Origin of the sequence: Massilia aurea, from assembly GCF_040790145.1 — a bacterium.
Lineage (GTDB): Bacteria > Pseudomonadota > Gammaproteobacteria > Burkholderiales > Burkholderiaceae_D > Telluria > Telluria aurea_C.
In genome coordinates this window covers 111,452-164,647 of sequence record NZ_JBFMMP010000012.1, presented here as the reverse complement: position 1 = coordinate 164,647, position 53,196 = coordinate 111,452, and the positions used below count along the sequence as shown (strand labels likewise).

Annotated in this window: 53 protein-coding genes and 1 tRNA gene (1 of these 54 running past the window's edge); 30 read left to right on the top strand and 24 right to left on the bottom strand. The window is 63.1% G+C overall.

Annotation, left to right across the window (positions count from 1 at the left end; translation table 11 throughout):
• Positions 1–109: 109 nt before the first annotated feature.
• The 4 genes from AB2N08_RS16835 to AB2N08_RS16820 all read right to left on the bottom strand — a co-directional run bounded on the left by AB2N08_RS16835 (position 110) and on the right by AB2N08_RS16820 (position 7,627).
• Positions 110–2,299 (bottom strand): putative bifunctional diguanylate cyclase/phosphodiesterase, encoded by a 2,190-nt coding sequence (locus tag AB2N08_RS16835; RefSeq protein ID WP_367611988.1) that lies wholly within the window; start codon positions 2,297–2,299, stop codon positions 110–112.
• A 1-nt stretch (position 2,300) separates the two neighbouring features.
• Entirely contained in the window at positions 2,301–5,150 is a 2,850-nt protein-coding gene (locus tag AB2N08_RS16830; protein WP_367611986.1) for a response regulator, read from the bottom strand.
• A 216-nt stretch (positions 5,151–5,366) separates the two neighbouring features.
• Entirely contained in the window at positions 5,367–5,561 is a 195-nt protein-coding gene (locus AB2N08_RS16825; protein ID WP_183550582.1) for a YbdD/YjiX family protein, read from the bottom strand.
• Positions 5,561–7,627, bottom strand: a complete 2,067-nt coding sequence (locus AB2N08_RS16820) for a carbon starvation CstA family protein (RefSeq protein WP_367611984.1) — start codon at positions 7,625–7,627, stop codon at positions 5,561–5,563. The genes AB2N08_RS16825 and AB2N08_RS16820 overlap by 1 nt, the downstream gene beginning before the upstream one ends.
• 203 nt (positions 7,628–7,830) lie before the next feature.
• Here AB2N08_RS16820 and AB2N08_RS16815 point away from each other — a divergent pair, with 203 nt between their 5' ends.
• The 7 genes from AB2N08_RS16815 to AB2N08_RS16785 all read left to right on the top strand — a co-directional run bounded on the left by AB2N08_RS16815 (position 7,831) and on the right by AB2N08_RS16785 (position 15,630).
• Positions 7,831–9,189, top strand: coding sequence for a cache domain-containing protein (locus AB2N08_RS16815; RefSeq protein WP_367611982.1), 1,359 nt, complete (start codon positions 7,831–7,833; stop codon positions 9,187–9,189).
• 16 nt (positions 9,190–9,205) lie between these two features.
• Entirely contained in the window at positions 9,206–9,826 is a 621-nt protein-coding gene (locus AB2N08_RS16810) for a response regulator (protein WP_367612004.1), read from the top strand.
• Positions 9,827–9,922: 96 nt separating this feature from the next.
• The gene (locus AB2N08_RS16805; RefSeq protein ID WP_367611980.1) at positions 9,923–11,089 is read left to right on the top strand and encodes an EAL and HDOD domain-containing protein; all 1,167 of its coding nucleotides are present in this window, start codon (positions 9,923–9,925) and stop codon (positions 11,087–11,089) included.
• The gene (locus tag AB2N08_RS16800; RefSeq protein WP_367611978.1) at positions 11,082–13,142 is read left to right on the top strand and encodes a putative bifunctional diguanylate cyclase/phosphodiesterase; all 2,061 of its coding nucleotides are present in this window, start codon (positions 11,082–11,084) and stop codon (positions 13,140–13,142) included. The genes AB2N08_RS16805 and AB2N08_RS16800 overlap by 8 nt, the downstream gene beginning before the upstream one ends.
• 145 nt (positions 13,143–13,287) lie before the next feature.
• Positions 13,288–13,377: transfer RNA gene (locus AB2N08_RS16795), tRNA-Ser, on the top strand.
• Between the two features lie 85 nt (positions 13,378–13,462).
• Positions 13,463–13,750, top strand: coding sequence for a nucleotidyl transferase AbiEii/AbiGii toxin family protein (locus AB2N08_RS16790; protein WP_367611976.1), 288 nt, complete (start codon positions 13,463–13,465; stop codon positions 13,748–13,750).
• A 236-nt stretch (positions 13,751–13,986) separates the two neighbouring features.
• Complete coding sequence (locus AB2N08_RS16785; protein ID WP_367611974.1) at positions 13,987–15,630, top strand: methyl-accepting chemotaxis protein; 1,644 nt, start codon at positions 13,987–13,989, stop codon at positions 15,628–15,630.
• Between the two features lie 27 nt (positions 15,631–15,657).
• Here AB2N08_RS16785 and AB2N08_RS16780 read toward each other — a convergent pair whose 3' ends face one another.
• On the bottom strand, positions 15,658–17,103 hold the full coding sequence (locus tag AB2N08_RS16780; RefSeq protein ID WP_367611972.1) for a carboxylesterase/lipase family protein: 1,446 nt from the start codon (positions 17,101–17,103) through the stop codon (positions 15,658–15,660).
• A 332-nt stretch (positions 17,104–17,435) separates the two neighbouring features.
• On the opposite strand from AB2N08_RS16780, the gene AB2N08_RS16775 reads away from it, so the two are divergent.
• The 4 genes from AB2N08_RS16775 to AB2N08_RS16760 all read left to right on the top strand — a co-directional run bounded on the left by AB2N08_RS16775 (position 17,436) and on the right by AB2N08_RS16760 (position 21,546).
• On the top strand, positions 17,436–19,094 hold the full coding sequence (locus tag AB2N08_RS16775; RefSeq protein WP_367611970.1) for a diguanylate cyclase domain-containing protein: 1,659 nt from the start codon (positions 17,436–17,438) through the stop codon (positions 19,092–19,094).
• Positions 19,095–19,149: 55 nt separating this feature from the next.
• Positions 19,150–19,881: a helix-turn-helix domain-containing protein gene (locus AB2N08_RS16770; RefSeq protein ID WP_367611968.1), complete on the top strand. Its 732-nt coding sequence runs from the start codon at positions 19,150–19,152 to the stop codon at positions 19,879–19,881.
• 120 nt (positions 19,882–20,001) lie between these two features.
• Positions 20,002–20,979, top strand: a complete 978-nt coding sequence (locus tag AB2N08_RS16765) for a porin (RefSeq protein ID WP_367611967.1) — start codon at positions 20,002–20,004, stop codon at positions 20,977–20,979.
• A gap of 132 nt (positions 20,980–21,111) precedes the next feature.
• Complete coding sequence (locus tag AB2N08_RS16760) at positions 21,112–21,546, top strand: hypothetical protein (protein WP_367611966.1); 435 nt, start codon at positions 21,112–21,114, stop codon at positions 21,544–21,546.
• Here AB2N08_RS16760 and AB2N08_RS16755 read toward each other — a convergent pair.
• From AB2N08_RS16755 to AB2N08_RS16745, 3 genes are all read right to left on the bottom strand, one after another.
• Positions 21,508–22,530 carry an SDR family oxidoreductase gene (locus AB2N08_RS16755; protein ID WP_367611965.1) on the bottom strand — a complete coding sequence of 341 codons (1,023 nt, stop codon included), beginning with the start codon at positions 22,528–22,530 and terminating at the stop codon, positions 21,508–21,510. The genes AB2N08_RS16760 and AB2N08_RS16755 overlap by 39 nt on opposite strands.
• Before the next feature lie 245 nt (positions 22,531–22,775).
• Positions 22,776–23,777, bottom strand: a complete 1,002-nt coding sequence (locus tag AB2N08_RS16750; RefSeq protein WP_367611964.1) for a sulfate ABC transporter substrate-binding protein — start codon at positions 23,775–23,777, stop codon at positions 22,776–22,778.
• Between the two features lie 121 nt (positions 23,778–23,898).
• Entirely contained in the window at positions 23,899–24,111 is a 213-nt protein-coding gene (locus AB2N08_RS16745) for a hypothetical protein (protein ID WP_367611963.1), read from the bottom strand.
• A gap of 140 nt (positions 24,112–24,251) precedes the next feature.
• On the opposite strand from AB2N08_RS16745, the gene AB2N08_RS16740 reads away from it, so the two are divergent.
• On the top strand, positions 24,252–25,001 hold the full coding sequence (locus AB2N08_RS16740) for a phosphatase PAP2 family protein (protein ID WP_367611962.1): 750 nt from the start codon (positions 24,252–24,254) through the stop codon (positions 24,999–25,001).
• 11 nt (positions 25,002–25,012) lie between these two features.
• Positions 25,013–25,849, top strand: a complete 837-nt coding sequence (locus AB2N08_RS16735; protein ID WP_367611961.1) for a metallophosphoesterase family protein — start codon at positions 25,013–25,015, stop codon at positions 25,847–25,849.
• A gap of 7 nt (positions 25,850–25,856) precedes the next feature.
• Here the strand turns inward: AB2N08_RS16735 and cls are convergent, their stop codons facing one another.
• Positions 25,857–27,245: a cardiolipin synthase gene (gene cls / locus AB2N08_RS16730; protein WP_367611960.1), complete on the bottom strand. Its 1,389-nt coding sequence runs from the start codon at positions 27,243–27,245 to the stop codon at positions 25,857–25,859.
• Entirely contained in the window at positions 27,242–29,425 is a 2,184-nt protein-coding gene (locus AB2N08_RS16725) for a site-specific recombinase (protein ID WP_367611959.1), read from the bottom strand. Before AB2N08_RS16725 ends, cls begins: the two co-directional genes overlap by 4 nt.
• Positions 29,426–29,622: 197 nt before the next feature.
• On the opposite strand from AB2N08_RS16725, the gene AB2N08_RS16720 reads away from it, so the two are divergent.
• On the top strand, positions 29,623–30,459 hold the full coding sequence (locus AB2N08_RS16720; protein ID WP_367611958.1) for a branched-chain amino acid aminotransferase: 837 nt from the start codon (positions 29,623–29,625) through the stop codon (positions 30,457–30,459).
• Positions 30,460–30,542: 83 nt separating this feature from the next.
• On the opposite strand, the gene AB2N08_RS16715 is transcribed toward AB2N08_RS16720, so the two are convergent.
• The 4 genes from AB2N08_RS16715 to AB2N08_RS16700 all read right to left on the bottom strand — a co-directional run bounded on the left by AB2N08_RS16715 (position 30,543) and on the right by AB2N08_RS16700 (position 32,630).
• The gene (locus AB2N08_RS16715; protein ID WP_367611957.1) at positions 30,543–31,211 is read right to left on the bottom strand and encodes an OmpA family protein; all 669 of its coding nucleotides are present in this window, start codon (positions 31,209–31,211) and stop codon (positions 30,543–30,545) included.
• Between the two features lie 107 nt (positions 31,212–31,318).
• Positions 31,319–31,465 (bottom strand): lmo0937 family membrane protein, encoded by a 147-nt coding sequence (locus AB2N08_RS16710; protein WP_005671362.1) that lies wholly within the window; start codon positions 31,463–31,465, stop codon positions 31,319–31,321.
• 86 nt (positions 31,466–31,551) lie between these two features.
• A complete protein-coding gene (locus tag AB2N08_RS16705; RefSeq protein WP_367611955.1) occupies positions 31,552–31,776 on the bottom strand; it encodes a hypothetical protein in 225 nt (74 codons plus the stop codon).
• A 173-nt stretch (positions 31,777–31,949) separates the two neighbouring features.
• Positions 31,950–32,630, bottom strand: a complete 681-nt coding sequence (locus tag AB2N08_RS16700; protein ID WP_367611953.1) for a glycine zipper 2TM domain-containing protein — start codon at positions 32,628–32,630, stop codon at positions 31,950–31,952.
• A 186-nt stretch (positions 32,631–32,816) separates the two neighbouring features.
• Here AB2N08_RS16700 and AB2N08_RS16695 point away from each other — a divergent pair, with 186 nt between their 5' ends.
• Positions 32,817–33,545 carry a Crp/Fnr family transcriptional regulator gene (locus AB2N08_RS16695; protein ID WP_367611951.1) on the top strand — a complete coding sequence of 243 codons (729 nt, stop codon included), beginning with the start codon at positions 32,817–32,819 and terminating at the stop codon, positions 33,543–33,545.
• A gap of 131 nt (positions 33,546–33,676) precedes the next feature.
• Here the strand turns inward: AB2N08_RS16695 and AB2N08_RS16690 are convergent, their stop codons facing one another.
• Together AB2N08_RS16690 and AB2N08_RS16685 are read right to left on the bottom strand one after the other, a co-directional pair.
• Positions 33,677–33,898, bottom strand: coding sequence for a glycine zipper 2TM domain-containing protein (locus tag AB2N08_RS16690; protein WP_183550660.1), 222 nt, complete (start codon positions 33,896–33,898; stop codon positions 33,677–33,679).
• 20 nt (positions 33,899–33,918) lie between these two features.
• Positions 33,919–34,245: a BON domain-containing protein gene (locus AB2N08_RS16685; RefSeq protein WP_367611948.1), complete on the bottom strand. Its 327-nt coding sequence runs from the start codon at positions 34,243–34,245 to the stop codon at positions 33,919–33,921.
• Between the two features lie 232 nt (positions 34,246–34,477).
• Between AB2N08_RS16685 and AB2N08_RS16680 the strand changes: the two genes are divergently transcribed.
• From AB2N08_RS16680 to AB2N08_RS16650, 7 genes are all read left to right on the top strand, one after another.
• Entirely contained in the window at positions 34,478–34,867 is a 390-nt protein-coding gene (locus AB2N08_RS16680) for a DUF4398 domain-containing protein (protein WP_367611946.1), read from the top strand.
• Positions 34,868–34,949: 82 nt separating this feature from the next.
• Entirely contained in the window at positions 34,950–35,873 is a 924-nt protein-coding gene (locus AB2N08_RS16675) for an OmpA family protein (protein WP_367611944.1), read from the top strand.
• A 37-nt stretch (positions 35,874–35,910) separates the two neighbouring features.
• Positions 35,911–36,444, top strand: a complete 534-nt coding sequence (locus tag AB2N08_RS16670) for a ferritin-like domain-containing protein (protein WP_367611942.1) — start codon at positions 35,911–35,913, stop codon at positions 36,442–36,444.
• Positions 36,445–36,506: 62 nt separating this feature from the next.
• Complete coding sequence (locus tag AB2N08_RS16665; protein ID WP_367611940.1) at positions 36,507–36,851, top strand: DUF883 family protein; 345 nt, start codon at positions 36,507–36,509, stop codon at positions 36,849–36,851.
• A gap of 34 nt (positions 36,852–36,885) precedes the next feature.
• Entirely contained in the window at positions 36,886–37,251 is a 366-nt protein-coding gene (locus AB2N08_RS16660; RefSeq protein WP_367611938.1) for a phage holin family protein, read from the top strand.
• A 23-nt stretch (positions 37,252–37,274) separates the two neighbouring features.
• Positions 37,275–37,664 carry a hypothetical protein gene (locus tag AB2N08_RS16655; RefSeq protein ID WP_367611936.1) on the top strand — a complete coding sequence of 130 codons (390 nt, stop codon included), beginning with the start codon at positions 37,275–37,277 and terminating at the stop codon, positions 37,662–37,664.
• A gap of 182 nt (positions 37,665–37,846) precedes the next feature.
• Positions 37,847–38,989, top strand: coding sequence for a DUF3616 domain-containing protein (locus tag AB2N08_RS16650; RefSeq protein WP_367611934.1), 1,143 nt, complete (start codon positions 37,847–37,849; stop codon positions 38,987–38,989).
• Between the two features lie 44 nt (positions 38,990–39,033).
• On the opposite strand, the gene AB2N08_RS16645 is transcribed toward AB2N08_RS16650, so the two are convergent.
• On the bottom strand, positions 39,034–39,378 hold the full coding sequence (locus AB2N08_RS16645) for a hypothetical protein (RefSeq protein ID WP_367611932.1): 345 nt from the start codon (positions 39,376–39,378) through the stop codon (positions 39,034–39,036).
• A gap of 106 nt (positions 39,379–39,484) precedes the next feature.
• On the bottom strand, positions 39,485–39,943 hold the full coding sequence (locus AB2N08_RS16640) for a glycine zipper 2TM domain-containing protein (RefSeq protein ID WP_367611930.1): 459 nt from the start codon (positions 39,941–39,943) through the stop codon (positions 39,485–39,487).
• A 249-nt stretch (positions 39,944–40,192) separates the two neighbouring features.
• Here AB2N08_RS16640 and AB2N08_RS16635 point away from each other — a divergent pair, with 249 nt between their 5' ends.
• The 3 genes from AB2N08_RS16635 to AB2N08_RS16625 all read left to right on the top strand — a co-directional run bounded on the left by AB2N08_RS16635 (position 40,193) and on the right by AB2N08_RS16625 (position 42,439).
• The gene (locus AB2N08_RS16635) at positions 40,193–40,744 is read left to right on the top strand and encodes a hypothetical protein (protein ID WP_367611928.1); all 552 of its coding nucleotides are present in this window, start codon (positions 40,193–40,195) and stop codon (positions 40,742–40,744) included.
• A gap of 78 nt (positions 40,745–40,822) precedes the next feature.
• Positions 40,823–41,137, top strand: coding sequence for a BON domain-containing protein (locus AB2N08_RS16630; RefSeq protein ID WP_367611926.1), 315 nt, complete (start codon positions 40,823–40,825; stop codon positions 41,135–41,137).
• A 45-nt stretch (positions 41,138–41,182) separates the two neighbouring features.
• Positions 41,183–42,439, top strand: a complete 1,257-nt coding sequence (locus AB2N08_RS16625) for an AI-2E family transporter (protein ID WP_367611924.1) — start codon at positions 41,183–41,185, stop codon at positions 42,437–42,439.
• Positions 42,440–42,498: 59 nt separating this feature from the next.
• Here the strand turns inward: AB2N08_RS16625 and AB2N08_RS16620 are convergent, their stop codons facing one another.
• Together AB2N08_RS16620 and AB2N08_RS16615 are read right to left on the bottom strand one after the other, a co-directional pair.
• A complete protein-coding gene (locus AB2N08_RS16620) occupies positions 42,499–43,413 on the bottom strand; it encodes a YihY/virulence factor BrkB family protein (protein WP_367611922.1) in 915 nt (304 codons plus the stop codon).
• Positions 43,414–43,499: 86 nt separating this feature from the next.
• Positions 43,500–44,528 carry an OmpA family protein gene (locus tag AB2N08_RS16615; protein WP_367611920.1) on the bottom strand — a complete coding sequence of 343 codons (1,029 nt, stop codon included), beginning with the start codon at positions 44,526–44,528 and terminating at the stop codon, positions 43,500–43,502.
• A gap of 523 nt (positions 44,529–45,051) precedes the next feature.
• On the opposite strand from AB2N08_RS16615, the gene AB2N08_RS16610 reads away from it, so the two are divergent.
• From AB2N08_RS16610 to AB2N08_RS16595, 4 genes are all read left to right on the top strand, one after another.
• Positions 45,052–45,660 carry a winged helix-turn-helix domain-containing protein gene (locus AB2N08_RS16610; RefSeq protein WP_367611918.1) on the top strand — a complete coding sequence of 203 codons (609 nt, stop codon included), beginning with the start codon at positions 45,052–45,054 and terminating at the stop codon, positions 45,658–45,660.
• A 216-nt stretch (positions 45,661–45,876) separates the two neighbouring features.
• Positions 45,877–46,623: a glutathione peroxidase gene (locus AB2N08_RS16605; RefSeq protein WP_367611916.1), complete on the top strand. Its 747-nt coding sequence runs from the start codon at positions 45,877–45,879 to the stop codon at positions 46,621–46,623.
• On the top strand, positions 46,623–47,513 hold the full coding sequence (locus tag AB2N08_RS16600; RefSeq protein ID WP_370662431.1) for a zinc-dependent peptidase: 891 nt from the start codon (positions 46,623–46,625) through the stop codon (positions 47,511–47,513). Before AB2N08_RS16605 ends, AB2N08_RS16600 begins: the two co-directional genes overlap by 1 nt.
• A gap of 112 nt (positions 47,514–47,625) precedes the next feature.
• Positions 47,626–48,180 carry a hypothetical protein gene (locus tag AB2N08_RS16595; RefSeq protein ID WP_367611913.1) on the top strand — a complete coding sequence of 185 codons (555 nt, stop codon included), beginning with the start codon at positions 47,626–47,628 and terminating at the stop codon, positions 48,178–48,180.
• 150 nt (positions 48,181–48,330) lie between these two features.
• Here AB2N08_RS16595 and AB2N08_RS16590 read toward each other — a convergent pair whose 3' ends face one another.
• The 4 genes from AB2N08_RS16590 to AB2N08_RS16575 form a co-directional block, all read right to left on the bottom strand.
• Complete coding sequence (locus tag AB2N08_RS16590; protein ID WP_367611911.1) at positions 48,331–49,005, bottom strand: hypothetical protein; 675 nt, start codon at positions 49,003–49,005, stop codon at positions 48,331–48,333.
• Between the two features lie 11 nt (positions 49,006–49,016).
• The gene (locus AB2N08_RS16585; protein WP_367611909.1) at positions 49,017–49,856 is read right to left on the bottom strand and encodes a hypothetical protein; all 840 of its coding nucleotides are present in this window, start codon (positions 49,854–49,856) and stop codon (positions 49,017–49,019) included.
• 572 nt (positions 49,857–50,428) lie between these two features.
• Complete coding sequence (locus AB2N08_RS16580) at positions 50,429–51,802, bottom strand: DEAD/DEAH box helicase (protein WP_367611907.1); 1,374 nt, start codon at positions 51,800–51,802, stop codon at positions 50,429–50,431.
• Positions 51,803–52,047: 245 nt separating this feature from the next.
• On the bottom strand, positions 52,048–52,827 hold the full coding sequence (locus tag AB2N08_RS16575; protein ID WP_367612002.1) for an inositol monophosphatase family protein: 780 nt from the start codon (positions 52,825–52,827) through the stop codon (positions 52,048–52,050).
• A gap of 180 nt (positions 52,828–53,007) precedes the next feature.
• On the opposite strand from AB2N08_RS16575, the gene AB2N08_RS16570 reads away from it, so the two are divergent.
• Positions 53,008–53,196, top strand: partial view of an RNA methyltransferase gene (locus tag AB2N08_RS16570; protein WP_367611905.1) — the beginning only. It continues 597 nt past the right edge of the window; only the first 189 of its 786 coding nucleotides appear in the window; the start codon lies at positions 53,008–53,010; its stop codon lies beyond the right edge, outside the window.

Here is a 53,196-nt window from a genome sequence, read left to right as displayed (position 1 = left end):
AACCGAGGTTAACCCTCGTAAACCAATGCCTGCAACCCCTACTTCCTAAGTCAAGCAAATTATTCCGGACAGCAGTGAGCCTCCGCTGGAACGACGTGCTGGTTGCGACTCACTTCGCCGGCAGCGCCAGCTGCACTACCTGTACCACCTGCAGCATCTCGGTGATCGTGTCGGCATTCGACGGGTGGCCCAGAAAGTAGCCCTGCACCATATCGCAGCCATACTCTTCCAGCAGAAGGAGCTGCTCGCCGGTCTCGACCCCTTCGGCCACCACCACCATCTTCAGCCCATGCGCCATCGCGATGATCGCGCGCGTGATGGCCGCGTTTTCCGAATCCTGCGGCAGTCCCGAGATGAAGCTGCGGTCGATCTTCAATGCCCGCACGTCGAAGCGCTTGAGGTAATTCATCGACGAGTACCCGGTGCCGAAGTCGTCGATCGACAGGTGCACGCCGATGCTGCGCAGGCGCTCGAGCGTGACCATCGTGGCGCGCGCGTCGTCCATCAGCGTGCCTTCGGTGAGTTCCAGTTCGAGCAGGCGCGGCTCGAGCCCCGTATCGAGCAGCGCCGAGAGCACCATCTGCGACAGGTTCTCGTCCTTGAACTGCTTGGCCGACAGATTCACGGCAATGCGCAGCGTGCGATGTGTCAGGCGTTGCCAGGCGCGCGCCTGGCGGCAGGCGGTGCGCAGCACCCATTCGCCGATCGGCACGATCAGGCCCGTCTCTTCGGCCAGCGGAATGAATTCGGTCGGCGAAATCAGGCCGCGTTCGGGATGGCGCCAGCGCACCAGCGCTTCGACGCCGACGATTTCGGCGCTGGCCACGTCGCGCTGCGGCTGGTACACCAGATACAGCTCGTCGTTCTGCAGCGCGCGGCGCAGGCCCACCTCGAGCTTCACGTGGCTCATGATCTGCATCGTCAGCGACGAGCTGTATAGCTTGGCGTTGTTCTTGCCGCAGTTCTTGGCGTGGTACATCGCGGTGTCGGCAAACTTGAGGAGCGAGCCGCAATCGTCGCCGTCTTCCGGGAACAGCGAGATGCCGATGCTGGCCGTGACGAAGATCTCGTTGCCCTCGATGATGAACGAGCGCCGCATCGCCTCTTTTACCCGGTGCGCGACATTGAGCGCGTGCTCGACGCGTTCAAGGTCGGGGATCAGGATCGTGAATTCGTCGCCGCCCAGGCGCGCCAGGTTGCTGGCGCTGTCCACGGTGGCTTCGCCGCTGTCACCACGCGAGACCAGGTCGCTCGGGCGCGTGGTGTCGCGCAGGCGCTCGGACACCATCTTGAGCAATTGGTCGCCGGCGTTGTGGCCGAGCGTGTCGTTGATGCGCTTGAACGCGTCGAGGTCCATGAACAGCACCGCGAACTTCTTGTTGCCCATCTTCGAGCGCTGCAGCTCGCGTTCGAGCGTTTCCAGAAGCGCCTGGCGGTTCGGGATGCCGGTCAGGCCGTCGCAGTAGGCCAGGCGCCGGATTTGTTCTTCGGCGCGTTTGCGCTCGCTGATGTCGCGCACCAGGCCCAGAACCTCGGACGGGCTGGTGGCCACCAGGCGCGCCTCGAAATGCTGCACCACGCCGCACTCGACCAGCGCATATTCCACCGAGCGCACCTGGTGGGTGGCCAGCACCGTTTTCATCTGGTCGAGCATGCGCCCCGCGATCTCTGCCGGCAGCGTGTCGGCCACGTGCTTGCCGATGAAGCGGGTGCCGTCGCCATCGGGTGTGGTCGCGCGTGCTGGGCGGGTCGGGCAGCCATGGCCGGCGCGTTCCTGGCCCGCACGCGCGTGTCCAGGCTCGTAATCGAGATAGAAACCGTCGGCGTTCAGGCGAAAGAAGGTGTCGGGAATCGCTTCGAGTACGGCGCGGTTCTGGGCGTCGGCGATGCGCAGGCGGGCGATGGCGTCGCTGGCGCGCAGCACGTACAGCACGCGGTGCCCGAGGATCGGCCAGTTGATCGGCTTGGACACGAAATCGGTCGCGCCCACCTCGTAGGCGTGGGTGACGGCGTCGATGTCGTCGCTGCCGGTGACCATGATGATGGGCACGCATGCGCCGTCGCTTTCGGCGGCGCGGATCGCGCTGCAGGCATCGAAACCGTCCATGCGCGGCATGTCGACGTCCATCAAAATCAGGTCCGGCCGGCGCGTGCTCGCCTGGTACAGTGCATCGACGCCGTCGCCGGCCTCGATCGCGTCCAGGCCAACCTGCGCCAGCATCTCGAGCATCAACAGGCGCATCACGGGATCGTCGTCGGCGACCAGGACCGTCACGCGCTGGGTAGGAGCGGAGGGCATGTCAGGATTCCTTTTCAAGCGATGCGTGAAGCGATTGTCTTACTGAGCGGAACTCGCGTTCCAGGTCGGACAGCAGCGGGCCGCCGCTGTCCACATTGCCGTTGCGTCCCAATTGTTCGAGTTCGCGGCACAGGCTCGAGAGGTGCGCGGCGCCGACATTGGCGCTGGCCGATTTCAGGCCGTGGGCCACGCGCCGCACGCTCTCGGCGTCGCCTTCGCCCAGCGCCTGGCGCAGCGCGTGCAACTGACGCGGCGTGTCGCCGACATAGGCGGCGATCACCTTGTGCACGAGCGCATCGCCGTCGTCGCGGCTCAGGGCGCGGATATTGTCCAGCGCCGCGCGGTTGATGTGGGCGGAGCCCGGGCCCGCGCGTGGGGAAGTTGGCGGCGCTGGCAGCGGCATCGCTGGCGCGACCTCGACCGCCGGCTCGTCGCCATGCTCGCGCTCGGACAGCAGCGGCAGCGAGATCCAGCGCCCGATGACCGCGGCCAGCTGCTGCTGGGTGAACGGCTTGGACAGGTAGTCGTCCATGCCCGCCGCCAGGCAGGCCTCACGGTCTCCCTGCAGCGCGTTGGCGGTGATGGCAATCACGGGCAGCGCGCGCGGGCGGCCCATCTCGCGCTCGTGGCGCCGGATCTCGCCGGTGGCGGCAAAGCCGTCCATCACCGGCATCTGGCAATCCATCAGCACCGCATCCCAACTGCCTTCGTGCACGGCGCGCAGCGCTTCCTGGCCATTTTTCGCGCAGCCGGTCTCCAGCCCCAGGCTTTCGAGCATCGCGCGCGCCACTTCGACGTTGACCGGGTTGTCCTCGGCCAGCAGCACGCGCCGCGCGCGCTTGTCCGAACCCGGTTTGGCGCGCCCCGGCTGGACACCTGCCGTACCTGCCTGCGCGGCCGGCCGCAGCAGCCGCGCTGCGCGCACCGCGAGGCACGCATACAAATCGGCCGCGCGCGCCGGCTTGACCAGCTGATAGGCCACGCCCGCTTTGCGCCGCTGCACCGGATCGGCGGCCAGTCGCTCGGGGCTGAGCAGCACCAGGTGCGTGTCGCGCGCCAGCGGTTCGGCGCGCACGGCGGCGGCCAGCGCCAGGCCGCTGGTCTGCAGCAGTTCCATGTCCAGCACCGCTGCATCGTAGGGCTGCCCGGCGCGCGCCGCGTTGATCAGCCGTTCGAATGCGAGCGCGCCATCAACGCCGTCGCAGATCGCGTGCCACGCCGTCATCTGCTGCACCAGATCGTTGCGGCTGGCTTCCTGCTCGTCGACGACCAGCACGCGCAAGCCACCCAGCGTATTGAGGTGGTGGCCCGGCGCATCCGGGTCGACCCGGTGCTTGTCGAAGCTGACCGTGAACCAGAAGACCGAGCCGCGCTGCGGTGCGTTGTCCACGCCAATGGCGCCGTTCATCAATTCAACCAGCTGCTTCGAGATCGCCAGCCCCAGGCCGGTGCCGCCGTACTTGCGCGTGGTGGAGTCGTCCGCCTGTGAGAACGCGTTGAACAGCCGCGCGCGCGCTTCGCGCGAGATGCCGATGCCGGTGTCGTGCACCTCGAAGCGCAGCACGACCTTCTGCGCCTCTTCGCCGGCCACGCGCACGCGCGCCAGGATACGCCCGTGATCGGTGAACTTGAGCGCGTTGCCCAGCAGGTTGGCCAGGATCTGGCGCAGCCGGTTCGGGTCGCCGCAGATCGCCACCGGGATGTCGTTGGCGATGTCGAACTCGCAGCCCAGGCCCTTGGCGGCGGCCTGCGGCGTGTACACGTTGTGGATGTCATCCAGCAGGTCCCACAGGTTGAAGTTGATGTACTCGATGGTGAGCTTGCCGGCTTCGATCTTCGAGAAATCGAGGATGTCGTTGATGATCACCAACAGGTGTTCGCCCGAGCGCTTCACCAGTTGCGTGTAGTTGCGCTGGGTGTCGGTGAGCGGTGTGGCCAGCAGCATGTCGGTCATGCCCAGCACGCCGTTCATGGGGGTGCGGATCTCGTGGCTCATCGTGGCCAGAAAGCCGCTCTTGGCGCGGCTGGCCGCTTCGGCCGCGTTCTTGGCTTTCTCGAGCTGCCCGGTGCGCACGCCCACCTGGCGTTCGAGCTCGTCGCGGTGGTGCAGCAGGGCCGCGCCGCGCTCTTCGATCTGGGCCAGCATGCTGTTGAAGCTGTCGATCAGCACACCCAGTTCATCGGTGCGCGCATGCGGCACGCGCAGGCCGTAATTCTGGCTGGCCGAGACCTTTTGCGCGGCCTGGATCAACTTGGTGATCGGCTCGGCGATGCTGTGTTTCAGACGCCCGGCCAGCACGAGCGAGACGAGCATCGAGGCGCCCATCGCCAGCCCGATCACGCCCAGGCTGGCGGCGATATCGAGCCACATCGGCAGCAGGTCGGCTTCGATCATCACCGCGCCCACCACCAGGTCGCCGTGGTGCACTTCCTGCACCACGCGCATATGGCGCGCCAGCAGTGCGCGCCCGTCGCGATTGACCGCATCGAGCGTGGCGGCATCGAGGTCATCGAGCGGCGCGAGAACGGCATCCTGGCGCGCCGCGGTGCGGTAGGCGGCGATGGGCTGGCCGAAGCGGTTGTACAGGGCCGCTGCCGAGATGCTGCGCTGCGCTTCGAGCGCCGACAAGGTGGCGCCGGCCTGCTTGCGGTCGACCAGCATCAGGTCGCCGGCGCAGGCCGCGCCGATCACGCGCGCAAACGCCGCCAGTTGCACGGCTTCGTCTTCGCGGTGATTGTGGATGGAGGTGACGGCAAACGCGGCGAACACGAACAGCAATGCCGTCGCCGTCGAGAGCAGCGAGATGATGGTCAGCTTGCGGTTCAGGCTCGAGCGCTCGAAGTTCGGCATCGCAATTCCCGCGGTGGGCACAGCGGAAAGGACCGGCACGACGCGGATCCTCCGCGCGGGCAAGAGCCCGCAGGAAAAAAATATACGGGGTAGGGGAGCGCACGGCTTTGCGTCAACGCAAATATGGCAGGCGTATCAATTGCGTGTTGCAATTGCGCCCAGAATGAAAAAAGGGACGCCGCAGCGTCCCTTGTTGCTATTACAGCAGGCGCAAGCTCAACAACACGAAGCCCGACTTCCCCCGTAGCGCGCCTCCTGGCGCTCACGGAAGAATTCCTCGTACGTCATCGCCGGCTCATCCGGATGCGTACGCTCCATATGCGCCAGGTAGGTGTCGTACTCGGGCAGGCCGACCATCAGGCGCAGACTCTGCCCGAGGTAACTGCCGGCCTGCTTCAGGGTGCCGAACATCAGACCACCTGCGGCGCCGGCATGGCGACGTACGGCGACTCTTTCGCGGTCGCGCCATTCGCCTTGCGCGCATCCATCACCGTGCGCAGGCCGTAGAACAGCACGGCGAGCACGACGAAGATGAAGAAGCCGGCCAGGCTGGCGTTGACGTAGTCGTTGAAGATGATCCGCTCCATGTCGAGGATCGACTTGGCCGGCGCCAGGATCGTGCCGGCGTCGTGGGCCGCCTGGTACTTGTTGGCGTGCGCCACGAAACCGATGCGCGGGTCGTCATGGAAGATCTTCTGGTAGCCGGCGGTCAGCGTGCACGCCAGCAGCCACAGGGTCGGCACGGCGGTGACCCATGCGTACTGGCCGCGCTTCATCTTGAACAGCACGCAGGTGCCGAGCATCAGGGCAATACCGGCCAGCATCTGGTTGGCGATGCCGAACAGCGGCCACAGGGTGTTGATGCCGCCCAGCGGATCGACCACGCCCTGGTACAAGAAATAACCCCAGGCCGCCACGCACAGGCCCGTGGCCAGCAGGTTGGCCGGTAGCGAATCGGTACGCTTGAGCGACGGTGCGAACGCGCCCAGCAGATCTTGCAGCATGAAGCGGCCGGCACGGGTGCCTGCATCGACGGCGGTCAGGATGAACAGCGCCTCGAACAGAATGGCGAAGTGGTACCAGAAAGCCATCATGGTCTGCCCGCCGACCACGTTCGACAGGATGTGGGCCATGCCCACCGCCAGCGTCGGTGCACCGCCAGCGCGCGAGATGATCGTGTGCTCGCCAACGTCGCGGGCCATCTGCTCCAGCGCTTCCGGCGTGATCACGAAGCCCATCTGCGAGACGGCAGCGGCCGCCGATTGCGCCGTGGTGCCCAGCAGGGCAGCCGGGCTGTTCATGGCGAAATACACGCCCGGGTCGATGGTCGACGCGGCGATCAGCGCCATGATGGCGACAAAACTTTCCATCAGCATGCCGCCGTAGCCGATGAAGCGCGCCTGCGTTTCATTCTCGAGCATTTTCGGCGTGGTGCCCGAGGCGATCAGGGCGTGGAAGCCAGAGACCGCGCCGCAGGCGATGGTGATGAACAGGAACGGGAAGATGCCGCCCGACCAGACCGGGCCGGAGCCATCGACGAATTTGGTCACGGCCGGCATGCGCAGGTCCGGTGCGACGACGATGATGCCGATCGCCAGGGCCAGGATGGTGCCGATCTTGAGGAACGTCGACAGGTAGTCGCGCGGCGCCAGCAGCAGCCACACCGGGATCACGGCGGCGACAAAGCCGTAGCCGATCAGCATCCAGGTCAGTTCGGTGCCGGTGAAGGTGAACATCGGACCCCAGACTGGCGAATCGTGCACCCACTGGCCGCCGACGATGGCCAGCATCAGCAGCACGAAACCAATGGCCGAAATTTCGCCGATGCGACCCACCCGGATAAAGCGCGAGTAGATGCCCATGAACAGCGCGATCGGGATCGTGGCCATCACGGTGAAGGTGCCCCACGGCGAGCCTGTGAGGGCCTTCACGACGATCAGCGCCAGCACCGCCAGGATGATGACCATGATCATGAAGGTGCCGAGCAGCGCGATCATGCCGGGGATCTCGCCCATTTCGGATTTGATCAGGTCACCCAGCGAGCGCCCGTCGCGGCGCGTGGACATGAACAGCACGATGAAATCCTGCACCGCGCCGGCAAATACCACGCCCGCCAGGATCCACATCATGCCGGGCAGGTAGCCCATCTGCGCGGCAAGCACGGGGCCCACCAGCGGGCCAGCGCCGGCAATCGCCGCGAAATGGTGACCGAACAGGACGTTCTTGTTGGTCGGGACGTAGTCGAGCCCGTCGTTGAATTTGTGCGCCGGTGTCTGGCGCGTGGCATCGAGCCCGAGCACCTTGTTGGCGATGAACTTCGAGTAAAAGCGGTACGCGATCAGGTACACGCAGCCGGCGGCCGCGACGATCCAGATGGCGTTGATGGTTTCACCGCGCTTGAGCGCGATGTAGCCGAGCGAAAACGCGCCCAGGATGGACAAGGCGATCCATCCGAGCATGCTCGTCATTTTCTTCATGGGTGACTCCTCCGATATGGATTGATGCTTCGTACGCCAGTACATGCCGGCGCAATTTTTTACAGCACGCGCTTGAGTATCTTGCACAATTGTCAGGACTGCAAGCGTAACAATTACCTAGGCGCTACGTACGACTACGTAGCAGAGGGAGCGCCAACGGACGTAGAATGCATGGCTTCCTCCCACGACAAGGTAGTCGGCCCATGCGGCTCAAGCAAAAAGTCATCATGCTGGCGGTCGCGCCCCTGGTCGTGGCCCTGTGCGCGATCACGCTCTACGTGCGCCAGCAGGCAGTCACGCTGGCGCAGCAGCAGCGCGACACGATCGGCAGCGCCTACCTGGCCAGCAAAGAGGCCGAGCTGCGCCACTATGTCGAACTGGCCACGCGCTCGATCGCGCACCTGACCCAAACGGGCCGCAGCGATCCGGCCACGCAGGCCGAGGCGATCCGCATCCTGTCGTCACTGAGCTACGGCGACGACGGCTACTTTTTCGTGTACGACACGCGCGGCAAGAACCTGATGCATCCACGCCAGCCGGAACTGGTCGGCACCGACATGTGGAACTGGCGCGACTCGACCGGCGCGCTGACCATCCAGCGCCTGATCGGGCTGGCCACCGGCGGCGGGGGCTTTTTGCGCTACACCTGGGCCAAACCGTCGAGCAACGCCGCCGCGCCCAAGCTGGGCTATGTGGTCCCGGTCGCGCACTGGGGCTGGGTGATGGGCACCGGCATCTACCTCGACGACGTCGAGGCCGCGCTGGCGCTGGTCGAGGCCCAGCAGTCGCGCAACAGCGACCAGACGCTCTTGTGGATGGCGGTGCTGGCCACGCTGGCCGCGGTGGGCGTGGCCGGCGGCGGTCTGGCGCTGAACATCAGCGAAGGGCGCCTGGCCGACGCCAAGCTGCGCGCGCTGGCCCAGCGCGTGGTGGAGTCGCAGGAAGAAGAACGGGCGCGCCTGTCGCGCGACCTGCACGACGGGATCAGCCAGGCGCTGGTGTCGGTGAAACTGCAGCTCGAAGCCGGCATCATCCGGCTCGATGGCGACGCCACCCGGCGCGAAAAGGCGCGCGCGGGCCTCGAGCGCACGGTCGAGCAAGTCAACACGGTGCTGGGCGAAGTGCGGCGCATCTCGCACGACCTGCGCCCGACGCTGCTCGACGACATGGGCCTGGCCCCGGCGCTGGAATACCTGGCGCGCGAATTCGGCGAAGACGCCGGCACGCCGGTACGCTTTCGCGTCGCCGGCGCTGTCGACGCGCTGCCCGACATGGTCGGCACGGTGCTGTTTCGCATCGCGCAAGAGGCGCTGACCAACGTCGAACGCCACGCCCAGGCGCGCACCATCGAGCTCTCGCTCGAGCGCGTGGCCAAGCGGGTCAGCTTGTGCATCGCCGACGACGGCGTGGGCTTCGACACCGACGACGTGGCCGTGCACCCCAAGCGCGGCATCGGCTTGAGGAATATGATGGAGCGGATGGAAGCGATCGGCGGACGCCTGTCGATCAGCTCGACGTCCAGCGGCACCAGCGTGGTGGCCAGCATCGATTTGAAGGAGTAGGGCAGTGAACGGTGAGATGAAAGAAGTGAAGATTTTGCTGGTGGACGACCACCCGCTGGTGCGCGACGGCCTGCGCGCGCGGCTCGAGTCGTCGCCGCACCTGAACGTGGTGGCCGAAGCCGGTTCGAGCGTTGAAGCCCTTGAACGCGCCGGTGAATTCCACCCCGACCTGGTGCTGATGGACGTGAACATGCGCGGCGGGAGCGGCATCGAAGCCACCTTCCAGCTCACCGCGCGTTTCCCCGGCATCGCTGTATTGATGTTGTCAATGCACGACAAACCCGAATACGTGAGCCAGGCGATGGGCGCCGGCGCCCGTGGTTACGTGCTCAAGGACGCGCCGGGCAAAGACATTGTTCTGGCCATCGAAACCGTCATGGGCGGCGGCATCTATTACAGCGCCGCGCTGGCGCGCCAGCTCGCCAATCCGGCCGTGCCGAGCGACCAGCTCACCGCGCGCGAGCACGAAGTACTGGGGCATATCGCCGCCGGCCAGTCGAACAAGCAGATCGCCCGCGACCTCGACCTGTCGGTGCGCACGGTCGAAACGCACCGCCTGAACATCAAGCGCAAGCTGGGCATCGAAGGCCAGGCCGAGCTGATCCGGTTCGCGGTGCAGCGCGCCGGCAGCAACTGACGGTCGCAAGTTGCTGTCCACTGGGAAACATCGATTTGCTTTATAGTATCCGGTGCAATAAGATTGCCTGAATACTACTTAGCTTAGAAACTTTCCATGGCAGAGCAGGAAACTTGTCCGCTGGTTGCAATCGAACCGGTTGCCAATGCGCAAAATGAATGGGTAGCGCTCAGGCTCTGTCTCGCGCCAGGCCCAGACTTGCCGCAGCGCCTGCAAGCGGTGTTCGGCACGCCCGACCTGTTGACCGCGTTCACGCCGCTCGACTGCCTGCTGACGCTGGACAGTCCGGCCGCCCTGACCCCGCCGGTGCTGGCGCTGCTGCCGGCCAGTCGCGTCGGCCTGATGATCGACGCGAACGCGCTGGCGGTCGATGGCGTGGCGCGCAAGCTGGCCGAATTGCACGCCTGCGGCTACCGCATCTGGCTCGATGGCGACATCCCCGATGGCGCCACCCCCCCGCCCGCGCTGCGCTCGGTCGCGCGCGACTGCCGCGTGGCGCCATTGCCGCCAGGCCGCCTGGTGGCCCTGTTCGCGCCGCACATCGCCCATGGCGTCGACAGTGCGCGCTGCTTCTTCGGTTGCGAGAATGCGGGCTTCGACTGGTTCATCGGCGACTACGCATACGATCCGGATGTCGCGCCATCGCCGGACGACGACGGCACTTCGCGCCGCCGCATCCTCACGCTGCTGGGTTTGCTGGCGCGCGACGCCGATTCGCGCGAGCTCGAAGCGCAGATCAAGCAGGATCCGGCGCTGGCGTACCAGTTGCTCAAGCTGGTCAACTCGGCCGCGTTCACCGTCAGCACGCAAGTGACCAGCTTCAGCCAGGCGATCACGGTGCTCGGCCGGCGCCAGCTGCAGCGCTGGCTGCAACTGCTGCTGTACGCGCGCCAGACGCCGGACGGCTTGCCGAACCTGCTGCTGCCGCTGGCCGCGCGCCGCGCCGCGCAGCTCGAAGCGCTCGCGCGCCTGCAGGGTGACGACCGCGATGCGCAAGACCTGGCCTTCATGGCCGGCGTGTTTTCGCTGCTCGACCGGCTGCTGCACATGCCGATGGCCGACATCGCGGCCGACCTGTACCTGCCCGACGACGTCGCCGCCGCGCTCGTCCACCGCAGCGGCCAGCTGGGCGCCTGGCTGCACTTGATCGACGCCAGTCCCACCGAAGCGGCGCTGTCCGGCGCCGGCGTGAGCCTCGAGCACTGGTGGCGCAGCCAGCTGCACGCCTACCACTGGGCGATCCAGGTAGGCCGCAATGTCTGACGTGCGCGAACTGGTCCCGACCGACTTTGTCACCGGCACGAGCGCCGTGTGCGACGCCATCCTGCGCCTGCGCGGCGACGCCCTGGTCCAGGAGCTGGGTCGGCTGGCGCGTGGACTGACCGCCAGCCGCCACGGGCGCTTCGTCCCCGGCCCGGGCCTCGTCGATCCTGGCCTGCCAGGCGCGCGCGTGCAGCGCCATGCGGTGGCCGTGGGCATCGAACAATTCGGCTGGTACGAAGTGAGCGGCGGCGAACAAGCCGACGCCAGCGCGCACACGCTGGCCGCGCTCGCGCACCTGACGGCGAGCCTGATGCAGATGCATTCGCTGGCGCAGCGCTCGACCCACGCCTATGCGCAGATGGAAGCGCAACTGGCGCACCAGTCGCAGATCCTCGACCAGATCCACGAATCGGTGCTGACGATGGACCAGATGGGCTACATCACCAGCTGGAACCGCGGCGCCGAACAGCTCTTCGGCTACACGTCGCTCGAAGCGGTGGGCCGCAACATCCTGTTCTTGTACGCCGACGAAGACCTGGGCGACGAGGCCGGCGCCGTGCTGCCCGACCAGTTCGCCGAGCACGGCGGGCGCATGATGGAAGTCAAGCGCCGCAAGAAGTCGGGCGAAGTATTCTGGGCCAGCCTGTCGCTGTCGCCCCTGCGCGACCTGGCCGAACGCCCGAGCGGCTTGATCGCCTACCTGACCGACATCACCGAGCGCAAACAGGCCGAGGAACAGCTGCACCACCTGGCCTATTACGACGAGCTGACCGGCCTGCCGAACCGCACGCTGTTCGCGCGCCTGGTCGACCAGGCCCTGATGGTCGCGCAGCGCAACGAGACGGCCGGCTGCATCCTGTTCATCGACCTGAATCGCTTCAAGCGCATCAACGACACGCTGGGCCGGCGCATCGGCGACGAGCTGCTGCAGCAGGTGGGCCAGCGCTTCAAGGCCACGCTGCGCGACGAAGACCTGGTGGCGCGCCTGTCGGGCGACGAATACGCGGTGGGCCTCGCCGACGTGCGCCAGCATTTCGAGGCCACCACGGTGGCGCAAAAGTTGCAGGCCGCGCTCGACGCGCCCTTCATGATTGGCGGGCATGACCTGCGCGTGGGCGCCAGCATCGGCATCAGCGTCTATCCGCAAGACGGCAACGACGCCGAGACGCTGCTGGCGCTGGCCGACATCGCGATGGAGCGCGCCAAGGGCGACGACGCCAACCCGGACCGCAGCGTCGCGTTCTACAGCCAGGACATGAACAAGGGCATGCAGGAGCGCATGCGCATCGAATCCGGCCTGCGCCACGCGCTGGGCAACGGTGAGCTGACGCTGTACTACCAGCCGAAGTTCGAGATCGCAAGCGGGCGACTGGTTGGCGCGGAGGCGCTGGTGCGCTGGATGCATCCGGTGCGGGGCATCGTGCCACCAAGCGAATTCATTCCGCTGGCCGAGACCACGGGCCTGATCGTGCAGGTCGGCGAGTGGGTGCTGGAAGAGGCGTGCGCGCAGGCGTCGATCTGGCAGCGCTCGGGCATTGCGCCTTTCCGGGTCGCAGTGAACGTGTCGGCGCGCGAGTTCACGCCATCGCTGCCCGAGCGGGTGGCCGACACGCTGCGACGCTACGGGCTCGACCCGTCGTGGCTGGAGCTGGAGATCACCGAGAGCACCCTGATGCATGACGTGGACCGGGTGACGGCGATCATGGACCGGATCACGGCGCTGGGGGTGTCGCTGTCGCTCGACGATTTCGGGACGGGGTTTTCGAGCTTGTCGTATCTGAAGCGGTTCCCGATTCATACGCTCAAGATCGACCGGTCGTTCACGATGGGAATTCCTTCCGATGCCAGCGACTGCGCGATTGCGGGGACGATCGTCAGCATGGCGCGGCAGTTGTGTTTGCGGGTGATTGCGGAAGGGGTGGAGACGCTGGATCAGCTCGCGTTTTTGCGCGAGGCCGGGTGCGATGAGGTGCAGGGGTATTTGTATGCGGCGCCGTTGCCGGCGTATGAGTTCGAGAAGGCGTTGAGGGAGAATTGGTTGTTGGTGGGGTGAGGGTGGGCGCGCATGCGTTGAGCGCCCGTGGCGCGCAACCTCCGCACGTCGTTCCAGCGGAGGCTGGAACCCAAGTACGCTCGCATTGCCCGGCCGTCAGAACTCGCCCTGCTGCCGATGATTTATGTATAATGCCGCTACATCAGGAAGCGTGGCCGAGTGGTTGAAGGCAGCAGTCTTGAAAACTGCCGACGGTGTGAGCCGTTCGTGAGTTCGAATCTCACCGCTTCCGCCAAGCATACTGAAGAATAGCCCCACGAGTTGGGGCTTTTTTTCGTCTCCTCAAGCAATGGAAGATTGCAGGGAATTAACTCTGATCTGTGTGTATCGTGATCGCTGAGAAGTATCAAGCGATCGTCAGCCTGGGTATGGCGAACACACGCTTGCAGGAGTACTTCGACCTGTGGTTCCTTGCGACTTATGCTGAGATCGGCGAGGCGTTTCTCCCTCAGGCAATCCACGCCACGTTCGCCCGCCGAAAAACTGACGTTGCGAAGGCTGCGTCCCTTGGACTTTCTGATGCGTTCGCAGCGACGCCAATCAGGCAGCAACAGTGGCAAGCCTCCCTCTCGACAAGCAAGCGCATGGCCCCGCACCCTCTCACCTGACCCCGGCTTTTGCCCCGGGCTTTTTGCTAAGACGCCATAGCATCTTCACGAGCTGCCCAATAGCGCGGGGTTAGTGTCCATGTCGATCACGCACCTCTTTCGACGCACCCAATGTGTGAAAGACAACTGTAAATATTACTAGACGTAAAGCAATGTTTGTATTGAGTATCTTTCGCGAACTAGGCGGATAATCCGTTCCCTTCGCGACATCGATCGCGCCCAAATGCTCACACAACATGAAAAACTTCAGCATCAAGTACTTGATAGCGGGCGTCATAGGCTTGCTCATCCTGTCCATCATCACCGTTGGTGCCCTCGGTTACCGCGCCACCCAACGCTCGGTCGATCTTCTGGAAAACCTTGCGCTCAACACCGCCAACCAGCAGATCGGCATGTCTGACCTGAAAATGCGCATGGAAACCAACCGCAGCCATATCCTGCAGGCCTTGCAGCATAATCCTGAGAACAAGCATGCGGCGCTGCATAATCACCCGCTGTCGTTCCACACCGAGTTCATTGCCAAGAACAGCGAAGAGCTGCGCAAGGAGCATCAGACCTTGCAGGCGAGCCTGCGGTTTGCCGAAACGCGCGAACGTTTCGATGCGTGGATGGATGCCAGCGACAACCTGGCCGTCGATCTGGTCGGCAACGCCATGCGCGCCATCGAGGCGGGCCGGTGGGATGAGGCCAATGAGATGCTCGGCAAGCAAATTAATCCGACTTACAACAAGTCGACGGCGGCGTTCAATGCAATGCAGACCCTGATGAGTGAGCGTAACGTCCGCCAGGGCAAAGAACTGCACCAGGAGCTCGCCATGCTCAACGCGGTCGTGATCGCCGCCATCGTGGTGGCAATCCTGCTCAGCATCGGTGCTGGCCTGTACCTGGTCCGCGCGATCAACAGACCGCTGATGCAGGCGGTGGCCGTCGCACGGCGTGTTGCCGATGGCGACCTCAGTGTCCAGGCGCCGGTCGAATCGACCAATGAATTCGGGCAGCTTCTCGTTGCACTGCGCGATATGACGTCAAGCCTGGCGGGGATCGTGAAAGACGTTCGCAACGGCAGTGAAGTGATCGCAGCGGCATCGACCCAGATCGCTGCCGGCAATATGGATCTGTCGTCGCGCACCGAACAACAGGCCAGCGCGATCGAGGAAACAGCAGCATCCGTCGAGGAACTGACTAGCACGGTGCGCCAGAACGCGGACAATGCGCGTCAAGCAAACGAACTGGCAGCGTCCGCTACCCAGATTGCTACCCGTGGTGGGACAGTGGTGACCGAAGTCGTCGGCACGATGGGCGAAATCAACGCATCGGCCCGCAAGATCGTCGACATTATCGGCGTCATCGACGGCATTGCGTTCCAGACGAATATCCTGGCGCTCAATGCCGCGGTTGAGGCGGCGCGCGCCGGTGAGCAGGGCAGGGGCTTTGCCGTCGTTGCGACCGAGGTGCGTAATCTGGCGCAGCGCTCGGCCGGTGCGGCCAAGGAAATCAAGGAGCTGATCGGCGACTCGGTCAGCAAAGTGGACGCTGGCACGCGTCTTGTCGATCAGGCCGGCGCGACCATGGAAGAGATCGTACAAAGTGTGCGCCGTGTGGCGGGCATCATGGGCGAGATCAGTGTCGCCAGCGCGGAGCAGAGCTCGGGCATTGAGCAGATTCACCAGGCGATCAGCCAGATGGATCAGGCGACGCAGCAAAATGCCGCGCTGGTCGAAGAGGCCGCGAGCGCAGCAGCATCGCTGCAGGACAGCGCTGCGGGCCTGGCCGACCGCGTCAGCGTGTTCAAGATTGCCCCCGCCGTCGTGTCAGCGCCGGCACGGACCGCCACATCGCGTGGCGCAAAGGCCATTGCTTACCAAGCGCAGCTGGCCTGATCCCGATCGACAATCGCCAAGGGCGTTTCAAGGTTGCCCGCCAGGCATGGCGGGCAGCTTCCGCGCCGCATCGATCTCACGACCCCAGCCATCCTTGCCCATCACCGCTTTCCCATTCCCGGCAAAGTCCATGATCTGATCCGCCGCTCGCGCATACGCCGACCACATCGGCAACCCGGCCCCATTCGGATCCCCGCGCCTGGCGAAATTCACCAGATAAGCACTCATCGCCTTGCCCACAGCCAGATCGCGGGCAGTCGCCTGCGCCCCATACTTGACCGCCACCGTGTCAAAGAAAAACGGAATATCCGTCGCGTGATCGGCCCCAGCGCCCGGCTTTTCATTCGCCTGCGCCACATACGAGAATCGGTACGCATACACCGGCACCCCGTGATCGGCCAGCGTTCCCGCCAGGCTGCGCGCACCGGCCACCATGAACCCGGTCTTGCCACCGATGTCTGCGCTGGTTGCCCCGATCATCACGGGCACCCTGTGCATGCGCCCGGCAGCAAACGCGGCGCCTGAATCGATCGCCAGCTTGCCGTCGACAAACGGTCCGTGATACGTCGGCGTGCCGCTTTGCCTGAAGTTCGCCAGGTTCAAGCCATCGACGACTTTGTCCGCTGGCAGCGCCCGCAGCTTTTCCAGCGCTTGCGGATCGTCCGCCGCGATACCTTTGCCGGCCGCAAAATTCACGCCGATCTGTTCGACCGCCGCCAGCGGGGTTGGCGCCGTGCCGCCATCGCCGCCCGACATCACGACGGCCTTGGCGAACAAGCCGGCGCTCATGGGCGAGGTCAATAGCGCATTGACCGACATCCCGCCCGCCGACTCGCCAGCGATAGTGACATTCGACGGATCGCCGCCAAATGCCGCCACATTGCGCTTGACCCATTCCAGCGCGGCGATCTGGTCCATGAAGCCGTAGTTGCCGACCGGCCCTGTGCCGCCGGCCTCGCGCGTGAGCTGTGGGTGGGCGAAGAAGCCAAAGCGCCCGATGCGGTAATTGAAGCTGACGACGAGCGCGCCCTGTTTCGCCAGTTCGGCGCCGGAATATGTTGGTGGCGACGCGCCGCCGTTGACGAAGCCGCCGCCATAGATCCACACGATCACAGGCAGTTTGCCCTTGGCGTCGGCCGGTTTCCAGAGGTTCAGGTACAGGCAGTCTTCGCCCGGCGTCGTGCCCAGTGGCGCGGCGTCGCTGGGGAACGGCAGTTGCATGCAATCGGCAGCGTAGGCGCTGGCCTGACGCACGCCGGTCCATGGCTTGGCCGGTGCCGGTGCGCGCCAGCGCAGGTCGCCGAGCGGCGGTGCGGCGAACGGGATGCCTTTCCAGCTTGTCACGCCGGCGTCCGTCCTGCCTTCCACCTTGCCACTGTCGATCGCCACCACGGGTGCGCCAGCCGCGACAGCGCCAGGCGCAACAATGGCAAGGGATGCCGCGAGCAAAGGTAGAAATGGGAGATGGGACATCGATGCACCTTTCAATCTGATGGTTGGACGGCAATTGCATCTATGATAATCGAGCTTGTCTATCGAGCCCGCTCGTTGCACTGGTAACGGATAGGGCTTGCCGGATTTATCGTTTTCTTCGTGTTGTCAACCTGTCAGAGTGGTCAGGTCCCGCAATCTCCGTTAAAGTGTTGCATTCTGTCCAAAATAGCTAACTGGAAATAGTATTTCCGTAGCGCATCGGATGCGATCGAAAATTACTGTCGGTTTCGGCGTTATCATGATTGGCTATTACCCGTTTGCTAATACCGCTCATGCAAGGCTTACTCTGTAGATTTCGGCTGTCCACCCTGATGACGCTGGCGGTTTGCGCCACGGTCGCGCTGACGGTCGCTCTGCTGCTGGCGGTGGTGAACCATTTCGCTGTGCGTCAGGCCAATGCCGAAGCGCAGTTGCGGCTCCAACAGCTGTCGTGGCAGATGCGCGATTCGCTCAACCGCGTGGTCGAGCAGGCCACGGGAGACGCCCGCCTGCTCGCTGCCTTGCCGCAAGTGCGCCAGGCCCGCAGCCCTGCCGCCGCGCGGGTCGCGCTGGAAAGCCTGCAGCAAACCTTTCCGGATTACGCCTGGATCGGCCTGGCCGATATCGGTGGCAAGGTAACCGCCTCGACCAAGGGGCAGCTCGAAGGCGCCGATGTCAGCGCACGGCCATGGTTCAAGGCCGGGCAGGTCGGCGTGCGCGCCACGGATTATCATCCTGCCCTGCTGCTCGAAAAGCTCATGCCTCACGGTACCGATCCATGGCGCTTCGTCGATGTCTCCACGCCCGTGTTCAGCCAGGATGGCGAAATGTTTGCCGTGCTTGGCCTGCACCTGAGCTGGGATTGGGCGCGGCGCCAGGCGCGCAAGCTCCTGACGCCGGCGCTGCGCGAATATGGCGCCGAGATTCTGGTCGTGCGCGCCGATGGTACGGTCATGCTCGGCCCGCCAGAACTGGTCGAGAAAAAGATTGCGACGGAGAGCCTGCGCCGCGCCACGCTGGGCGACACCGGCGCCCTGCGCGAAGCATGGCCCGATGGCCGCACCTATCTCACCGGCTATAGCCAGACGGGGCAGGTCGGCAACGAGGCCTCGCTGCGCTGGACGGTGCTGGTGCGCCAGGTCGAAGACAAGGCATTGCAGAGCGCCAAGCTGCTGCAGCACCGGATGCTGATGTGGAGTGCCTTGCTCGGTGTGGTGCTGGCGGTGGTCGCCGCCCTGCTGGCGCAGCGTCTGGCGCGGCCGATGGCGCAATTGGGCGAAGCCATCGAGCGCGTCACGGAAGCAACAGCCAGTGGCCGGGAGTTGCCGCCGATCCCGCACATCCAGGGATTCTACGAAGCGAATATGTTGTCGCGCACGATGCGCAACCTGGTCACGAGCGAGGCAGACTACCGCCGCGCTTTGCAGCAGATGAACGAAGAACTGGAATCGAAGGTCGCGCAGCGCACGGCCGAGCTGCATGCGCTGCTGCTGCGCGATGTGCTCACGGGCTTGCCGAATCGGCGCGCGCTGCTCGAAACCTTGCCCGAAGCAATGGGGCGCGCGAGCCGGGGCGGACGCCCGGCAGCGCTGCTGTTCATCGACATGGACGGCTTCAAGGCGGTCAACGACAACCACGGCCATGAAGAGGGCGACGAGCTGCTGCGCCAGTTCGGCGCGCGCCTGGCCGGGGCGATCCGCATGACCGATATGGTGGCGCGCCTGGCGGGCGACGAATTTGTCGTCGTGCTGGAAATGCTGGCCGCGCCGAGCGATGCCGAAGATACTGCCTGGAAGCTCCTCGAACGCCTGCGTGAACCGTATGTGCTCAATACAACCGAGGCAACCGTGGGCGCCAGTATTGGCGTTGCGGTCTTCGCGCCGGGCGACAAGCCCGATCTCGATGCCTGGCTGGCGCGCGCCGACCATGCCATGTACGCCGCCAAGCGCGGCGGCAAGAATGCGGTGGCACTGGCCGCCGTGCCATTGTGAGGTTCATACTGGCCTTCACACTTCACGTTTTCCGGCGCCATCGCGCCTCCCAGTCATGACCCAAATCAGCCAGATCATCGCCACCATCAAGCGTCAGCTGAAACTGCAGGGGCTGACCTACCGCGACGTCGCCGCTGCGCTCGGCTTGTCCGAGCCGAGTGTCAAACGCCTGTTCGCCAGCGAACAATTTACCCTCGACCGGATCGTGGAAATCTGCAGCCTGCTCGGCTTCACCCTCGCCGAGATCACGCAGGAAGCGCAGAACGGCCAGCGCCGCCTGCGCACGCTGAGCGCCGAACAGGAAGCCGAACTGGTGTCGGATCCGAAGCTGTTGCTCGTTGCCGTGTGCGCGCTGAATCACTGGCGCATGCTCGACATCCTCAGCGCCTACGCGCTCAGCGAGGCGCAATGCATCCAGCACTTGCTCCATCTCGACCGCATGCAACTGATTTCACTGCTGCCCGGCAACCGCATCCGCGTGAACGTGGCGCGCGACTTCGACTGGTTGCCCGATGGGCCGATCCGGGCGTATTTCCGCGAGCATGGCTTGCCGGAATTCGTGGCCGGTGACTTTACCGGCGTGGGTGAATCGCTCGATTTTGCGCACGGCATGCTCACTGAAAGCGCGCGCGCCAAGCTGCAGGAGGAATTGCGCCAATTGCGGGGCCGCTTCGCACAATTGCACGACGAAAGCCTGGCCGCGCCGCTGGCGCAGCGCCGTGGCACCGGCCTGCTGCTGGCGCTGCGTGAATGGGAACCGGCGGCCTTTGCGGGCCTGCGCCGCTAGCGTATGATGACTTGCACGCGCTACGTCATGGCAGGCTGGAAACGGTCGGTTATGTGAGGTATTAGACAGAAGGGCTCGTCACTTTTGGCGGATAGTAGGTGTCAGGGAGAGTGTGACGCCATGAAAATGTCTTTCATCGCAGTGGCCGTGCTTGGATCGAGTGCGGTATGTGCTTCGGCGCAGGATTCGTCGGCCACCGCAAGGAGCGCCGGCGCTGCCGCTATCCCTGAGACCGTCTGCGCGCAAGATTGCCTGGCCGAACTGCAACTGGCCGCACGTGCCGATGGCGTCAGCGTCCCTGCCGGCAACACCATCTTCACTCTTGAAACCGTTCCCGAAGTCGAGCAGACTGCCGAGCGCATTGGCGCCGGCACGCTCACCGTCGGCCGGCAATTCAATATCGATTACACGACGCTCAACGACGTGGGCGACCCGTTCCACGGCGGCCTGACCGCCCAGGCCGCGCCGCGTGGCGCACGCGCCGACGACAGCGTCGCCTACGAAGGGACGTTCGCCGGGCTCTCCACCGGCGCCAAGTGGGGCAAGGGCGATGTTGACGGTTCGCCGTCGGGCCGCGCCTGGGGCATGTCGGTCGGCGTCAATCTGGGCCCATTGAATATTCGCGCTGCCCACCAGAACCGCAACGTGGCCAAGGTCACGCGCTACGACCAGGTCGACATCACGATGGCCGCCAAGAATTCCATCGTCGCGGCCAATATGCGATTTGACTGGGGCACGGCCTACGCCGCCTACAGCGCCAGTCGCGGCTGGGGCAGCTCGCCGCTGTTCAATCCCGATAATCCCTACAGCGCCGGTGTGGCCGCCACGCGCTCGACCAATAGCCGCGACGTGCTGGCCGGCGTGGCCGTGCCAATGAGCCATTCGACCACGCTGCTGGCGTCGTACATCCGCCGCAACGACCGCGACCTGTCCAACCGCGATGCGCGTCAGCTTGCCGTCGGCGCCAGCTATACCGTCTCGCGCAGCATGGATTTCTACGCGGCCTATTCGCGTATCCAGCATCTGGCCGGCGTGCATCTCGGTATCAAGCCGGGCAGCGGCTCGTCGCTCAACGTCGGCATGCGGCGCGCTTTTTGACACTGGCATGACGCTGGCCTGACGTTGGCCTGACGTTGGCCTGACTGAGCGCGCGCTGTGCCTGCGTTGCGACATGAAGTGGCGAAATTCAGTAATGTGTCTCCATGGTTCATTAACTATTGAGGAGACCTTATGACTGGTACCAGCACACTTGATCCGGATAATTTCCCAGAAGCCCCAGACCGCAGCCTGGGCAAGGGCCATGGCGTTGACGCGCTTGGCCCGAGCGACTTGTCGGACACCGGCAGCGACGTCGTCGGCGGCCCTGGTTTCGCCACCAACACCGATCCCGAACAAACGCTCGACTTCGACCGCGGCACCACGTCCGACCTCGAAGCCGGTCACGCCGGTGAGACCGCGGGCCCGGATGTTGGCGACGCCGATTTCTCGGGTGACAGCGATCGCAGCGGCACCGGCGAGCGCGCCGCGGCCGGGCGCGATGCTGTTGTCAGGGACGGCGCCGACATCGATACCGACCACATCGAATCCATCCCCGATCTGTCACTCACCGAGGATGACACCGACTTCTTAGCGAGCCGTCCGCCGGGTCAGGGCGAAAGCCGCTAACAGGGCGCCGCCGCCCAGCAGGGCGGTGGCGATGTACTTCGAGCGCAGCGCTGCCGCCGTGTATTCGCTGTGCTCGATCACGTGGTGCGGCGAGCCCTGGCGCTCACGCAATTCACGGGTGTAGTCGGGCTTGTGCAGCGCATCGCGCCGGCTCGGATCGGTATCGATGTCGAGCTTCTGATTCTTGAACATCGTCGCCTGCAAATATTTGTCGAACACGCGTGGCAACATGCGCGCGCCCGTCGAATTGAACTTGGCCGCACCGCCGACGAACACGTCGCGCTTCGGATGCTGGGCCGCATACAAGATCGCATCGGCGACAATCTCCGGCGCATACACGGGCGCCGGCAATTTCGGTTCCTTGTCCATATAGTTTTTCGCATGCACGGCGAACATCGTGTCGATTCCCGTTGGCTTGATCAGCGTGACAGACATCGGCGCACCTTCCTTGTCCAGTTCGATCCGCAACGAATCCGTGAAGCCCTTGACCGCGTGCTTGGACGCCGCGTACATGCCTTGCAGCGGAATCGCGTGATCCGCCAGCTCGCTGCCCAGGTTGATCAGCGCGCCGCCGCCGCGTAGCTTCATGCGTTTAACGGCTTCCATCGAACCATTGACCACGCCCCAGAAATTGGTCTGGAACAGGCGGTGATGGTCTTCCGGCGACACATCTTCCAGGCGCCCAAAGATCGAGATGCCGGCATTGTTGATCCAGGTGTCGATGCGGCCGAAGCGTTCGATCGCGGCATCGCCGATGCGCGCCACATCGTCGATATTGCCGACGTCGGCCGTGACGGTGACAACCTCGGCGCCCAGCGCCCCGAGTTCGCCGGCCAGGTCGGCCAGGGCATCGTCGGCGCGTGCGGCCAGCACCAGACTGGCGCCGCGCTCGGCCGCCATGCGCGCCGTGGACAGGCCGATACCGCTGGTGGCGCCGGTGATGACGATGACTTGCTCGTTGATTTTCTTCAGCTTGACTGACATGGGTAATCCTTTTTTTGCTTTGATTTTGTCGGGAAAGGCTGTCCATCCGGGCGCGTCGTGCGCCGAGGGCAGGCCGCGCGTTAGTGAAATGATCACTTCGTGTTCGATCTTGATATTTCAAGAGACATCGTGGCGCACGGGTGAACCTGTGGAAAAGCGGACGGCATATAACAAAAACGCCGCCCCCACACGAAGCGGGGACGGCGTTTCAAAGACGCTGCGCGGTAACAGGCGCGACGAACCGATTACTTTTTTGAATAGATCTGGTCGAACACACCGCCATCGGCGAAGTGCGTTTTCTGCGCCACGGTCCAGCCGCCGAAATCGCTGATCTGGAACAGCTTGATCTGCGGGAACTGCGACGCGTATTTCTTGGCGAATTTGTCGACCGAAGGACGGTAGTAGTTCTTGGCGATGATGTCCTGGCCTTCGTCGCCGTACAAAAACTCGAGGTAAGCCTGCGCCACCGGACGGGTGCCGCGCTTGTCGACGGTCTTGTCGACCACGGCCACCGGCGGCTCGGCCAGGATGCTGACCGACGGTGCGACGATGTCGAACTTGTCCGGGCCGAGTTCGCGCAGCGCGAGCAGCGCTTCGTTTTCCCAGGCCAGCAACACGTCGCCGATGCCGCGTTCGACGAAGGTGGTGGTCGAACCGCGCGCGCCCGAGTCGAGCACCGGCACGTTCTTGTACAGGCGCGAAAGGTAGTCGCGCGCGCTGGCATCGGTGCCGCCCGGCAGGCGCAGTGCGTAGCCGTAGGCGGCCAGGTGATTCCAGCGTGCGCCGCCCGAGGTTTTTGGATTCGGGGTGATCACCGACACGCCTGGCTTGACGAGGTCGCCCCAGTCGCGGATCTGTTTCGGATTGCCCTTGCGCACCAGGAACACGATGGTCGACGTGTATGGAGCGCTGCGGTATTTCAGTTTTTGTTCCCAGCCCGGATTGATCAGGCCCTTGTCGCGGATGGCGTCGATGTCGTACGCCAGCGCCAGGGTGACGACGTCGGCCTGCAGGCCGTCGATCACCGAACGCGCCTGCTTGCCCGAGCCGCCGTGCGATTGCTTGACCGTGACGTTGTCGCCGGTTTTGGCTTTCCAGTGCTTGGCAAATGCCGCGTCGAATTCGTGGTACAGCTCGCGCGTCGGATCATACGACACGTTAAGCAGGCTGATGTCGGCAGCGAAAGCAGGGGCTTGCGCCAGCAGGGTCAGGGCCGCCAGCGAGCTGATGAAGGTTTTGCGAAGCATTTATTATCTTTCTCAAGGTTAGAGACTGTAGCGTACGGTCTCGACCCATAGAAACAAAACGAATAAATTCAAGCAACCTTATGCGGTTTATGCGCACGCCCCGGTTGTGGTACCGCCGGGCTCAATGCGCCTTCGACAGGATGACCAGCCAACGGCGCAGCAGCAGGATTTCGATGTGACCTGCTTCGACGCCGGTGTCGCACTCGATGACCGGGTTCACGGCATAGAAGCGCTTGCGGAAATCACGGGTGACCAGAATTTCGCGACGGCCGATGCGGACCATGAAAGGGGTCGGGGCGTGTTCCATACCAAAAGAGCTGTTGAGCGTGGTCATGTTCGTTTCCTCGTATCGAGTGGTTGTGCAGTGAAGTAAGAATACCACAACCACTGTATGAATCAACAGTTACTGTTCGGGCATACAGTACTTTTTGCTGTGTGTGGTATTTTCGCCAAGTCAGTCATAATCGACGCATCATGCGTAAAACACTGCCTCGCCTTCAGCGCTTCGCTGTCAACCGCTTCTCGCCCGAAGGCGAATACGGCTTGCACCTGACCATCGGCCTGGCGCTGCTGCTCGCTGCCATGGCCGTGTTCGCCCATCTGGCGGGGGCCGTGGTGGCCGGCGCCCCGATCACGCAGTTCGACGCCGACATCGCCAACTGGCTGCACCTGCACGCGCGCCAGGGCGGTCTCCTGCGCGATGGCTTGCTCATCCTGACGCACATCCACAGCACGCCCGGCGTGCTCGCCATCGCCTTCTGCGCGGCGCTGTGGCTGTATCGCAGCGGCCATCGTTACTGGACCGCCGCGCTGGTGGCCAGCGTGCCGGGTGGGATGCTGCTCAATGTCGCGCTCAAGCACGTGTTCGAGCGCGCCCGCCCGCACTTCGACGAGCCGATCGTCACCTTGACCACCTACAGTTTCCCCAGCGGGCACACGATGGCCGCCACCGTGCTGTATGGGGTGCTGGCCTGCTATTTCGCGCGGCGCGCAACGACCTGGCCGGGCAGGGTGCTGCCGTTCGTGCTGGCGGCGCTGATGATCGGCGCCATCGCCTTTTCGCGCATGTACCTGGGCGCGCACTATCTCACCGACATCCTGGCCGCGCTGGTGGAAGGCTGTGGCTGGCTGGCGATCTGCGTCAGCGGCACCGCCACCCTCAATCGCCGCCGCAGGGCGCGCGAGCGGCGCCAGACCGGCGCCGCCGCACCCCAAGACATCTAAGGAGTTTTTCCATGCGCACTCTCGTTCACCTGTCCGACCTGCATTTCGGCCGCGTCGACCAGGCCTTGCTCGATCCGCTGCGCGACCTCGTGCACCGCATCGCCGCCGACGTGGTCGTTATTTCGGGCGACCTGACGCAGCGCGCCAAGGTGGAAGAATTCGAAGAAGCGCGCGCGTTTCTCGACTCGCTGCCGGGGCCGCAGATCGTCGTGCCGGGCAACCACGACATCTCGCTGTACAACGTGCTGCGCCGCTTCGCCAGACCACTGTCGCGCTACCGGCGCTACATCACGGATGACCTCGAGCCGGTGTTCTTCGATGACGAGATTGCGGTCGTGGGCCTGAACACGGCGCGTTCGCTGACGATCAAGGACGGGCGCGTCAGCCACGACCAGATCGCCGCGCTGCGCGAGCGCCTGACGGGCCTGGGCCCCGACGTCACGCGCATCGTCGTCACGCACCACCCGTTCGACCTGCCCGATCACTTCGAAAAGCGCGACCTGGTCGTGCGCGCGCCGCTGGCGATGGAAGTGTTTGCCGAAACCGGTGTCGATATCCTGATGGCCGGCCACATGCACGCGAGCCACGCCGGCAGCACGGCGGCGCGCTACCAGATCGACGAATATGCGGCGCTCGTGATCCAGGCCGGCACGGCGACCTCGACGCGTGGCCGCGGTGAGGTCAACTCGTTCAATGTGGTGCGGGTGGAATCGCATCGGGTCGAGATCGACCGCTACGGCTGGGATGTGGTGGGCGGCAAGTTTGAACTGGTCAATACCGAACAATTCGTGCAGGCCGGCAGCGTCTGGTCGCCGCACACCGACGGCATGCTGGCGGCCGGCATCTGACAGCCCGTCAGATCCAGTATTCGGTCATGCGCGCCATCACCTCGCGCAGGCGGTCGGCCCACGGCCGCCGCTTCCACGCGTCGAGCTTGATTTCGTTCGAGTGGCGCAGGTCTTCCCTGAACGCCGCTTCCATATCGCGCGCGAACGCCGGGTCCAGCACGACCACGTTGACTTCGTAGTTGTGGATGAAGCTGCGGCGGTCGATATTGGCCGAGCCGATCGATGACCACATGCCGTCGATCACCGTGGTCTTGGCGTGCAGCACCGCCACCTGCAACTGGTAGATGCGCACGCCGCCCTCGAGCAGCTCTTGATAGAACGATTCGCCCGCATACTTGATGAAGCCGTGGTCCGACACGCCCGGCAGCACGAGCTGCACGTCCACGCCGCGCCTGGCGGCGGCAATCAGGCTGTCGACGATCTGGCGGTCCGGCACGAAGTAGGCCGCCGTCAGGTGGATCGATTTTTTCGATTCGCCAATGGCGATGACGAGCGACTTGTAGATTTCCGAATCGCGGTCCGGCGACGTGGCCAGCACCCGCACGACCTTGTCGCCGGCCGGCGCCAGTTGCAGGAAATAATCGATCTCGGGCAATTCTCCCGCGTCCTGGTGCACCCAGTTATCGATGAACGCCCATTGCAGCGCGCCGACGGCGGGCCCTTCGATCTTGATGTGGGTATCGCGCCAGCCGACGTCGTCCTGGCTCACGTTGTCGGGCCGTTTTTTCGAGCGAAACAGCGAGCTGTTGGCATACGTGCTGCTGATATTGATGCCGCCCGTAAAGGCAATCGAGCCGTCGACGATCATGATCTTGCGGTGATCGCGGTTGTTCAGCGCCCATTTGCCAGGCCGTTTGGTCGGGTCCACGGGATTGAACACCAGCACGTTCACGCCGGCCTGGCGCAGCCGGTCGAAAAATTCGCGGGGCGTGGCCAGCGTGCCGACTCCGTCGACGATGATATTGACCACCACGCCCTGGCGACGTTTCTCTATCAGGATATCGGCGAACTGGGCGCCGATCGCGTCGTGGTCGAAGATATAGGTTTCGAGGTTGATCGATTTTTTTGCACCGCGCGCCGCTTCCATCATCGCGCGCATGGTGGCCGGGCCGTCGAACAGCAGCGTGACCGCATTACCGGCAATCATCGGCACGCCGGTCGCCTGTTCTTCCAGCAGCGCCAGGCCCTTGAGATCGGTCGAGGCGCGCGCCCAGCGGCGCTTGAGCAGCGCCGCCGCCTGTTTCTGCTTGAGCTCGCCCTTATGCGTCGCGACTGTCGGCGTGGCGTGGGGAAGCGCTCCGGTCATGGTGCTGGCATCGGGCAGCGTCTTGCATGCGGTAACGGTGCAGGCGAGAGCGGCGATGGCACACCAGGCGGCTAAGCGCTTCTTGATCATTTTTGTCCTCTTGCAGAGTCGGTTTCGGGTGGCGGCAGTTGGCGGTGCTTGGGGCCGAGGAAGAACTCGATCGGCGAATACGCAAAGCGGCGGCCCAGCGCCTGCACCAGCAGGATGCCGCGCTTGAAGCGGATCTTGCGCGCGCGCAGGGCGACCCACAGCGCCAGGCCGAAGCTCACCAGCAGGTTGACCGTGCCGATCAACAGCACGCCGGCGGCGGCGTTGACGAGTTGCGGCACGGTCATCTGGTAATCGAGCGCCACCAGCGCGGTCGCGAAGTTGGCGGCCGAGAAGGTGATGTGACGGATGTCGATCGGCAGGCCCAGCAAGAAGCCGACCGTGCCGGTGGTGCCGAGCAGGATGCCGAAGAAGAAGTTACCCATCAGGCCGCCGAGATTGTTCTCGACATAGGTTCCCAGGCGCGCCAGGCGCTCGGCACCCAGCAGGCGGCGCAGGCTGCGCAGTTGCTGCACGCGCTGACCCATGCGGGTGTACAGCGCCTTGTTGTCGTAATAGCCCGAAATCAGGCCCGCCACAAACAACCAGACGCCGGCCACGGCCGCATAGAACAGGGCCGGGCTGTTCACCGGGTCGATCTCGTTGAGCAGGTGCAGCGCCTTGATCGGGTCGACCAGGTGCTCGCCCCGGTACCAGTGCACGCTTTCGGCAATCGCCCAGGCAACAGGGAAGGCCACCAGCACGTTGCCGAGCACGGCCACCATCTGGGTGCGGAACACTTTGTTGACCAGCTCGGCAAGCTTGTCGACGTCGATGCCGCGTCCCGTCGCCGAGCGGTGCAGCGACGCCGCGATGCGCTGGGCCGTCATGGCCGGCTGCTTGGTCGCGACCGTGAAGTGCAGCATGTGGATCAGCACGAAGCCGAACGAGTAATTCATGCTGAACAAGAACGCCTGGACCAGCGGCGGCGAGTGCAGATAGCCCAGCAGGATCTTGAGCAGGGCCATGAAACCGACAATGAAGCCGGCGCCGGACGACGACCACAGCATCTTGCGCAGGCCCTTGCGGTCTTCGGCGATGTAATGCTCGCCGGTGCGGCTGGCGTTCTCGGTCACGTTACGCGCCAACAAGTCGACGTTGTCGCGCACCAGGTTCGTCACCTGGTACTTGGTGTTGTGCGCTTCGATCAGTTCTTCGGCCAGCGCGATCACGGCGCGTTCGCGCGGGGTCAATGCCGGCGCCGGCGCTGGTGCGACCTCGGCCACCACGCCCTGCGGCGTGAGCACGACGGGTGCCTGCTCGGCGAGTTGCGGTGCAAGTTGCGGTGTCGTGGCCGCCATCTCGCTCAGCACATCCCGGGTGGCGTTCGGCAATTCTTCCTCGGGCACGTCCACCAGGAACAGCAGCTTCTGCAGGCGGTCGATGCTTTGCTGGACGGCGACGAGCAGGTAGGTCAGGGCGATGCTGGTGCCGCTGCTCAGGGCCAGGCGCCGGATCTTGAGCACCACGTCTTCGCACTGGTCGAGCATCACCAGCAGATGGCGCGCGTCGTCCGGGCGCGGGATCTCGCCGTTCAGGTAGCGTGCGTATTCATCGAGGTAGCGGTTGACCTCGATATTTTGCATCAGGAACGGCGAATCGAAATTCTCGATCTGGCTGTAGCTGTGCACCAGGCGCGGCTCGAGGCCCAGCGCGCAGACGCGGCACGACAGCGTGCGGATCGCGTCGAGCAAACCCTTGAGCGTGACGATGCGCGCACGGCCCGGGTTACCGTCAAGTGGCGCCGGGGCATTGGCAATCGTGTGAAACAGCGTCATCCAGTCAGCGTCGGGTACCGCGCGGATCCATTCGTAGTCGTCCTGCCGGTACAGCAGCTGGTCGAGCGCATCGGACAGGTACAGGTCTTCCAGCGCCGGCGGCAGGAAGCGGTACGTGATACGGCTTTTCAGCTCGGTGACGAAACCGTCGTTCGACAGGATGCCGATGTCGCTGTACAGGCTGGTATGCCGGCGTTTTTCAAGCAGGGTGGTGATGTAGCGGCGCAGCGCCCATGCCTGTTCAGGATTTCCCTTGAGCAGCTGGGTCAGTGTACGAACCGCTTGGGCCGGGTCATCCACCGTTTGCCACACCCAACGCTGGCGCGGGCGCAAATGGCACACCAACTCGACCAGGACGTCGATATTGTCGCTGTGGGGATCAATCCGTTCAAGTGTTGCAAGCATGAAAAAAATCTGTACTGGAAAGCCTCAGTGTACGCGAGGAGCCCGGTCAATATGGTGTGGCAACGAACAGTAACCTCGTGGAAGTATCCAGTTGGCACTTTTTGACGCCCGGTTTCCCGGCGCCGGTCACTGGACGAGGGCAGGGCTATCCCGCTACACTGGACTGGATTTGCAATGTTGCAGTGATGAAGGAAACCATGTACCTCACTTATTTCAATGGCCAGTGGGCCGAAGGAAATGTCCCCTTGTACGGCGCGATGGACCACAGCCTGTGGCTCGGTTCGTCGGTCTTCGATGGCGCGCGTTCGCTCGCCGGCAAGCTGCCCGACCTGCGCCCGCACCTCGAGCGCGTGATCGCATCCAGCGAGAAGCTTGGCCTGGCCTGCCCCCTGAGCGTGGACGAGATGGAAGCGCTGGTGCGCGAAGGCGTGGCGAAATTCGCGCCCGACGCCGAGCTGTACGTGCGCCCGCTCGTGTTCGGTACCGAAGGTTTCCTGATTCCGGTGGCTGAAAAAAGCCAGTTCGCGCTGACGCTGTTCGATGCGCCACTGCCGCCGTTCACCGGTTTTTCGGCCGGCCTGTCGGTGTTGCGCCGTCCACAGCCCAATATGGCGCCGACCGACGCCAAGGCCTCGGCCCTGTACGCCAACTCCACCCGCGCCATGCGCGAGGTGAAGGCGCGCGGCTTCGAGCAGGCGATCATGCTCGACGGTGAAGGCAATGTCGCCGAGTTTGCGGCCTCGAACCTGTTCCTCGTTACCGCCGACGGCAAGGTTGTCACGCCCCGGCTCAACGGCACCTTCCTGGCAGGCATTACCCGTGCGCGCGTGATGGCGCTGCTGGCCGGTGTCGGCATCCAGGTCGAAGAGCGTACGGTGGAGGAAGCAGAATTGCGCACGGCGCGCGAGATCTTCAGCACAGGGAACTACGGCAAGGTCACGCCGTGCACGCGCTACGAAGACCATGTGCTCGAGGCGGGGCCGGTGGCGCGTCAGGCGCGCGAACTGTACCTGGCGTTCACGCACTCAGCGTAGTCGATTCTGGACTGACAAGATTCTGAACTACCAAAGCAAAGGCCGGCAATTGCCGGCCTTTGCTTTGCTGGCAAACGTGGCGCTTAGCCGCGTGCTGGCTCCGCAACATAGATCTCGACGCGGCGGTTGCGCGCCTTGCCTGCGTTATCCGTGTTCGAGGCGATCGGCTCGCGCGAACCGCGGCCTTCGATGGTGATGCGGTTCGGGTTCACGCCGCGGCCCGCCAGGTAGTCGCGGGTGCGCGATGCGCGGTCGACCGACAATGGCTGGTTGATGCTGTCGCTGCCGGTGCTGTCGGTATGGCCGATGATCACGACATTGGTGTTCGGGTTTTCTTGCAGCGTGGTGGCAAAGCGTTGCAGTACTGGCTGGAAGTTACCCTTGATGTCCGAGCGGCCGGTGTCGAACGAGATATCGCTCGGGATTTCCAGCTTCAGGCGGTTGTCCGAGGTTTGCGTGACTTGCACGCCGGTGCCCTGGGTCGCTTGCTCCATGGCTTGTTTTTGCTGTTCCATGCGCTTGGACCAGATATTGCCGATCACGGCGCCGGCTGCTGCGCCAATGGCTGCGCCGCCAGCGACACGACCGCCGCCACCACCGCTGGTCGTACCGCCGATCAGGCCGCCCAGACCCGCGCCAATGCCGGCGCCGGTTGCGGTACCGCGCTGGGTGCCGGACATGTCCGCGCAACCGGTTGCCGTCATGACGACGATGGCGACTGCGGCAGTGGTTTTGATGAAGTTTTTGTTCATGGTGGAACTCCTTAAAGTAAGAAATCCGTTTCGCCGTCACGCCAGCAATGGGCGCGACCGCGAAACGGATTGGATTTTACGACAAGTGCGAACTTGTCATAAGCGTCCTATATGCCGCGACCGCTGATCAGGCGCACCAGGATCATGATGACGGCGACGACGAGCAGGATGTGGATGAAACCGCCGATGGTGTACGAAGTCACCAAGCCCAGCAGCCAGAGAATAACGAGAACGACAGCAATTGTGTACAGCATGATGTATCTCCTAGAGGGGGTGCGCGGGTTGCGCTGTGATTCCAGTATGTCGTTTCCTGCAGTTGACTACCGTTCGATGGCGTACATTAAACGCAACTTTTTTGCTTTTGTACGCCGGGGATCCAGCCCATCATGCCCATCAGCCCGGTACAGCCGATCAGGCAGGTGAGCAGTCCGCCGGCGATCAGGAAGACGACGTCGTGCGCCTGAACTGTGCCCTGCGCATCGGGCGCCGGTCCGGCTGACAGCAGGCCGAACAGAGTCAGTACGATTCCCCAAACAATGATGCCGATCCAGGTCACGGTGTTCATGCGCTTCTCCCCGATTGATGCTGTTTCGCCAATCGATTCAGCATGTTCCGATTGTCGGTCGTGCTCATCAATAAATCCGTGCGATGGCGCACATTGCACTAAGGAAAAAAACTGGCCGGGATGCTTGCGCATTCCCGGCCATGTGCCAGTGCTGGATGCCCGGCGATGCGGCCTTATGCCACCGAGCGCAGACGGCCCTTGACGATGCGCACACGGTCGCCCGTACCCCATTGCGGCTGGCTGGTCTGGCGGAACGTGCGCAGTGTGCCGTCATCGAGGCGCACCCGGATTTCATAACTGGTCGTCGCCTTCACATTGCCTTCGACCTGGTTACCGACGACAGCGCCGCCAATGGCGCCGGCCGCGGTGGCCAGCGTCTTGCCATTGCCGCCACCGATCTGGTTGCCCAGCAAGCCGCCCAGCACCGCGCCGCCCGCTGCGCCAATGCCGCTGCCTTCGGCGCGCTGCTTGATCGTGCGCACCGATTCCACGTTGCCGCAGTTCTCACACCAGTTGCTCTTGGCAGCGACCTGGGTTGGCTGGCTTTCCTTGATCTGCGTCACAGGTGCAGCTTGCTGGACCGGTGCCGGTGCCGGTGCAGGTACATATGCCTGTGCGGGCGCCTGTGCGTCGGCCGGGTAGGCGCCCTGTAGGCCGCCTTGTGGCAGGGTCGATGCGAGTGCCAGACGATCGGCCTCGGTCAATTGGCGGTTGGCCGTGCCGCCGACCGACGACGGCAGCCAGCCCATGATGGCGGCGGTACCGACCAGCGAGAACAGCACGACAGCGGCGGCGGCCAGCAGCAGCAGCGGGTGCGTGCGATTCTTGACGGGCATGTTTGGAGGGGTTGTCATCTTTTGTTCCTTTCGTATAGGCAATAAGCCGGATGTCTGATGATTGTCCTCAGGAACAACTAAAGCTTCCGTGCGTCACCGTACATACCCGCGCACCCGGTGCCGTTACGCTACATGAAATTGTTTGTAAATGTATCTGGTCGCGGCGGTCCCGGCTGGCGCCACGCACCAACCTGTGAGGAAATGATGAATTCTGCCGTACACCCGCCTGTCTCCGAGCCCAACAGTAATCTGTTGCTCGCAGCGCTTCCCCCGCAAGACCTTGCACAGATGCTCCCGCAGCTCGACGAGGTCAGGGTCGAGGCGGGCCAGGTCTTGTGTGAGGCGGGCGATCCTATTCTTCACATTTATTTTCCCCACGATTGCCTGGTATCGCTGCTCGGCGTGGCCGAAGGACGCATGACACTCGAGGTGGGCCAGGTCGGACGCGAAGGGATGCTGGGCGCCACCACGGCGCTGGGCCACGACACGACGCAAGTGCGCGCCGTCGTGCAGCGTGCCGGCAGCGCGAGCCGTATGGAAGGCGGGCGCTTTCGCATCGAAGTCTCGCGCAATCCGGCCCTGCAACGTGTGCTGTACCGCTACACCGATTCGCTGCTGGCCCAGGCGATCCAGATCGCCGTGTGCAGCCGTTTTCACGTACTCGAAGCGCGCCTGGCGCGTTCGCTGCTCGTCACGCGCGACCGCCTGCAGTCGGACAAATTCCACCTTACGCATGAATTTCTCGCGCATGCACTGGGCGTGCGCCGGGTCGGTGTCACCAAGGCGGCCAGCGCATTGCAACAGCAGGGTCTCATCAACTATAGCCGGGGCAATATCGAGATCCTCGATCCCGAGCGGCTCGCGGCGGCGTCTTGCACCTGCTACGAGATCGTGCGTGAAGCGGGCGCTGCGCCGGCCACCGATACCGTCTGACGCACAGAGCGATACCCGGAGCGACACCCAGAGTGATACCCCAATGCATAACCCCAATGCAAAACGCCCGGCGAGCCGGGCGTTTTGCATTCACCGTCTGGCTCGCTGACGCGGTGGTCAGCGAGCGTTGATCAGTTGGTGGTCTTGACTTGGTTGCCGACCACGCCGCCGACGGCTGCGCCGCCCACGGTGCCGACTGCGCTGCCGCCGGTCAGAACGCCACCGATCACGGCGCCGGCGCCAGCGCCAACTGCGGTGTTACGGTCTTGCTTCGACATATTCGAGCAGCCGACCATGCCGAAAGCGGCGGTCGCCAGGGTTGCCGTCACTACCAGGTTTTTAATGAGTTTCATGAAGTTCTCCTTTGATGGGGTTATTTCAGACGCAGGTCATTTCTGACCGATTTCACGCCGTTGACGGTTCGCGCGACCGAGGCCGCTGCGGCGACGCTGTCGGCAGAGGATACAAATCCACGCAGCCGGACAATGCCTTGATACGTATTGACATCCAGATCGGAGACCTTCAGTTCCGGATCGCGCCGGATGGCGCTGTGCACCCCGGCCGTGATGACATCGTCCTGGACAGCTTCGACTTTGCCGAAGCCGGGTATTCCCGACGCACATCCTGTAAGTGTTCCACCAGCCAGTGCGACCAATAAAACCGGGATGTTGCCAAAACGCTTGATGCTCGATCCGTTCATGCGGGTAGTTCTTTTCTCGATGACCTGGGAGCGATCATGCGGCAGGTTGCCAAATTGATCTGTTCGGCAACACACAGTTCACCTGCCAGGTTGTTACAGGTTGTATCAGGCTGGCAATCACCGATCGCAGCGCAGGGGTGTGCAGGGCGCCAGACAATGTGCGTCACCGAACTGAGCGCATCCGATAACAGGTTTATAACGTTATCTACACCACTTCCCAGGAGAAAATGTGATGAATAAACATCAATCGATGACCGGGTTTACCCGCCTTGGCTGCGTTGCCGCTCTGCTGGCACTGACGGCCTGCGCAAGTCCTGACAAGGCGCCTGCAACGGCGGACGTGGCAGTGTCGCGCAACGCCATCGAAAACGCGGTCTCGGCCGGTGCAGCCGACCTGGCGCCGGCTGAGATCACGGCTGCACGCGAGAAAATGGGCCAAGCTAACCAGGCACTGGCAGCGCGCGACTACAAGCTGGCGCGCGAACTGGCGGTGCAGGCCCAGGCCGACGCCAAGTTGGCGCAGAGCAAATCGACGACGGCCAAGGCCACGGCTGCCTCGACCCAGCTGAACGACGACCTGCGCGTGCTGCGTGAAGAAGTCGACCGCGCCAACACCAAGTAATTGATTGCATACCCTGTCCGTCACGAGAGCAGGGGTTCGCGCCGACGATCCGGCGCTTCTGGAAAATAAAAGGAATAACAACATGAAAAACCGCAAATCCGCCGTATCGATCCTCGCCGCCGCCGTGCTGGCTGCAGCCTGCGCCAGCGCACCAATGACCACGCCAACGCTCGACCAGGCGCGCGCCGACTTTGTCAGCGCCAATAACAATTCGCAAGTGTCGACCTACGCACCACTCGAATTCAAGCAGGCCAGCGAAGCGCTCGACCAGGCCAACCAGGCCGCGGCACGCCGCGAAAGCCTGAGTGACATCGACCGCCTGGCCTATATTGCCAAGCAGCGCATCGCCACCGCACAAGAAGTTGCCAAGGGCAAGGCCGCCGAAGCGAATATCGCCGATGCGACGCGTCAGCGCGACATGGTCCGCCTCGATGCGCGCACCGCCGAAGCCGATCGCGCCAAGCGCGATGCCGAAGCCGCCCAGGCCGCCGCCCAGCAGGCGCAAGGCCAGGCCCAGCAGGCCCAGGCCCAGGCCCAGGCTGCCCAGGCCGAAACCGCTGCCATGGCTGAACGCGCCGCCAAGCTCGAAGCGCTGCTGGTCGACCTGCAGGCCGTGAAAACCGAACGTGGCTTCGTGGTCACCATCGGCGACGTGCTGTTCGCCACCGACCAGGCCGTGCTGAATGCGAGCGGTGTGTCGACCCTGCGCAAACTGGCCGACGTGATGGCGCAGAACCCGAACCGCACCGTGCTGGTCGAAGGGTTTACAGACAGTACCGGCAGCGAGAGCCATAACCAGCAACTGTCCGAGCGTCGCGCCAGCGCCGTCGCGACCGCCCTGGCCGGCCAGGGCGTGCCGCGCGAGCGTATCGCCATGCGTGCTTATGGCGAAGCGTTCCCGGTTGCATCGAATGACAGCGCCGCCAGCCGTCAACAGAACCGCCGCGTCGAGATCGTTCTGTCGAACGAAGGCGCGGCCATCCCGCCACGCGCAGCAATGCGTTGAACACGTTTTTGAACTGACTTTGAATTAAGGAATTACCATGGAACAGACCACCAACCTGGCACACGGCTTTGACATCTCGGCCATCCGTGCCGCCGCAGCCAACCTCGATGACGGCGCCGTCACCGAGGGCTACCAGGCCGACCGCGAAGCGGTCATCGCCATGCTCAACGACGCACTGGCTACCGAACTGCTGTGCGTGATGCGCTACAAGCGCCATTACTACACGGTCAGCGGCCCGGGAACCGGCCAGATCAAGGCCGAGTTCCTCGAGCATGCGACGCAAGAGCAAGACCACGCCGACCGTATCGCCGAGCGCATCGTGCAACTGAACGGTTCGCCAAACTTCAACCCGGCCACCTTCGCCGCACGCAGCCACGCCGAATACGACGAGTCGCTCGATGCGCAAGCGATGGTTCGCGCCGACCTGATCGCCGAACGCGTGGCGATCGAGTCGTACCGCCAGATGATCGTGGCGATCGGCGACAAGGACCCGACCACGCGCAATATGCTGATCGAAATCATGGCGGTTGAAGAAGAACACGCCGACGACATGCGCGACCTGATGGCTTGAACCCTGATGGTGACCCGCCCGTGCGGGTCAGTTTTAACGATTGATAGTGACAGGAGTAGAACATGCTAGAAACATCCCGCAACAGCAACGGCAGCATGCACCCGATCAGCGGCAGCACCTATGCCACCCAGTCCGACATGAAGGCCCTGGTGCGCGACGCGCAATCGATGCTGACCGCTGCCGCATCGCTCACCGGCGAGAAAGCCGAAGAGCTGCGTGCGCGTGGCATGGCGCTGCTCGACACGGTCCTGGGTGGCGCCAGCCTGATGCCGACCCAGGCAGTGGTAAAGGGCAAAGAACTCGTCCATACGGCCGATGTCTATGTCAGGGATAACCCATGGCGCACCGTGGCCGTGGCGGCGGGCGTCGGCGTGCTCATCGGCCTGCTGCTGAGCCGCAAACAATAAGGCCGGGGGCTACGTGGATAAACAAGAAGCAATCGTGCATAACCCCGGCGTGTTCGCCGGCATCTCCAGCCTGTTGAAGAGCCTGTTCGGCCTGGCCGTCTCGCGCGTCGAACTCGCCGCGCTCGAGCTGGCCGAGATCCGCAACCACGTCATCGAGCTGCTGGCCATTTTCGCTGCCGCTGTGCTGGCTGTCTGGTTCGCCATCGCATTCGGTGCGATGACGATCGTGGCGCTGGCGTGGGAATCGATGGGCTGGACCATCCTGTTGATCATGTTCGCGGTGTTCGCACTGGTCACGGCCATCCTGGTGACCAAGGGCCTGGCGCTGATCAAGCAGAACAAGCTGGCGTTCCCGGCGACCATGAAAGAACTGAAAAACGACCGCGAAATGCTGCTGTGAGCGGCACGCCCAAGGGAGCTTCAATGCACAAACACGACAAGACGACCGGCCTGGCCGGTCACAAACACAGCCTGGACCCGGCCACGCGCAAAGAAGAACTGCTGCGTGAAGGCGAGTTCTTCCGCGCCGGCGTGGCCCATGCCAAGGCCAGCATCCAGCATGGCATCAAGCCCGAAGTCATGCTGCGCTCGGCCGTCGATCACACCACCTGGGCACTGCGCACCCGGGCCGACGCGCTGCTCAAGCCAACCGGCACCAATGTGTCGGTGTTGCTGCCATATGCGCTGAGCGCATGGAATTTCGTGCGCCAGCGTCGTCTGGGCAAGCAGGCGGCCGGCGCTGCGGTGGCAGTGGGCGCACTGGGCTGGTACATGAACCGCAAGCGAGCGCGGCAAGCAGTAAAAGAAGCGTAAGCTGGTGGCAGTCCGATCTCGCCAACAAGTATCGACACCAGGCAGATCGCGCTATACCGAATATGGTGGGGCTTGAGCGGCGTTCCAATCGCAAGTTGGACGCCGTCTTTTTTTGGCCCCAGCCATCGTCGTACGCACCAGATTCTTCAAGCTGGACCAACCCCATCCGCCAAGAGACACGCATGCATCCTTCCAATATTGTCCTGCTCGAATTCCACCCGGAACGCGATGACCTCACGCCCGACAAGGAGCTGCGCAATGGCTTGTCGGTGGCGCTACGCATGGGCAGGACGCTTTGGCTGGCCAACGATGAGTCGGTCAGCATCGAGCGCCTGACCCTGGTGGAAGAAGACAGTCGCGGCCAGAGCAGCTTTGCGCGTGAGCATCGCCAGTTCGCGCTGCACGATTTCTTCGATCTGCCGCTGCCGCCATTCGACGCCGAGAAGGAACGGATTAATGAAGCCGATGTCGAAGGGCTGGCTTGCGATGGCAAATATATGTGGGTCACGGGTTCGCACAGCCTGCGCCGCAAGCAGCCCGATGCGGGCGACGGCAACAAGCGCACGCACAAGCGCCTGGCCACGGTCAGCGCCGACGGCAACCGTTATCTGCTGGGGCGCATCCCGATGGGCGAACAAGATGGCGTGCCCACCTTGCTCAAGCAAGTCGAACACAAAGGCAAGCGCCGCTCCGCCGCCTTGTTGCGCGGCGACCAGCACGGCAACGAACTCACGGTCCAGCTCAGGCAAGACGAGCACATCGGTCCATTCCTGGCCATACCGGGCAAGGACAACGGGTTCGATATCGAAGGCATCGCCCTGGCCGGCAAGCATGTGCTGCTCGGGCTGCGTGGGCCGGTGCTGCGCGGTTGGGCGACCATCATCGAAGTGGCGCCCGTCGACGACGAGAAAGAGGGCGTACTCCGGCTGGCGCCGCTCGATGCCGAAGGCAGCTTGTACCGCAAACATTTTCTCGACCTGGGCGGCCTGGGCATTCGCGACCTGTGCAAGCAGGGCAGGGACTTATTGATCCTGGCCGGGCCGACGATGGATCTTGATGGGCCGGTGACATTGTTTCGCTGGGTCGGCGGCGCCGAGCCCGATGGCGAAGTCGTGGTGCCGTCCGCCATGCTGGAACACGTGCTGAACCTGCCGTTCGGGCAGGGCGTCGATCATCCGGAAGGCATCACGCTGTTCGCCAGCCGTGATGGCGCCGACGAAGGCTTACTGGTGGTGCACGACTCGGCGTCGCCGAGCCGGCAAATTGGCGAGAGTACGCTGGTGGCGGATGTGTTCCCGCTGCCGTCGCGCAAGAAGAAGCGCTGACGGCAGCCGAAGTTGCCCCGTGGTTGCCGGGGTTGTTGCGGACCTTACGCCGACGGCGCCTTGGCCACCTGGGCCGAGTCGCGCTGGAACGTCGCGCGGGCTTCAGCGACGCAGGCCTTGCGTTCGGCAGCGGGCTTCTGGCGGCAAGCGTTCTGCGCCTCTTGCAGCGCCGCGCCAAGTTCCTTGCGCAGCAGTTGTTGTTCCGAGTCGTTGCGGTACCAGCGTGCCGGATCGCCCTTGGCGATTTCCTGGGCTTGCTGGCGCGCGGCAACCGGGCTGACATTGGCGTCGGTACTGGTGTTGGTTTCTTGCGCGGCTGCACTCAGGCAGGTGAGCGAGGCGGTGAGGGCAAGCAGGCAGATGCCGGTTGTGCGGGTGACAGTTCCCATGGCGGTCTCCAGAGGTTGTGCGGCCGGTGTCAGTACTGGCAAGCCTGACGGATAAACGGGCAATGGCCCATTCATCCATCAAGTCAGAACCAGTCAGTATGGCAAATCAATAACGGTAGACGCGGCCGTCGACGATGCGTACGCGGTTGCCCACGCGCAGGTCGTAGACGCTGTCCTGGTTCACGGCGCGGTATTCGCCGTTGTCCATGCGCACATTGATCTGGTATTGCTCAGGACCTGGCGCATTGCGGTTCTTTTCAACATTGTTGCCCAATGCCGCGCCAGCCACGCCGCCGGCCACGGTGGCCGCGGTACGACCGCCGCCGCTACCGACCTGGTTGCCGGCCAGTGCACCGACCACGCCGCCAAGGATGGCGCCGGCGCCGCTGGTGCGGTTTTCGCCCTGTGCGACCTGGATCGAGTCGATTACGCCATAGCCGGCCGAGGCGCTGCTGCTGGCATTGTTGTAACCACCGCCGAATGGTTGCGAGCTATTGCTGGCGCAGCCGGTGAGCAGGGCGCCAGTGGCAAGCACAACGGCGATAAATTTACGGTTTGCATTCATGTTGTTCTCCTGACAAATGTATTGATTCAGAATAGTCACGCCCCCAGCCGGGGTCTGTGCGTTGCCGCACCCACCTTGTTTTACGGACTGGACCGGCATTTACGTCGGTCGGCGGTGCATATGTCAGACAATCTGCATTGCGTGAGTGACATCGACCAATACTCTGCGTCTTGTGTTCGGCAGCGAACAGAACGACGGTCCAGCACATGTAAAGATGACGTCAGTGTTGACAAATGGTGAACAAAAATAATGAAGAATCCGCATGTGACGTTCCTGATCGCTGTTGCCATGGCCTGGACCGCTCCAGTCATGGCGCAACAACCGGCGCCGGATGCGAAGACCGCTTATCAATACGCCATGGATACTGCGGAGGCCGGCTATGAGGCCACGAAAATCCGCTGTGACGCCCTGGCTGGTGTGCCGCACGAAATCTGCGTCGCCGACGCCCGCGCGGCGCGGGTCCGGGTCGAGGAAGAAGCCACTGCGGCCCACAAGAACACGCTGGCCGCTTATACCCAGGCCCGCATGCGCATCGCCACCGCGTTCCACGAGCGTGACAAGACGCGCTGCAGCGCCCTGGTCGGCAATGACCGCGACGTCTGCCTGGCCCAGGCCAAGGCGACACTGGTTGCGATTCAGGCCGATGCCCGGGCCGACCGCAAGGCGATCGAGGCCCGACTGGATGCCAATGACGCCAAGATCGAAGCCGAATATCGCGTCTCAATGCAAAAATGCGACGCCTTCGCCGGCGCCGTCAAGGACGGGTGCGTGAGCACCGCCCGGACGGCATACGGCAAATAAACCTGCGGGCCGGCTTGCCGGCGCCGCGCAATCCGCCCGCAAGGGTAAGTTTCAACATGATCATTACTAGGAGCCATCATGAAAATCGCTAAAAGCATCATCTCCGCTGCCATCTTCGCTACCGTTGCCATCACCGCTGTCGGTTGCTCGTCGACTAACAAGCAAGCCAGCACCGGCGAATACGTCGACGACGCAGTGATCACCACCAAGGTCAAGGCTGCCCTGATCAACGACCCGAACGTGAAAGCACGCGAAGTCAACGTCGAAACCTTCAAGGGCGACGTCCAGCTGTCGGGCTTTGTTGCTGACCCACGCGATGCACAGCGCGCTGTCGAGATCACCCGTGGCGTCAAAGGCGTCACTTCGGTCAAGAACGACATCCGCGTGAAATAATAGTCGGATCGCCGGGGCGGCCCGGTCACTTGTTCAGGCAACTATATGCAGCTAGCTCAATCTGATCCGGCCTCGCCGGCAACCCCGCCTGACACTGCCGCCCCGGGGGCTTTGCCCCCAAGCAGCAACGGTGACGCCCTTCGTCCCGAGGTGCGTTCCACCGGCGACGATCTCGCGCTCCACCTCGGTGGGCTGCGCGTACCGCTGCACGTCAACGCCCGCGGCCTTGCGCTCGGCGTCCTCGCCACCATCGCCTTCGTGTTCGCGCTTCAATGGGCGCAAAAGTTCTTCGTGCCGCTCCTGCTCGGCATCCTGATCGCGTATACCCTGAATCCTGTTGTCCGCTGGCTCGAGCGCTGGCATATCCGCCGCATCGTCGGCGCCACACTGGTCACGGTCGTGATCGTGGGCGCGATGGCCGGCACCCTGTACCGCTTGCAGGGCGAGTTCTTCAATATCATCGACGAGTTGCCCACCCTGACCTCGAAGGTCACGCGCATCTTGTCCAATACCACGGGCCAGCGCTCGACGCTGCAGCAGATGCAGGCGGCGGCGGCCGAAATCGAACGCGCCGCCAGCAATGTTGGCGCCGACGTCCGGCGCGTCACCCAGCAACGGCGCCAGAATGCCAATGACGCGTCGTCGAGTTCGCCGATCCGCGTGATGGACTGGGTGCTGGCCGGCTCGATGAGCCTGGCTGCATTCATGTCACAGGCCACGATGGTGATCTTCCTCGTGTTCTTCCTGCTCCTGGCGGGTGACACATTCAAGCGCAAGCTCGTCAAGCTCACCGGGCCATCGCTCACCCGCAAGAAAGTCACGGTCCATATCCTGGACGACATCAATACCTCGATCCAGAGCTATATGTTCATGCTTCTGGTGACCAATATCCTGCTGGCGCTGCTGATGTGGGGCACGCTGCGTGCGATCGGCCTCGAGAACGCCGGCGCCTGGGCCGCCTTTGCCGGCGTGGCGCACCTGATGCCATATTTCGGTCCGCTCGTGATCACCGTGACCACTGGCATGGCCGCCTTCCTGCAGTTCGAGACGGTGAGCATGGTCATGCTCGTGGCGGGCGCCTCGCTGGGCATTGCGACACTGGTCGGCATGGTCGTGGCAACCTGGATGACCGGCAAGATCGCGCGCATGAATCCGGCCGCCGTATTCGTCAGTCTGCTGTTCTGGGGCTGGCTCTGGGGCGTGTGGGGATTGCTGCTTGGGGTGCCGCTGGTGATGGTGCTCAAGGTCGTGGCCGAGCGCGTCGAGGGGATGGAAGTGGTGTCGGAGCTGCTGGGCGAGTAGAGCCCGGTATTGCCACTTGAAGCGGGGCGGCAGCGATACTGCCGCCCTTTTTTACATCGTTATGCCGCCGCAGGTTTCGGGTCTACACCCGTCACCGACTTCGGCTTGTTGCGCAAACTACCCATCTGCAATGCATACTGGCGCGCAAACTCGGCGCCCAGGAAAAAGATCTGCGCAGAGTAATATACCCACAGCAGCAGGGCAATCAGCGAACCGGCCGCACCGAAACTGTCGGTGGTGCCGCTGTTGCCGATGTACAGGCCAATCCCGAACTTACCCAGGGTGAACATCCCAGCCGTGCCCAGCGCGCCGATGGCGACGTCTTTCCACGACAGTTTAACGCGCGGCAACAGCTTGTAGATCACGCCGAACAGGGTGGCGATGACCAGGAAGCCCAGGCCCGAGGCAATCCAGCCCATGACGATCGCGGCTTCCTGCCACATACCGCTGATATATTTCTCGGCAATACTGGTCGCGGCGCTAATCACCAGCGACACCATCAGCAAAAATCCCAGCACCAGAATCACGCCAAACGACAGCAGGCGGGTGCGCACCATATTCCACACGCCGCCATTCGGTGGCGCCGGCACGTTCCAGATTTCATCCAGGCTGTCCTTGAGCTCTGAAAACACCGTCGTTGCACCGACGATCAGCAGCAATGTGGCCACGATTGTGGCAAACATGCCGGATTCCTTGTTTTGCGCGCCGGCCAGGATCGCCTGGATGGTATCGGCGCCCTGGGCGCCAACGAGGCCGCGCAATTCCGTGAGCAACTGGCCCTGGGCCGCTTCCGCACCGTAGAAGAAACCGGCGACCGCGATCACGAGCACCAGGATCGGGGCCATCGAAAAGAGGGTATAGAAGGCCAGTGCGGCCCCTTTGCTGGATGCCCGGTGATCCAGCCATTCCGTTACCGCGCAGCGCAGCACCTTGAGAATCTGGTGCGTGTACGGGAACCATTTATTCACTGCCATAACAGATTCTCCAAAAGAAAAGGGGGCCGAAGCCCCCTCGATCTAGCATTGTCACCACCGAAGTTCGGCAGCAACAGCGTCAGGTATTATTGCTGGACTGGGACTTCAACCGTGATCTGGTCGACTTCGACGCGACGGTTAGGTTCCAGGCAAGCGATCAGCTGAGCGCGACCTTTCTGGTTGCATTCGACGACCGGGTTGGCTTCGCCCTTGCCGATAGCGCGCAGACGGTTGCCGTCGATACCCTTGCCGATCAGGTATTCACGCACGGCCATGGCACGGCGCTCCGACAGTTTCTGGTTGTACGACTCGGAACCCAGACGGTCGGTGTAGCCGGTGATTTCGACGTTGGTGACGCTGGTGTCAGCTTGCAGGGCAGCGGCGATTTCATCCAGCTTAGGTGCTGGGGTGATCACGACAGCCTTGTCGAATGCGAACATCTTGGTCGCTTCGAGGGTGACTTTCTGGAAGCGTGGTGCTGGTGGCGGCGGTGGAGCGACTGGCTCTGGTGCTGGCGCCGGTGCTTCGACCACAGGTGCCGGTGCTGGCATTGGTGCTGCTGGTGGCGGGTTGAACGCATAGTTCAGGCCGACGGTCAGCATCTTGTTGTTGCTACGCTTGAAGCCAAACAGCTCGTCATCACGCAGGAAGCCACGCACGGTGCGCAGGTCAGCTTGCAGCGACCATTGCGGGGTCAGGCTTGCCTGGAAACCAATACCAACGGTTGCGTACGGCGAGTTTTTCTCGACGTTGCGCAGTGCATTGTTGACCTTGTCACGCTCGACGCCCAGGCCGAACAGGACGAATGGACGGAAACGCTCACGGCTCAGCATCAGCAGGGCATCGGCGCCCAGCAGGGTCTGGCGGTATTCGCTACGGCCTTGTTCGAAACGGGTCTGGCTGGCGCCGACCTGGATGTCCCAGTTCTGATGGACCGCCTTACCGAACTTCAGGCCGCCACCCGTGTCGCGGTCGTCAACGCCGAAGTCTGCATCTGGCTTGACGTGGTTCACGCTAGGCTGGATGTACCACGATGGGTTGATCTCTTGAGCGAGGGTGGCGCCGGATGCGCACAGCAGTGCAGCAGCCAGGGCGATTTTCTTGGTGTTGTTCACAGGTAACTCCCGTTGGTTAATATTGATGACAAAGCATGCGTCAGCAGCTAAGTTGGATAAAGCTTAACAGTGCAAGTTCCGAATGCTCGGTGCGCTACCGCACCTAATCCGGAAAGGCTGTGCGATTTTACAACAGTGGTCAAAATCGCACATTTCTAAGGTGAAACGAACTGTAACGGCGCTGTCATATCCCATATGGGTTGGCGCGCACGGCTGAATGTCATCTTGCCGTCATGCAGGTATATTGTTGTCAGTGCAGATGACACGACGGGGCAATCCTGTCTTGTCTTAGAGAGTTTACAAGATTGCGAAGAGTTCCATCGGCGGCACCAACGTTTGCGTTTGGTGCTGTGCACCATGGTGCTTTCAGGAATCTTGTCGAATGTTGGATGGCGCACAGACCATGATGTCTGATGCAGGCAATCTTGAGGCTAGTTAAGCGGAACCGAGATGTTGTCAGGGTGTCAGACGACACACAGCGACCCGGACCACACAGTCTCACTCTCTATTGGAGCTAATCAATATGCATGCAACGACACAGCACAACGCGGTACATAGCGAAACCGGCGCAGTGCACACCTCCGGCAATTCGGCGCTGATCGAACGCGTCCCACCACAGCCAACTGAGCGCGCACCAATTTCTCTGGCACCGATCGAGCGCGTGCGTTCGACGTCCGCCACCCAGCGCCGCATTGAAAACATGCAAAAGCTGATCAACGAACTCTCGAGCCACGAGATGCTGGCCGATGAGATCGCCTGGTTCCTCAAGTTTTCGCCGTCCGGCGCCCGCAAGTACATCCGCGACCTGCGTGAAGCCGGCGTGATCGAACTGGCGCGCTACATCGAAGGCACCGCTACCTACCTGGGCAAGGCCGTGTACCAGATTTCGCCAGACCCAGACCGCGTCAAGGCGTTCCTGGCGGCGATCTGCCAACCAAAGCGCGAAGGCGTGGCGCCACGCAAGGAGCGCCCTGGCCTGCGCGAGCAGAACATGGCCGGCAGCGGCCGTCATTTCCACATCCTGGCCGATGACACCCACTACGCCATCCGCGTCAATCGCAGCCCTGTGGCACGCGATCCGCTCGTGGCAGCACTGTTCGGCCCGCCACCAGGCCAACCTGCAATCAAGTAAGGCGCCGCAGTTGCGCCCCCGGGGCTGGTGCGGTCGAGACCCACATCGGCCACGGTCCTGACGATCGCTGTCGTCCTTCGCCGCGCATATTGCGCGGTTTTGTTTTTTGGGCGACGTTTTTGTGCCGGGCATGTGTTGAAAACAAGTCAATAGTCCTCACCTGCCTGCCATGTCGCCGTGATTGCGCGGTGCAACATCCACTATGGAGGAGTATCGATGTTACCGAGTGCCGAATCGCTGGAAGGCAAGCCAGTGCCCACCGTTACTTTCAAGGCACGCCCGGACGACCGCTGGCGGGACCTGACGTCCGACGAATTGTTCAAGGCGCGTACGGTAGTGGTCTTTTCGCTCCCAGGCGCCTTCACGCCAACTTGTTCCTCGACCCATCTGCCGCGCTACAACGAACTGGCGCCCGTGCTGCGTGCGCACGGCGTGGACGAGGTGCTATGTATTTCGGTCAATGACGCTTTCGTCATGAACCAATGGAAGGCGGGGCAGGATGCCGGCAACATCACGGTCATCCCGGATGGCAATGGCGACTTTACTACCGGGATGGGCATGCTGGTCGACAAGCGCGACCTGGGTTTCGGCAGCCGCTCGTGGCGCTATTCCATGCTGGTGCGCGACGGCGTGATCGAAAAAATCTTCATCGAGGCGGATAAGGAGGGCGATCCGTTCGAGGTGTCCGATGCCGACACGATGCTCGGCTACCTAGCGCCAAAGGCACAGGTACCGGAGCCGGTGGTCATGTTCTCGCGGCCCGGCTGCCCCCATTGCGCCCGTGCCAAGCAGGCGCTGCGCGACCAGGATATCCATTTCACCGAAATTTCAGAAGACCAGAAGATCAATTCGATCGTGTTGCGCGGCATTACCGGGCGGATGACCTGGCCTCAAGTGTTTATTGGTGGTGAATTGATCGGCGGCGCCGACGACGTGCAAACCTGGCTCGCCAACCGGACCTGATGATGGAAGGCTTATTTGTCGGCTTGCTGGGCGTCGTCATCCTGGCCGCCTGGCTGCTGCCGAAGTGGCGCCTGCGCCGCGCGGTTTCGCGGCCACTGCCGCCGGAACATATTGCCATCCTGGCGCGCAATGTCGTGCAATACAGCGGCATGGACGAGCTGCAGAGGGGGCGGCTGGGGCGGATGGTCCAGCATTTCCTCCATCAAAAGAAATTTGTCGGCTGCGCCGGGCTCGAGATCACCGACGACATGCGCGTGACCATCGCCGGCCAGGCGTGTCTGTTGCTGCTGGGCCGGGTTGGCGACAACGCCAGGCCGGTCAGCTATCCCACGCTCGAGATGGTCCTGGTCTATCCGGGTGCATTCCTGGCGCCACGCAAGCAAATCGACGCCTCTGGCGTGGTGACCGAAGAGCGCCAGGATCTGCTGGGTGAATCGTGGGGCGACGGGCGTGTGATCCTGTCGTGGGATCATGTGCGGCGCGGCGACACCGTCGATGCGCCCGGGCACAATGTGGTGTTGCACGAGTTCGCGCACCAACTCGACAGTGAATCGGGCGATACCAATGGCGCCCCGTATCTGGGTAGCAGCGAGCGCTACCGCAGCTGGTCCGAGGTGCTTTCGCGCGATTACGCCAACTTGCGGCACGACGCGATGTGGGGCGCGCAGAGCTTGCTCGACCATTATGGCGCCACGAATCCGGCCGAATTTTTCGCTGTTGCCACCGAAAGCTTTTTCGAGCAGCCGCATCAACTCGCTGCGCGCCATCCTGCCTTGTACGACGAATTCCTGAGGTATTACCGGCTTGATCCACGTCAGTGGCAGAGTGCACCGCCCGTCCCAGTCGAGGAACCGCCTCAGTATGGCGTGGTCTATGGACAGTGGCAGTGATTTCGCTGGCTGCCAGGGCCATCGATCCGCTGCGACGTTGTGCGTGCGGCGCCGTACAGATGGGCGCAGGTAGCGGGCGCATGCTGGCGTCTCTACTCAGGAGAACTCGCCCATGTCTATCATCATCGCAGGACGTTTCCAGCTTCAGGACGATGTCGATCGCGCGCGCAGCGCCCTGGTCGAGGCCGGCTTCGATGCCGATCGCATCAGCGGCTTCTACCTGAGCCAGCCGGGGCAGCACGATGTGACGCCCATTGGCGGCGACCACTTGCAGTCGCCCGGGGCAAAAGACACGCCCGAAGGCGTCGTCAAGGGCGTGGCCACGGGCGGGGCGGTTGGCGTCGCTGTTGGCGCGGCAACGTCGCCTGTCACGGGGCCGCTTGGTCCCATCGTCGGCGGGCTGGTGGGCGGGCATATCGGCTCGCTGTTCAGCTTCTCGAAAATGAAAGACCGGGGCGAGCCCGAAGAGGGCGGTGAAAACTCGGTACCGCCGCGCGCGGCCGGCATGCTGGTGGCGGTGGCGTTCAGCGATCCGGCGCTGGAAACGCGCGCCGTCGGCCTGCTGCGCCAACTCGGCGCGCATCACATCGAACGCGCGCACGGCAATATCGTCGCCGGGGACTGGGCCGATTTCGATCCATCGAGCCGGCCTGACGTCATTGCCTGAGCCATCGTCGGCGCCATCGTCGGCGCGGCTTCGGCTTCGGCTTCGTCTTCCCGCTGTGCCGGCGCTGCAGGCGCAAGGGTTTCCGATGGCGGCGACCTGAGCGCCATCGAACACGCGGCGCGCTGCCTGGCTGGTATCCGCAAGCGGCGCTCAGGTCTTGACGGGGGGCGTTGGCTTGAGTGACTTGAGCGCTGTGTTGTGGAGTTGAATCTTCTCGAACGCGGTTTCCACCTGCGATAACTGGCCAGTCGCGATGCCGCCGACCAGTGACAGGATCGCGCCGACAAGGCCGGTGGCTTCGCCGATGACACCGATATGCCGGATTTTTTCGGCGGCTACCGCGGTGAGCGCCATCAGGCGGCGCTGCGGCTGGGCGAGGCCCAGAATGACCAATCTGGCCGCATCGGCGTACAGCGCCTGGGCGCGCTGGCGCAGCAAGAGTTCATCGTCCATCAATGTGCGCATGGTGGCCTGTTGCGCATCGGGCATGATGCGGCCTTCGTAGCTCAGGATCTCTTGCAAAACGCGCTCATGCAGTTGATCGGCGATCCGGACTACACTATCGGCCAACTCGACCACGTGTTCTGTGCTCGACAGCGCTTTGGCGCGGGTTGCGCCAGTTGCGCCATTACGGTCGCGCCCGACAACGGCAGGTTGTGGCGCAGTAGACGGCGAGCTCGCCGCCATCGCTGTGGCAGATGGTCCGGACCGGGCTGGCCCGGTCGGCGGCGCCGATGCGTCAGGCGCAAGTGGCGTGATCGCCTGCGGCGTCGAACTCGCTTCATCGGGCGCCGACCCGGGATTGCTGTGTGAAGATGTCGCCATGAGGCTCCCCGTTAATCGCCGCTGAGATCATCGCGGATCAGCTTCAAGTCGCGAACATAGCCTGCCAGCATGCGTCGCGTTTCTTCGCTCCTGAGCCGATCCATGTTTTCGCGCATTTCCTGGTGACCGAGCGCCACCTTGGTTAGTCCCTGCTGGGCCAGTTTGTAACGGCGATCGATCAGCTTGTACTCAGCCGTCTTGTTCTGCAAGTGCACCTTGGCCAATGTCACCAGCATGCGATCCGCGTGTCGATTCGACATCGGTATTTCCGCATTAAAGATGCCCAGTACCGTCTTCTGTTCGTTTTCATTGGTTTTTTCGTAAATGCGGGTAAGCACAATCATGGCATCGAGCAGCGCCTGTACATCGGCATCTCCATCGCGCACCATGGAATCCACGCTACGGTTCTGGTAACCGGACGCAATCACGCGCGTGAGCAGTCTGGTCATTCCTGTGTACGCTGCTATATGCCGCTGCTTCAAGCCCGATTCCGCTGCCGCCTTGAGGCCAATTCCTAAGTCATCGATCCGCCCCGACAAATCGTACCGCGCATCGCCGGCGAGCAAAGTCAATGTCTGCATATACAGCACGAGTGTTTTCTGAATCGCCACAAAGTCATCAAACACCGCCCGCCGCCGCACATCGGTATCGCGCGCAACACGCTCTGCCTGCGGCGACAGATACGGCAACTCCCGCTCATACGTGTCACGATACCGCCGCGACAACTCCGCATACCCGCCGAGCTTGGCAGATGCATCTGCAAATTCCCGCACCTCAATCAAGCTGACCTGCCCCTGCGAAGCACATCCGCCCAGCAATAGCCCTAGGAGAACACCAACCGGCAACACCATCCTGCGCCCCATACCACCCCCGCTAACCATGCCCTCAAGAATCCCATTCTTGCCACCTCCTGCCACTCGACATTGTTATTTATCAATGCCGACCCACTCAACCCTATTTAAGCCAAATAAAAAATAGGGTCAGAGTTGAATTAGCTGACAACTTTAGAAGTTAGCAAACAATTCGACTCTGACCCCAATTTTTGAGCAAATATTTCTTGGCAAGCTAGAGAGTAAAGATTCCTCAGTAAAGCTGGTGCTAAGATATGTGTCGATAAATCGACTCTGACCCTAATTAAAAACGAGGCATAAAAAAGTTTTTTGGAAATAAGTCATGGCTACCGTGATAAGTAATGCTCTACAAAAAAATATTGGGGAAAATATTTACGAATTTCCGAGGAAAGCGCCAATAAAAAAATCAGGGTCAGAGTCGAATTAAATGACAACTTTAAAAGTTATCAAAGAATTCGACTCTGACCCTGATTATTGGGTAAGAGCTTTGGTGACATTAACCCCCGGGTTAAATCGAATTGGCGGGCTTGGTGACAATCTTTCCCAATAATTCGACTCTGACCCTGATTGGGTTAGCGGTCGCGGCGGATTGCGGAGGCGGGGCGGGGGCCGCTGCGTTTCGCGGCTGCGGGGGCGCCGCCGGGGGCGCGGGGTTTGTTGCCGCCGCCGCCGCCGTTGCCACCGCCACCGCCGTTGCTGCGGCCACCACCATTGCCGCCGCCTGGACGACCGCCGCGGCCGGTGTGGCCGGGCGCGCCGCTGCGCAGCTGGATCGGTTGTGGCTTGGCGTTCATGTCAGGTTCGAAGCCGACGATCACTTCGCGCGGCAGCGTTTGCTTGATCAGCTTTTCGATGTCTTTCAGCATCTGGTGCTCGTCGACACATACCAGCGACACCGCTTCGCCCGTCGCGCCGGCGCGGCCGGTACGGCCGATACGGTGGACGTAATCTTCCGGGATGTTCGGCAGGTCGTAGTTCACCACGTGCGGCAACTGGTCGATGTCGATACCGCGTGCGGCGATGTCGGTGGCCACCAGCACTTGCAGGCTGCCATCCTTGAACTCGGCCAGCGCCTTGGTGCGTGCCGACTGGCTCTTGTTGCCGTGGATCGCCATTGCGCCGATGCTGTCCTTGCCCAGCTGCTCGACCAGCTTGTTGGCGCCGTGCTTGGTGCGCGTAAACACCAGCACTTGCGTCCAGTTATTCGCCTTGATCAGGTGCGACAGCAGCGGGTGCTTCTTGTCGCGGTCGACCGGGTGGATCTTTTGCGCGATGACTTCGACGGTCGAGTTGCGGCGCGCCACTTCGATCATTTGCGGGTTGTCCAGCAGGCGATCGGCCAGCGTCTTGATCTCTTCCGAGAACGTCGCCGAGAACAGCAGGTTCTGGCGCTTGGCCGGCAGCAGCGCCAGCACTTTGCGGATGTCGTGGATGAAGCCCATGTCCAGCATGCGGTCGGCTTCGTCCAGGATCAGGATTTCGATCTTCGACAGGTCGACCGTGCCCTGACCGGCATGGTCCAGCAGGCGGCCCGGCGTGGCGACGAGGATGTCGACGCCGTGCTTGAGCAGCTTGATCTGTGGATTGATGCCGACGCCGCCGAAGATGACGGCCGAGTTCAGGTTGGTGTAGGCGCCGTACAGCCGCACGCTTTCCTCGACCTGCGCCGCGAGTTCGCGGGTCGGGGTCAGGACCAGCGCGCGGATCACGCGTGGCGATGTCTTGTTGCGCTGGGCCGCGCCAATGGCGTCGGTCGACAGGCGATGCAGGATCGGCAGCGTGAAGCCGGCGGTCTTGCCGGTGCCGGTCTGGGCGCCGGCGAGCAGGTCGCCGCCGTTCAGCACGGTTGGAATGGCCTGGCTCTGGATCGGGGTCGGGGCGGTATAGCCTTGTTCGGTTACCGCGCGCACGATCGCGTCAGAAAGACCAAGTGAAGAAAATGACATAGATTTTTTCAGTAAAAAAGCGGCCCGTCGCCATGCATGGCGGCAGTCCTGGAATCGGATTGATCGATGCAGGCGCGCAAGCTAGCGGGCGCCCGGACGCTGCCGCAAAGGCGGCTAGCAGGGATTATAGTGAAGTGTATTTCACTGTAGAAAGTATTTGATACAGAACTATGTAACGTTTTGTATAAAAGCACAGGCCACTGGAAAGCACCGCCTGCCAGTGGCCTGAAGCTACTACCCGTATTTTACGCGAAAGGTGAGAGGAGCGGGACCAGCGCGCCAAAAACCTTCGGGCCGGCGGCAATCACGTCGCCCTTGTTCAGGTAATCAGACTCGCCGTTGAACTCGCCGACGATGCCGCCCGCTTCCGTCACCAGGAGGGCGCCGGCAGCGATATCCCAGATTTTCAGGTTCTTTTCAAAGAAACCGTCGATGCGGCCGGCGGCCACGTTGGCCAGTTCCAGCGCCGCCGAACCGCCGCTGCGCACGCCATGGCTGCGCGAGGCGACGACTTCGTACATGCGCAGGTATTCGGCCAGCGCGCGTGGATCCGGACCGTGGCCCGACGACAGCAGGGCGCGGCCGATGCGCTCGGTGCTGCGCACGCGGATGCGTTTGTCGTTCAGGTAGGCGCCGCCACCCTTGGTGGCGGTAAACAGGTCGTTGCGAACCGGGTCATAGACCAAGCCGTTGGTGATCACGCCGCGCTGCTTGAGCGCGATCGAGATGCAGTAGTTGGGGTAACCGTGCAGGAAGTTGGTGGTGCCATCGATCGGGTCGATGATCCACACGTTTTCACTCTCGTCGTTCAAGTTAGCTGATGCACCGCTTTCCTCGGCCAGGATGGCATGGCCCGGATATGCCTTGAGCAGCGTTTCGACGATCTCGTGCTCCGCCGCCTGGTCGACGTCGGTGACGAAATCGTTATGTTGCTTTTCCGAAACGACAATGCGGTCGATGTCGAAGGACGCACGGTTGATGACGGTGGCGGCGCGGCGGGCGGCCTTGATGGCCGTGTTGAGCATTGGGTGCATGGAGGCTTTTTCCGTAAGAACGCGAACGCCCACTCACGCACCAGGGGGCGTCGTGAACGATCAGCTATTGAAGAGTGATTAAAGAGCAGGGCGGCGCTGGAACCCGTTACAATCCGGGGCTTGCCCCGCTACCGTAAAACCGTCCGCACCACGCGATGGTCGCTATTGTAAATGAACCCGACCCAAACCGACACTTCTTCTTTCAGCCCGAGCATTCGTCCACTCTTTACTCGCCTGCGCTTTGTCCTCGTCGAAACGAGCCGCGCCGGCAATATCGGCTCGGTCGCGCGTGCAATGAAGACGATGGGTTTCACCGACTTGGTGCTGGTCGCGCCGAAGTGCGCCGATTTCATGCACGAC

What these genes read in the sequence shown, in the direction of transcription:
- AB2N08_RS16835 (WP_367611988.1), bottom strand. Translation starts at nt 2,299, where the DNA reads ATGCCCTCCGCTCCTACCCAGCGCGTGACGGTCCTGGTCGCCGACGAC.
- AB2N08_RS16830 (WP_367611986.1), bottom strand. Translation starts at nt 5,150, where the DNA reads ATGCCGAACTTCGAGCGCTCGAGCCTGAACCGCAAGCTGACCATCATC.
- AB2N08_RS16825 (WP_183550582.1), bottom strand. Translation starts at nt 5,561, where the DNA reads ATGTTCGGCACCCTGAAGCAGGCCGGCAGTTACCTCGGGCAGAGTCTG.
- AB2N08_RS16820 (WP_367611984.1), bottom strand. Translation starts at nt 7,627, where the DNA reads ATGAAGAAAATGACGAGCATGCTCGGATGGATCGCCTTGTCCATCCTG.
- AB2N08_RS16815 (WP_367611982.1), top strand. Translation starts at nt 7,831, where the DNA reads ATGCGGCTCAAGCAAAAAGTCATCATGCTGGCGGTCGCGCCCCTGGTC.
- AB2N08_RS16810 (WP_367612004.1), top strand. Translation starts at nt 9,206, where the DNA reads ATGAAAGAAGTGAAGATTTTGCTGGTGGACGACCACCCGCTGGTGCGC.
- AB2N08_RS16805 (WP_367611980.1), top strand. Translation starts at nt 9,923, where the DNA reads ATGGCAGAGCAGGAAACTTGTCCGCTGGTTGCAATCGAACCGGTTGCC.
- AB2N08_RS16800 (WP_367611978.1), top strand. Translation starts at nt 11,082, where the DNA reads ATGTCTGACGTGCGCGAACTGGTCCCGACCGACTTTGTCACCGGCACG.
- AB2N08_RS16785 (WP_367611974.1), top strand. Translation starts at nt 13,987, where the DNA reads ATGAAAAACTTCAGCATCAAGTACTTGATAGCGGGCGTCATAGGCTTG.
- AB2N08_RS16780 (WP_367611972.1), bottom strand. Translation starts at nt 17,103, where the DNA reads ATGTCCCATCTCCCATTTCTACCTTTGCTCGCGGCATCCCTTGCCATT.
- AB2N08_RS16775 (WP_367611970.1), top strand. Translation starts at nt 17,436, where the DNA reads ATGACGCTGGCGGTTTGCGCCACGGTCGCGCTGACGGTCGCTCTGCTG.
- AB2N08_RS16770 (WP_367611968.1), top strand. Translation starts at nt 19,150, where the DNA reads ATGACCCAAATCAGCCAGATCATCGCCACCATCAAGCGTCAGCTGAAA.
- AB2N08_RS16765 (WP_367611967.1), top strand. Translation starts at nt 20,002, where the DNA reads ATGAAAATGTCTTTCATCGCAGTGGCCGTGCTTGGATCGAGTGCGGTA.
- AB2N08_RS16760 (WP_367611966.1), top strand. Translation starts at nt 21,112, where the DNA reads ATGACTGGTACCAGCACACTTGATCCGGATAATTTCCCAGAAGCCCCA.
- AB2N08_RS16755 (WP_367611965.1), bottom strand. Translation starts at nt 22,530, where the DNA reads ATGTCAGTCAAGCTGAAGAAAATCAACGAGCAAGTCATCGTCATCACC.
- AB2N08_RS16750 (WP_367611964.1), bottom strand. Translation starts at nt 23,777, where the DNA reads ATGCTTCGCAAAACCTTCATCAGCTCGCTGGCGGCCCTGACCCTGCTG.
- AB2N08_RS16745 (WP_367611963.1), bottom strand. Translation starts at nt 24,111, where the DNA reads ATGACCACGCTCAACAGCTCTTTTGGTATGGAACACGCCCCGACCCCT.
- AB2N08_RS16740 (WP_367611962.1), top strand. Translation starts at nt 24,252, where the DNA reads ATGCGTAAAACACTGCCTCGCCTTCAGCGCTTCGCTGTCAACCGCTTC.
- AB2N08_RS16735 (WP_367611961.1), top strand. Translation starts at nt 25,013, where the DNA reads ATGCGCACTCTCGTTCACCTGTCCGACCTGCATTTCGGCCGCGTCGAC.
- cls (WP_367611960.1), bottom strand. Translation starts at nt 27,245, where the DNA reads ATGATCAAGAAGCGCTTAGCCGCCTGGTGTGCCATCGCCGCTCTCGCC.
- AB2N08_RS16725 (WP_367611959.1), bottom strand. Translation starts at nt 29,425, where the DNA reads ATGCTTGCAACACTTGAACGGATTGATCCCCACAGCGACAATATCGAC.
- AB2N08_RS16720 (WP_367611958.1), top strand. Translation starts at nt 29,623, where the DNA reads ATGTACCTCACTTATTTCAATGGCCAGTGGGCCGAAGGAAATGTCCCC.
- AB2N08_RS16715 (WP_367611957.1), bottom strand. Translation starts at nt 31,211, where the DNA reads ATGAACAAAAACTTCATCAAAACCACTGCCGCAGTCGCCATCGTCGTC.
- AB2N08_RS16710 (WP_005671362.1), bottom strand. Translation starts at nt 31,465, where the DNA reads ATGCTGTACACAATTGCTGTCGTTCTCGTTATTCTCTGGCTGCTGGGC.
- AB2N08_RS16705 (WP_367611955.1), bottom strand. Translation starts at nt 31,776, where the DNA reads ATGAACACCGTGACCTGGATCGGCATCATTGTTTGGGGAATCGTACTG.
- AB2N08_RS16700 (WP_367611953.1), bottom strand. Translation starts at nt 32,630, where the DNA reads ATGACAACCCCTCCAAACATGCCCGTCAAGAATCGCACGCACCCGCTG.
- AB2N08_RS16695 (WP_367611951.1), top strand. Translation starts at nt 32,817, where the DNA reads ATGAATTCTGCCGTACACCCGCCTGTCTCCGAGCCCAACAGTAATCTG.
- AB2N08_RS16690 (WP_183550660.1), bottom strand. Translation starts at nt 33,898, where the DNA reads ATGAAACTCATTAAAAACCTGGTAGTGACGGCAACCCTGGCGACCGCC.
- AB2N08_RS16685 (WP_367611948.1), bottom strand. Translation starts at nt 34,245, where the DNA reads ATGAACGGATCGAGCATCAAGCGTTTTGGCAACATCCCGGTTTTATTG.
- AB2N08_RS16680 (WP_367611946.1), top strand. Translation starts at nt 34,478, where the DNA reads ATGAATAAACATCAATCGATGACCGGGTTTACCCGCCTTGGCTGCGTT.
- AB2N08_RS16675 (WP_367611944.1), top strand. Translation starts at nt 34,950, where the DNA reads ATGAAAAACCGCAAATCCGCCGTATCGATCCTCGCCGCCGCCGTGCTG.
- AB2N08_RS16670 (WP_367611942.1), top strand. Translation starts at nt 35,911, where the DNA reads ATGGAACAGACCACCAACCTGGCACACGGCTTTGACATCTCGGCCATC.
- AB2N08_RS16665 (WP_367611940.1), top strand. Translation starts at nt 36,507, where the DNA reads ATGCTAGAAACATCCCGCAACAGCAACGGCAGCATGCACCCGATCAGC.
- AB2N08_RS16655 (WP_367611936.1), top strand. Translation starts at nt 37,275, where the DNA reads ATGCACAAACACGACAAGACGACCGGCCTGGCCGGTCACAAACACAGC.
- AB2N08_RS16650 (WP_367611934.1), top strand. Translation starts at nt 37,847, where the DNA reads ATGCATCCTTCCAATATTGTCCTGCTCGAATTCCACCCGGAACGCGAT.
- AB2N08_RS16645 (WP_367611932.1), bottom strand. Translation starts at nt 39,378, where the DNA reads ATGGGAACTGTCACCCGCACAACCGGCATCTGCCTGCTTGCCCTCACC.
- AB2N08_RS16640 (WP_367611930.1), bottom strand. Translation starts at nt 39,943, where the DNA reads ATGAATGCAAACCGTAAATTTATCGCCGTTGTGCTTGCCACTGGCGCC.
- AB2N08_RS16635 (WP_367611928.1), top strand. Translation starts at nt 40,193, where the DNA reads ATGAAGAATCCGCATGTGACGTTCCTGATCGCTGTTGCCATGGCCTGG.
- AB2N08_RS16630 (WP_367611926.1), top strand. Translation starts at nt 40,823, where the DNA reads ATGAAAATCGCTAAAAGCATCATCTCCGCTGCCATCTTCGCTACCGTT.
- AB2N08_RS16625 (WP_367611924.1), top strand. Translation starts at nt 41,183, where the DNA reads ATGCAGCTAGCTCAATCTGATCCGGCCTCGCCGGCAACCCCGCCTGAC.
- AB2N08_RS16620 (WP_367611922.1), bottom strand. Translation starts at nt 43,413, where the DNA reads ATGGCAGTGAATAAATGGTTCCCGTACACGCACCAGATTCTCAAGGTG.
- AB2N08_RS16610 (WP_367611918.1), top strand. Translation starts at nt 45,052, where the DNA reads ATGCATGCAACGACACAGCACAACGCGGTACATAGCGAAACCGGCGCA.
- AB2N08_RS16605 (WP_367611916.1), top strand. Translation starts at nt 45,877, where the DNA reads ATGTTACCGAGTGCCGAATCGCTGGAAGGCAAGCCAGTGCCCACCGTT.
- AB2N08_RS16600 (WP_370662431.1), top strand. Translation starts at nt 46,623, where the DNA reads ATGATGGAAGGCTTATTTGTCGGCTTGCTGGGCGTCGTCATCCTGGCC.
- AB2N08_RS16595 (WP_367611913.1), top strand. Translation starts at nt 47,626, where the DNA reads ATGTCTATCATCATCGCAGGACGTTTCCAGCTTCAGGACGATGTCGAT.
- AB2N08_RS16590 (WP_367611911.1), bottom strand. Translation starts at nt 49,005, where the DNA reads ATGGCGACATCTTCACACAGCAATCCCGGGTCGGCGCCCGATGAAGCG.
- AB2N08_RS16585 (WP_367611909.1), bottom strand. Translation starts at nt 49,856, where the DNA reads ATGGTGTTGCCGGTTGGTGTTCTCCTAGGGCTATTGCTGGGCGGATGT.
- AB2N08_RS16580 (WP_367611907.1), bottom strand. Translation starts at nt 51,802, where the DNA reads ATGTCATTTTCTTCACTTGGTCTTTCTGACGCGATCGTGCGCGCGGTA.
- AB2N08_RS16575 (WP_367612002.1), bottom strand. Translation starts at nt 52,827, where the DNA reads ATGCTCAACACGGCCATCAAGGCCGCCCGCCGCGCCGCCACCGTCATC.